General features: G+C 71.9%; 54 protein-coding genes, 1 pseudogene and 1 riboswitch (1 of these 56 running past the window's edge). Of the genes and pseudogenes, 19 read left to right on the top strand and 36 right to left on the bottom strand.

Annotated elements, in window-relative coordinates; genetic code table 11:
• From N865_RS21825 to N865_RS13250, 3 genes are all read right to left on the bottom strand, one after another.
• Positions 1-735, bottom strand: the 5' portion of a protein-coding gene (locus N865_RS21825; RefSeq protein ID WP_051510547.1) for a SpoIID/LytB domain-containing protein. Its footprint begins 2,361 nt before the window's first position; only the first 735 of its 3,096 coding nucleotides appear in the window; the start codon lies at positions 733-735; its stop codon lies off the left edge, out of view.
• Between the two features lie 299 nt (positions 736-1,034).
• Entirely contained in the window at positions 1,035-2,069 is a 1,035-nt protein-coding gene (locus N865_RS13255) for a polysialyltransferase family glycosyltransferase (RefSeq protein WP_034806764.1), read from the bottom strand.
• A gap of 7 nt (positions 2,070-2,076) precedes the next feature.
• A complete protein-coding gene (locus tag N865_RS13250) occupies positions 2,077-2,943 on the bottom strand; it encodes a glycosyltransferase family 2 protein (RefSeq protein ID WP_034806761.1) in 867 nt (288 codons plus the stop codon).
• A 117-nt stretch (positions 2,944-3,060) separates the two neighbouring features.
• Here N865_RS13250 and N865_RS13245 point away from each other — a divergent pair, with 117 nt between their 5' ends.
• Positions 3,061-3,273 (top strand): hypothetical protein, encoded by a 213-nt coding sequence (locus N865_RS13245; protein ID WP_034806759.1) that lies wholly within the window; start codon positions 3,061-3,063, stop codon positions 3,271-3,273.
• Here N865_RS13245 and N865_RS21820 read toward each other — a convergent pair.
• The 4 genes from N865_RS21820 to N865_RS13225 are packed head-to-tail and all read right to left on the bottom strand — an operon-like array spanning position 3,245 to position 5,895.
• Positions 3,245-3,637, bottom strand: a complete 393-nt coding sequence (locus N865_RS21820; RefSeq protein WP_157557692.1) for a hypothetical protein — start codon at positions 3,635-3,637, stop codon at positions 3,245-3,247. The genes N865_RS13245 and N865_RS21820 overlap by 29 nt on opposite strands.
• Before the next feature lie 50 nt (positions 3,638-3,687).
• Positions 3,688-4,437, bottom strand: coding sequence for an SDR family NAD(P)-dependent oxidoreductase (locus N865_RS13235; protein ID WP_034806757.1), 750 nt, complete (start codon positions 4,435-4,437; stop codon positions 3,688-3,690).
• On the bottom strand, positions 4,430-5,647 hold the full coding sequence (locus N865_RS13230) for an AMP-binding protein (RefSeq protein ID WP_034806753.1): 1,218 nt from the start codon (positions 5,645-5,647) through the stop codon (positions 4,430-4,432). Before N865_RS13230 ends, N865_RS13235 begins: the two co-directional genes overlap by 8 nt.
• Entirely contained in the window at positions 5,644-5,895 is a 252-nt protein-coding gene (locus N865_RS13225) for a phosphopantetheine-binding protein (RefSeq protein ID WP_034806751.1), read from the bottom strand. The genes N865_RS13230 and N865_RS13225 overlap by 4 nt, the downstream gene beginning before the upstream one ends.
• Before the next feature lie 111 nt (positions 5,896-6,006).
• Between N865_RS13225 and N865_RS13220 the strand changes: the two genes are divergently transcribed.
• Positions 6,007-6,501 carry a GNAT family N-acetyltransferase gene (locus N865_RS13220; RefSeq protein ID WP_034806749.1) on the top strand — a complete coding sequence of 165 codons (495 nt, stop codon included), beginning with the start codon at positions 6,007-6,009 and terminating at the stop codon, positions 6,499-6,501.
• The gene (gene pseI, locus N865_RS13215) at positions 6,502-7,599 is read left to right on the top strand and encodes a pseudaminic acid synthase (RefSeq protein ID WP_245603755.1); all 1,098 of its coding nucleotides are present in this window, start codon (positions 6,502-6,504) and stop codon (positions 7,597-7,599) included.
• A 69-nt stretch (positions 7,600-7,668) separates the two neighbouring features.
• On the opposite strand, the gene N865_RS13210 is transcribed toward pseI, so the two are convergent.
• Positions 7,669-9,171 (bottom strand): hypothetical protein, encoded by a 1,503-nt coding sequence (locus tag N865_RS13210; RefSeq protein ID WP_034806747.1) that lies wholly within the window; start codon positions 9,169-9,171, stop codon positions 7,669-7,671.
• On the bottom strand, positions 9,150-9,986 hold the full coding sequence (locus N865_RS13205) for a hypothetical protein (protein WP_034806745.1): 837 nt from the start codon (positions 9,984-9,986) through the stop codon (positions 9,150-9,152). Before N865_RS13205 ends, N865_RS13210 begins: the two co-directional genes overlap by 22 nt.
• Before the next feature lie 188 nt (positions 9,987-10,174).
• Here N865_RS13205 and N865_RS13200 point away from each other — a divergent pair, with 188 nt between their 5' ends.
• Together N865_RS13200 and N865_RS13195 are read left to right on the top strand one after the other, a co-directional pair.
• Positions 10,175-11,977 (top strand): glycosyltransferase, encoded by a 1,803-nt coding sequence (locus N865_RS13200; RefSeq protein WP_034806742.1) that lies wholly within the window; start codon positions 10,175-10,177, stop codon positions 11,975-11,977.
• 27 nt (positions 11,978-12,004) lie between these two features.
• Entirely contained in the window at positions 12,005-14,113 is a 2,109-nt protein-coding gene (locus N865_RS13195; protein ID WP_034806739.1) for a glycosyltransferase family 2 protein, read from the top strand.
• A gap of 58 nt (positions 14,114-14,171) precedes the next feature.
• Here N865_RS13195 and pseC read toward each other — a convergent pair whose 3' ends face one another.
• Together pseC and pseB are read right to left on the bottom strand one after the other, a co-directional pair.
• Positions 14,172-15,299 (bottom strand): UDP-4-amino-4,6-dideoxy-N-acetyl-beta-L-altrosamine transaminase, encoded by a 1,128-nt coding sequence (gene pseC, locus N865_RS13190; RefSeq protein ID WP_084328206.1) that lies wholly within the window; start codon positions 15,297-15,299, stop codon positions 14,172-14,174.
• Between the two features lies 1 nt (position 15,300).
• Positions 15,301-16,290, bottom strand: coding sequence for a UDP-N-acetylglucosamine 4,6-dehydratase (inverting) (pseB, locus tag N865_RS13185; protein ID WP_034806733.1), 990 nt, complete (start codon positions 16,288-16,290; stop codon positions 15,301-15,303).
• Between the two features lie 218 nt (positions 16,291-16,508).
• Here pseB and N865_RS13180 point away from each other — a divergent pair, with 218 nt between their 5' ends.
• Complete coding sequence (locus N865_RS13180; RefSeq protein ID WP_034806730.1) at positions 16,509-17,561, top strand: PseG/SpsG family protein; 1,053 nt, start codon at positions 16,509-16,511, stop codon at positions 17,559-17,561.
• 54 nt (positions 17,562-17,615) lie between these two features.
• Here the strand turns inward: N865_RS13180 and N865_RS23980 are convergent.
• Positions 17,616-17,766 (bottom strand): annotated as a pseudogene (locus N865_RS23980) (IS982 family transposase); the annotation flags it as partial.
• A 251-nt stretch (positions 17,767-18,017) separates the two neighbouring features.
• Between N865_RS23980 and N865_RS21815 the strand changes: the two are divergent.
• Entirely contained in the window at positions 18,018-19,382 is a 1,365-nt protein-coding gene (locus tag N865_RS21815) for a cytidylyltransferase domain-containing protein (RefSeq protein WP_051510544.1), read from the top strand.
• A gap of 15 nt (positions 19,383-19,397) precedes the next feature.
• Here the strand turns inward: N865_RS21815 and N865_RS13170 are convergent, their stop codons facing one another.
• From N865_RS13170 to N865_RS13155, 4 genes are all read right to left on the bottom strand, one after another.
• Entirely contained in the window at positions 19,398-20,162 is a 765-nt protein-coding gene (locus N865_RS13170; protein WP_245603754.1) for an ABC transporter ATP-binding protein, read from the bottom strand.
• Entirely contained in the window at positions 20,163-20,957 is a 795-nt protein-coding gene (locus N865_RS13165; protein WP_034806727.1) for an ABC transporter permease, read from the bottom strand. It lies immediately after the preceding gene.
• On the bottom strand, positions 20,957-21,937 hold the full coding sequence (locus tag N865_RS13160) for a glycosyltransferase family 2 protein (protein ID WP_034806724.1): 981 nt from the start codon (positions 21,935-21,937) through the stop codon (positions 20,957-20,959). Before N865_RS13160 ends, N865_RS13165 begins: the two co-directional genes overlap by 1 nt.
• A gap of 382 nt (positions 21,938-22,319) precedes the next feature.
• Entirely contained in the window at positions 22,320-23,483 is a 1,164-nt protein-coding gene (locus N865_RS13155; protein ID WP_034806721.1) for an acyl-CoA dehydrogenase family protein, read from the bottom strand.
• 128 nt (positions 23,484-23,611) lie between these two features.
• A riboswitch (SAM riboswitch) is annotated at positions 23,612-23,727 on the top strand.
• 100 nt (positions 23,728-23,827) lie between these two features.
• Here N865_RS13155 and N865_RS13150 point away from each other — a divergent pair.
• Positions 23,828-25,147, top strand: a complete 1,320-nt coding sequence (locus N865_RS13150; protein ID WP_034806799.1) for a bifunctional o-acetylhomoserine/o-acetylserine sulfhydrylase — start codon at positions 23,828-23,830, stop codon at positions 25,145-25,147.
• 120 nt (positions 25,148-25,267) lie between these two features.
• Positions 25,268-26,311, top strand: a complete 1,044-nt coding sequence (locus N865_RS13145) for an LD-carboxypeptidase (protein WP_051510543.1) — start codon at positions 25,268-25,270, stop codon at positions 26,309-26,311.
• A gap of 179 nt (positions 26,312-26,490) precedes the next feature.
• Here N865_RS13145 and N865_RS13140 read toward each other — a convergent pair whose 3' ends face one another.
• From N865_RS13140 to N865_RS13100, 9 genes are all read right to left on the bottom strand, one after another.
• Complete coding sequence (locus N865_RS13140) at positions 26,491-28,374, bottom strand: Na+/H+ antiporter (protein ID WP_034806714.1); 1,884 nt, start codon at positions 28,372-28,374, stop codon at positions 26,491-26,493.
• An 89-nt stretch (positions 28,375-28,463) separates the two neighbouring features.
• The gene (locus N865_RS13135) at positions 28,464-29,636 is read right to left on the bottom strand and encodes a DegT/DnrJ/EryC1/StrS family aminotransferase (protein ID WP_084328205.1); all 1,173 of its coding nucleotides are present in this window, start codon (positions 29,634-29,636) and stop codon (positions 28,464-28,466) included.
• Positions 29,633-30,670: an SDR family NAD(P)-dependent oxidoreductase gene (locus N865_RS13130; protein ID WP_245603753.1), complete on the bottom strand. Its 1,038-nt coding sequence runs from the start codon at positions 30,668-30,670 to the stop codon at positions 29,633-29,635. Before N865_RS13130 ends, N865_RS13135 begins: the two co-directional genes overlap by 4 nt.
• A gap of 106 nt (positions 30,671-30,776) precedes the next feature.
• Positions 30,777-31,832 (bottom strand): sugar phosphate nucleotidyltransferase, encoded by a 1,056-nt coding sequence (locus N865_RS13125; protein WP_034806709.1) that lies wholly within the window; start codon positions 31,830-31,832, stop codon positions 30,777-30,779.
• Positions 31,819-33,159, bottom strand: coding sequence for a UDP-N-acetylglucosamine 2-epimerase (neuC, locus tag N865_RS13120; protein ID WP_084328204.1), 1,341 nt, complete (start codon positions 33,157-33,159; stop codon positions 31,819-31,821). Before neuC ends, N865_RS13125 begins: the two co-directional genes overlap by 14 nt.
• A 1-nt stretch (position 33,160) precedes the next feature.
• The gene (locus N865_RS13115; protein ID WP_051510542.1) at positions 33,161-34,198 is read right to left on the bottom strand and encodes an N-acetylneuraminate synthase family protein; all 1,038 of its coding nucleotides are present in this window, start codon (positions 34,196-34,198) and stop codon (positions 33,161-33,163) included.
• Positions 34,195-34,854 carry an acetyltransferase gene (locus N865_RS13110; protein ID WP_034806706.1) on the bottom strand — a complete coding sequence of 220 codons (660 nt, stop codon included), beginning with the start codon at positions 34,852-34,854 and terminating at the stop codon, positions 34,195-34,197. Before N865_RS13110 ends, N865_RS13115 begins: the two co-directional genes overlap by 4 nt.
• On the bottom strand, positions 34,847-36,283 hold the full coding sequence (locus N865_RS13105; RefSeq protein WP_051510551.1) for a hypothetical protein: 1,437 nt from the start codon (positions 36,281-36,283) through the stop codon (positions 34,847-34,849). The genes N865_RS13110 and N865_RS13105 overlap by 8 nt, the downstream gene beginning before the upstream one ends.
• 71 nt (positions 36,284-36,354) lie before the next feature.
• A complete protein-coding gene (locus N865_RS13100) occupies positions 36,355-37,842 on the bottom strand; it encodes a lipopolysaccharide biosynthesis protein (protein WP_084328203.1) in 1,488 nt (495 codons plus the stop codon).
• 87 nt (positions 37,843-37,929) lie between these two features.
• Between N865_RS13100 and N865_RS13095 the strand changes: the two genes are divergently transcribed.
• The 3 genes from N865_RS13095 to N865_RS13085 are packed head-to-tail and all read left to right on the top strand — an operon-like array spanning position 37,930 to position 40,548.
• Positions 37,930-39,006, top strand: a complete 1,077-nt coding sequence (locus N865_RS13095) for a Gfo/Idh/MocA family protein (protein ID WP_157557691.1) — start codon at positions 37,930-37,932, stop codon at positions 39,004-39,006.
• Positions 39,003-39,749, top strand: a complete 747-nt coding sequence (locus N865_RS13090; RefSeq protein ID WP_034806703.1) for an acylneuraminate cytidylyltransferase family protein — start codon at positions 39,003-39,005, stop codon at positions 39,747-39,749. The genes N865_RS13095 and N865_RS13090 overlap by 4 nt, the downstream gene beginning before the upstream one ends.
• Positions 39,750-39,762: 13 nt before the next feature.
• Positions 39,763-40,548 carry an SDR family oxidoreductase gene (locus N865_RS13085; RefSeq protein WP_034806701.1) on the top strand — a complete coding sequence of 262 codons (786 nt, stop codon included), beginning with the start codon at positions 39,763-39,765 and terminating at the stop codon, positions 40,546-40,548.
• 69 nt (positions 40,549-40,617) lie between these two features.
• On the opposite strand, the gene N865_RS13080 is transcribed toward N865_RS13085, so the two are convergent.
• Complete coding sequence (locus N865_RS13080; protein ID WP_051510541.1) at positions 40,618-41,637, bottom strand: LLM class F420-dependent oxidoreductase; 1,020 nt, start codon at positions 41,635-41,637, stop codon at positions 40,618-40,620.
• 76 nt (positions 41,638-41,713) lie between these two features.
• Here N865_RS13080 and N865_RS13075 point away from each other — a divergent pair, with 76 nt between their 5' ends.
• The 4 genes from N865_RS13075 (at position 41,714) to N865_RS21810 (ending at position 45,067) form a co-directional block, all read left to right on the top strand.
• Entirely contained in the window at positions 41,714-42,178 is a 465-nt protein-coding gene (locus N865_RS13075) for a CoA-binding protein (protein WP_034806696.1), read from the top strand.
• Positions 42,179-42,271: 93 nt separating this feature from the next.
• Entirely contained in the window at positions 42,272-42,781 is a 510-nt protein-coding gene (locus N865_RS13070; protein WP_034806693.1) for a putative immunity protein, read from the top strand.
• Between the two features lie 191 nt (positions 42,782-42,972).
• On the top strand, positions 42,973-44,577 hold the full coding sequence (locus N865_RS13065) for a hypothetical protein (RefSeq protein ID WP_157557690.1): 1,605 nt from the start codon (positions 42,973-42,975) through the stop codon (positions 44,575-44,577).
• A 67-nt stretch (positions 44,578-44,644) separates the two neighbouring features.
• The gene (locus tag N865_RS21810; protein WP_157557689.1) at positions 44,645-45,067 is read left to right on the top strand and encodes a VOC family protein; all 423 of its coding nucleotides are present in this window, start codon (positions 44,645-44,647) and stop codon (positions 45,065-45,067) included.
• A gap of 60 nt (positions 45,068-45,127) precedes the next feature.
• On the opposite strand, the gene N865_RS13055 is transcribed toward N865_RS21810, so the two are convergent.
• The 10 genes from N865_RS13055 to N865_RS13010 all read right to left on the bottom strand — a co-directional run bounded on the left by N865_RS13055 (position 45,128) and on the right by N865_RS13010 (position 54,667).
• Entirely contained in the window at positions 45,128-45,460 is a 333-nt protein-coding gene (locus N865_RS13055) for a TfoX/Sxy family protein (protein ID WP_034806687.1), read from the bottom strand.
• Positions 45,461-45,537: 77 nt separating this feature from the next.
• Positions 45,538-47,193, bottom strand: a complete 1,656-nt coding sequence (locus N865_RS13050; RefSeq protein WP_051510539.1) for an acyltransferase family protein — start codon at positions 47,191-47,193, stop codon at positions 45,538-45,540.
• A gap of 175 nt (positions 47,194-47,368) precedes the next feature.
• A complete protein-coding gene (gene purE, locus N865_RS13045) occupies positions 47,369-47,941 on the bottom strand; it encodes a 5-(carboxyamino)imidazole ribonucleotide mutase (protein ID WP_034806685.1) in 573 nt (190 codons plus the stop codon).
• Positions 47,938-49,131, bottom strand: coding sequence for a 5-(carboxyamino)imidazole ribonucleotide synthase (locus tag N865_RS13040; protein WP_034806682.1), 1,194 nt, complete (start codon positions 49,129-49,131; stop codon positions 47,938-47,940). Before N865_RS13040 ends, purE begins: the two co-directional genes overlap by 4 nt.
• A 36-nt stretch (positions 49,132-49,167) precedes the next feature.
• Entirely contained in the window at positions 49,168-49,842 is a 675-nt protein-coding gene (locus tag N865_RS13035; RefSeq protein ID WP_084328202.1) for a GtrA family protein, read from the bottom strand.
• A gap of 41 nt (positions 49,843-49,883) precedes the next feature.
• Complete coding sequence (locus tag N865_RS13030) at positions 49,884-50,918, bottom strand: sensor histidine kinase (protein WP_407636775.1); 1,035 nt, start codon at positions 50,916-50,918, stop codon at positions 49,884-49,886.
• The gene (locus N865_RS13025) at positions 50,915-51,592 is read right to left on the bottom strand and encodes a response regulator transcription factor (RefSeq protein ID WP_034806679.1); all 678 of its coding nucleotides are present in this window, start codon (positions 51,590-51,592) and stop codon (positions 50,915-50,917) included. The genes N865_RS13030 and N865_RS13025 overlap by 4 nt, the downstream gene beginning before the upstream one ends.
• A gap of 175 nt (positions 51,593-51,767) precedes the next feature.
• Positions 51,768-52,571 (bottom strand): enoyl-CoA hydratase/isomerase family protein, encoded by an 804-nt coding sequence (locus N865_RS13020; protein ID WP_034806676.1) that lies wholly within the window; start codon positions 52,569-52,571, stop codon positions 51,768-51,770.
• A 22-nt stretch (positions 52,572-52,593) separates the two neighbouring features.
• Positions 52,594-53,769 (bottom strand): adenylate/guanylate cyclase domain-containing protein, encoded by a 1,176-nt coding sequence (locus N865_RS13015; protein ID WP_034806674.1) that lies wholly within the window; start codon positions 53,767-53,769, stop codon positions 52,594-52,596.
• A gap of 7 nt (positions 53,770-53,776) precedes the next feature.
• A complete protein-coding gene (locus N865_RS13010) occupies positions 53,777-54,667 on the bottom strand; it encodes a biotin--[acetyl-CoA-carboxylase] ligase (protein WP_245603752.1) in 891 nt (296 codons plus the stop codon).
• Positions 54,668-54,691: 24 nt separating this feature from the next.
• On the opposite strand from N865_RS13010, the gene N865_RS13005 reads away from it, so the two are divergent.
• The 3 genes from N865_RS13005 to N865_RS12995 form a co-directional block, all read left to right on the top strand.
• Positions 54,692-56,335: an acyl-CoA carboxylase subunit beta gene (locus tag N865_RS13005; RefSeq protein WP_169735742.1), complete on the top strand. Its 1,644-nt coding sequence runs from the start codon at positions 54,692-54,694 to the stop codon at positions 56,333-56,335.
• A complete protein-coding gene (locus N865_RS13000) occupies positions 56,332-56,562 on the top strand; it encodes an acyl-CoA carboxylase subunit epsilon (RefSeq protein WP_034806673.1) in 231 nt (76 codons plus the stop codon). The genes N865_RS13005 and N865_RS13000 overlap by 4 nt, the downstream gene beginning before the upstream one ends.
• A gap of 85 nt (positions 56,563-56,647) precedes the next feature.
• The coding region (locus tag N865_RS12995) for a protein kinase domain-containing protein (protein WP_051510538.1) at positions 56,648-57,671 on the top strand (1,024 nt) is incomplete at its 3' end.

Below are 57,671 nucleotides of genomic sequence, written 5' to 3'. Positions count from 1 at the left end.
GCCGAGGCCGCTCGTGTGGTACGCGTAGATGCCCCGGACGATGCCCGCGGCCTGGGTCTCCGTGTAGGAGTTGCTGCTGACCGTGTGGTGCACGACGGCCGCCTTGAACCTGGCCACCGGCGTCGGGTCGCACGAGCGCAGGCTCTCGTCCGCGCCCCACTGCGACCGGGTGATGATCGTTGGCCTCGGCACGGCGGCGACGGCTGAACCGGGCACCGCCCCTAGCCTCGAGTCGCTCGGCGAGGCGCCCGAGTCGATGAGGTCCGCCCTCAGCTGGGCCGGGGCCACGCCGGTGGTGGATGCGACCCGGATGTCGATGCCGTCGGCCTCCGGGGCGATGACCGGCTCGGTGCCGACGCGCGCCCGCCGCGCCTCCTGCGTGCCCGGATCCGGCCCGGAGTCGCTCAACCCGAGGGTCTGCCACGCGCCCCAGGTGGCCGCCACCCGGACGCGAGCCTCGATCGTCAGGCCGGAAGGCGCCTCACCGGCGAAGGTGACACCTGCGACGTCGAACGGCGCACCGGTCCTGGTCAGCGACGCGACGACTCGGCGTCCCTGCGACGGCGACCCAGCCGGCCCCGCCGTCTGGGACGCCGTCGGGGACGCTGCCGGGATGCTGATCCGCGTGATCTTCGGGGGCACCGGCAGGGGCGCCGCATCCACCCGGATCACGGGCGCGACGAGCATCGCAGAGGTCATCGCCGTGATCGCCAGTGCGCTCGACAGTGGTCGCATGGACTCGTCACCTCCGTGATCACCGGGTCTCAACTGTCCCACCAGCATCATGGCGGGACATCACGGACAGTGCGGCATTATCAGAAATTTGGGATGACGTCCATTACTGGCTCCCCGCGCGTCGCGCAGCTCGTGCTTGACCGGGGGCCGGAGCGAGCAGCGTGCCGCCATCGCGGCACGGCCTCCCCTCACCGCCGTCTCGTCCGGCCGTGGACGGGCCTCGGATGGGGCGTGACCGGGCTCGGGTTGGGCGGTTGGGCGGTTGCGCGGGCCTGGGGCGCAACTGGCGAGGACCGGCGCTATGCGGGGTCCGCGGGGCGCGGCCGGGGGTGGCCGCGGTCGAGGGCTGCACGCAGCCCCGCCACGGGCACGGACGCGGGAAGGAAGGCGTCGAGCAGGGTGCTCTGGCGCTCGCTGAGCTCTGCCTCGAGCGGCTCGAGCTCGGGCGCTGTGACCCGGACGGCGCGGGCACCGTGGACGGCCGCCAGGTTGAGCAGAGCAGTGCTGTTCGAGCCGATCACGACCGGCGCCTCGGCCACCTCGCGCGCGAGCTCGGCGGGAACGGTCCCCTCGGAGAGCGCGAACCCGGCATACCGTGACCGGTCCTCGCTCGGGTGCGGGCGAAGGAGCAGGCCCACGCCGTGGGCCGCGCAGGCGTCCCGGACGGCTGCGAGGTGCGCGAGGTAGGCCGGCTCAGACATGACGCCGATGTCGGGCCACGGCTGGGTGAGGTAGACGGCCGAGCCGGGGTCGGCCGCGACGCCGGACAGACGCCGCCGGAACTCCGCAGCGACGTCGGCCACCACCTCCCACCGGCCGTCGACGCGCTCGTACAGGGACCAGTGGACGTCGGTGAGGAGCCGGTGCGCCGCAGTGACGACCCCGGCGCGCACGGCGGGCCACGGACCGCGTCCGCCCTGGCGACGGTAGGCGTCGCGGCGGGTCCGCCGGTCGCCGAAGGACCCGATGCCCTCGTCGACCACGACGACCCGGGGCCGTCGTCCGCGCCCGGTGACGACCAGCCGCCCCCAGGCCCGGGTGCCGGGCGCGCCGATCGACAAGAGCACCCGCGCGACACCCGGTGTCGCCTCCCAGTGCTCCCGCCTGACCTCGGTCGTGACGGTCAGCCTCGGGTCCTCCGGCAGGTAGTCGCGCACTTGGCGCTCATCGACGCGCGCCCGTCCGAAGCCGGCCCCGACGTCGAGGACCACGACCTCGACGGGCACGGTGGTCTCGGCGAGGAGATGACGCAGCCACGACGCGGCATACACGAGGTGCGTGACGCTGCGCACGCCGGACAGGATGACGCGGACCCGGGTCGGCGACACGGCCATCGGGGACTCAGACGATCGGGGGCCGGCCGGCGCGGGACAGGCGCGCGACGGTGGACCAGGACATGGGTCGACGCGGACCGGCATCCTCGCGGACGCCCTCGCGTAGGCCCCGGAACCACGTGCCCAGCTTCTCGCGGTCGCGGATGCGGGCGACGGAGATGAGCGACCAGGTGGCCACGTAGAGCTCCGCGACCGGATGGGGCAGGTTGCGCTTGGCCACCCACACCCGGTTCCTCGCGTTCATGCGGTAGTAGACGGCGTGCCGGGACGGCTGGGTCGCCGGATGGTTGACGACGACGTCCGGGCGGTACCGCAGGCGCCATCCGGCGTCGAGCAGCCGGTAGGCGATGTCGATGCCCTCGTGGCCGTACCAGAAGTGGCCGGGCCAGCCGCCGACCTCCTCGAAGGCGCTGCGACGCATCGTGCAGACGCCCTCCCAGAAGACGACGACATCGCCTGCCGCGCCACCGTCGCCCGTCGTGAGGCGGGGGATCCATCGCCGGGGCGTCGGCCGGCCCTCCGGGTCGGCCCCACGCGGCTGGACGACCGCGATCCGTTCGTCGAGGTCGTACTCGGCGGCCAACCGGGCGAGCACGTCGGTGGTCGGCAAGAACGCGTCGTCGTCGTAGAAGAAGAGGATGTCGCCGCGGGCCTCGCGCGCGCCGATGTTGCGCCCCTCCGGGATGCCGACGTTCTCCTCGACGTAGACCGTGCGCACCTCGGCAGGCACGCCCTCGGGGCGCCATCCGTTGCCGACGAGGACGACATCGAGGTCGACCCCCTCCTGGCCCAGCAAGGTCTCGAGAGCCTTCTCGAGCTCGCCTGGACGGTTGCCCATGGACAGGACCACCGCCGAAATGCTCGGCCGCGTCATCGCGTCTCCTCGAATTCTGTTCGTCCGCTTCCCGTGGGACGGCAGACGGTGCACGGCGTCCCCGTGGTTCGCCGCTACTGTAGATGACGCTCGGGCCCGTCCCGAGCACACGCGGCGGTGGTCGACGCCGTCGACGAGCAGCGCCGCAAGGTCCACTGGCTCGAGGGGACGCTCCGCGCCCGCGAGCGGCAGGTCCGGCTGCTCGAACGGTCGATCGCCGTGGAGTCGTCAGCGGCATACCGTCCGCTCAGGCAGCTGGACCGTCCGGTCCCCGCGCTTCGTCGGGCCGCCCCGCCCGTCGTCAATCGGTTGGGCCGCCCCCGCTCGTGAGCTCTGCGACCGCGTAGCTGACCACGAGGTCACCGGCCTCGACGGTGAAGACCTCGACCCGCGGACCGTCCGGGAGATCGGCGTCGGCCGTCCACGCGACGGTGTCGATCCAGACGATGATCGGGACGTCGCGGACCTTGGCGCGAGCCTCGGCCCGCGTCCACAGCCGCCAGAACTCACGCCCGAGCAGTCCGCTCCGGCGCCCGAGCGCTCGAGGGACCGGCTGCTCGGCGATCTCCGCGTCGACGGCATACACGCAGCCCCCGAGCAGCGGGCCGGGCGCCCAGCAGAGCAGCCGTCCGTCGGCGAGTCTCGTGTGCGTGCCGTCCCGGCATGCATGGAGCCCGCCCGCGACCGAGGTCACGTGCGGGCTCCCTTCGATCGCGTGACGAAGGCGCCGCGCGAGAGCGTCCATCAGATGCTGTTGCCGCCGTCGACGGTGATGACCTGACCGTTGATGTTCGTGTCGTCGAAGAGCAGGGTGCGCACGACCGGAACGATGTTCTCCGGCTCGACGAGGCGCCCGGACGGCGTGCGCCGGGTGATCGTGTCGAGCTGGGTCTGGCCGAGGACCGAGCTCATCTCGGAGGCGAAGAACCCCGGCGCGACGCTGTTGACCAGGGCCCGCCCGTGCATCTCCCGAGCAAGCGTGCGCATCGCGCTGTCGAGACCGCCCTTGGTGGCGGAGTAGGCGACGAGACCCGAGTAGCCGCGCTGCGCACACACGGAGGTGACCATGACGATGCGCCCTCGGTTCCCCTTGGCCATGATCCGCCGCAGGACCGCCCGAGCGAGCAGCAGCGGCGCGGTGAGGTTCGTCTCGATGATCTTGGCGATCTGCTCGGGCGAGGTGTGGACGTGAAGGCTGTCCTGACCCATCGCCGCGTTGTTGACGAGCGCGTCGATCGGACCGAGACGCGCCTCGGTCTCCTTGAGGAAGGAGTTGATCGCCTTGACGTCGGTGACGTCCACCGACGCCGCCAGCACTCGGTCGGGGTGGGCGGCCGCGAGTGCCTCGAGCTCGGGAGTCACGGTCCGTGCGAACGCGGCGACCTTGGCGCCCTTCGCGAGGATGTCCTCGACGATCGCGAGGCCGAGGCCACGCGAGCCTCCGGAGACGACCACGACCGTGGCCGGGCCGATGGGTTCGGTCTTGTCAGACATCGCTCTTCAGGGTCTCCTTGATCGGGATCTGGTCCAGGAACCGCACCCGTCGGGGCACGGCGTAGTCGGGGAGGCGCGCCGAGCACCACTCGGTCAGGTCGGCCACGGTGGCTTCGCCCGAGAGCACGACATCGGCCGTCACGATGCTGCCGACGATCGGGGCCTTCCGACCGCGCACGGCAGCCCACGCGACCGCAGGATGGGCCTGGAGCACATCACGGACGTTGGACGCGGACGCCTTGGCCCCTCCGACGTTGATCTCGTCCGAGGCGATCCGCCCGGTGATGAGGACTCGGCCGTCGACGACCTCGACACGGTCACCCGTGCGCAGGACGGTGTCGATCCCCTCTCCGCGCTTGGGAGAGGCGATGAGCAGCTCACCGTCGTCGACGGTCAGCGTCGCCCTCCCCGCGGACTCCTGGCCGAGCCACGACTCGGGGAACCCGGCCAGTCCGTCATGGACGGCGATCGACGCGCCGGCCTCGCTGGAGGCGTAGATCCACGAGACCCGGGCCGCGGGGAACATCTCGGTCAGGCGGGTGAGGATGGCCTGGTCGACCGGTTCCCCTCCGAGCGTGACCTGCTCGAGAGGGAGGGCCGCGACGCTGTCGGGGTCGCGATAGAGGGCCTGCCGCCAGAACGTCGGCGTGCCGGAGGCGGCCGTGACACCCACCTGCAGCGCGCGGGCCGGCCAGGTCTCGAGCTCGTCGGGCTCGATGAAGAGGATGTCCTGCCCCGGGTGCGCAATGCCCAGGGTCACGACCTGCCACCACGCGTACGCGCCGTGCGCGTAGGGGCACAACCAGGTCCGTCGCGGCTGGTCTCCGGCCACGGTCGTCAGCGACCCGAGGGTGTGCGCGACCTGCTTGGGGCGACCGGTGCTCCCGCTGGTCAGCAGCCAGATCCGGCCCGGAACCGCGGCGCGCTCCGAGGTCGGCGCCGCCACGCTGTCACCGTCGACGACTGCCAGACCGGAGTCCCGAAGGCTCTGGGCCAGGTCGTCCGTCACCCTCGTCCGCGAGGCGACGAGCAGCTCGAGCCCGTCCGTCGCTGCGGTCCACACCGCGCGCGCGGCGTCGTGGTTGTCGCGCACGAGGACAGCCGAGGCCGCCGGGAGGTCGAGGCGACCGAGATCCGCCCATGACCCGTCGAAGGAACGGGTGATGATGCGGTTGCCGGCGCCGGGGAACGAGGCGGGCGCTCCGCTCACGCCGCTTGCAGCTGCTCGAGGAAGTCGAGCACGTCCGAGATGGTCGCGATCTGGCGAAGCTCGGGGGCGTCGAAGTTGAGCTCCTCGCCGATCTCGTCCTCGACGCGGAGCGCGAGCTCGGAGAAGTCCAGCGAGCGGAACCCGATCTGCTCGAGGTTCGCACCATCGTCGACCGGCATCGCCTTGCCCTGGGCCTGAAGGACCTCGGCCATCATCGTCCGGATCGCGTCACGGCTCAGTGCAGTCATGGTTCCGCCTTGGGATGGGGGGGTTGGGGGCGTCGGGTAGTGTAACAACGAAACCCCCAACGACAGCCGCGTTCCGCCCGGAGCCCGCGGCGGCCTCATGAGGAGGGCCCGATGCTCCGCCCCGCGACCGATGACGACTGCGCCGACGTCCTGCGTTGGCGCAATCACCCGGAGGTCCGGGCGGTCTCGTTGACACAGCACGAGATCACCGAAGAGGAGCACGCGGCATACTGGGCGGCCACCAAGGCGACGGACGCGCGCGAGATCTACATGTACGTGCGCCACGGCGTCCCTTCGGGTGTCGTCACGTACTTCGACATCGATCGCGACGGCGCGAGCGCCTGGTGGGGGTACTACCTCGACAACGACGGACTCACGGAGCGAGGTGAGCTCCTGCCGGCCTGGATCGAGATCCAGCGCCAGGCGAAGCGCCTCGCCTTCGACGAGCTCGGCCTGGAGGTGCTCGAGGGCGAGGTCCTCGAGGCCAACGAGGCCGTCCGGCGGTTCAACCGTCGCAACGGCTTCGAGGAGGTCGAGCGTTACATCCGAGACATCGACGGCGTCGAGACCCCGGTCCTGCGGGTCCGCGCCACAAAGGACAGGTGAATGACCAACATGGGTGCCAGCACGGTTCAGGGGGCACAGGGCGGCCCTGACGCGACGATCATGATCGGCGGCGTCCCGGTGGGACGCAGCGCCGAGCCCTTCATCATCGCGGAGATGTCCGGCAACCACGACGGCTCGCTCGACAAGGCGCTCGAGATCGTCCGCGCCGCAGCCGCGGCCGGGGCGCACGCCATCAAGCTCCAGACCTACACGGCCGACACCATCACCATCGACGTCGACACCCCCGAGTTCCGGCTCTCCGAGGACCACCCCCTGTGGGGCGGTCGCCGGCTCTACGACCTCTACGAGGAGGCGCACACTCCGTGGGAGTGGCACCAGCCGATCTTCGACCTGGCCAAGGAGCTCGGCCTGCTCGCGTTCTCGAGCCCGTTCGACCCCAGCGCCGTCGCCTTCCTCGAGTCCCTCGACGTTCCGGCCTACAAGATCGCGTCGTCCGAGATCGTCGACCTCCCGCTCGTGCGCTGCGCGGCTGCGACGGGCAAGCCCATCATCATCTCCACCGGGATGGCCTCGGTCGGTGAGATCCACGCTGCCGTCGAGGCGGCCCGGTCCACCGGCAACGACCAGGTCATCGTCCTGTCCTGCACGGCGTCCTACCCCGCCGACCCCGCCTCGTCGAACCTGCGCGGCATCCCCGTCATGGCTGACGCCTTCGGCGTCCCCGTGGGCCTCTCGGACCACACGATGGGCATCGGGGCCGCCGTCGCCTCCATCGCCTTCGGCGCGGTTCTCGTCGAGAAGCACGTGACGATGTCCCGGGCCGAGGGGGGCGTCGACTCCGACTTCTCGCTCGAGCCGGCCGAGCTCGCCGCCCTCGTGGCCGAGACGCGGACGGCGTGGCAGGCGCTCGGCCAGCCGCGCATCGGCGCCCGTGAGTCCGAGCGCGAGGGCCTGCGCTTCCGGCGGTCGCTCTACGTCGTCGAGGACGTCAAGGCCGGCGACCCGGTCACCGCCGACAACGTCCGGTCGATCCGCCCCGCCAACGGGCTCGCCCCCGACACCTTCTCGGTGCTCGAAGGCAAGCGCTTCACCCAGGACGTGGCTCGAGGAACGGCGATGAGCTGGGAGCTGGTCTGAGCCACGCCCCGGGCCAGCCCGGACGCCGACATGGGCGTCCGGGCAGACTCCGGAGTGGGCGCCGACCCCTCAGCCCTGGCGTTTGGCGACCGTCGAGCGGACCCGCTTCGCAGCGTCCTTCGGCATCGACCGGCCGTGCTTGCGCGCGTAGCGCACCGCCCGCTTGCCGAGGTTGACGGCCTTCCACGCGGCGTACTGCTTCTCGTCCCACCGGAAGCGCGACCACGTCGAGCGCAGCTCCTCCTGCTGGCGTCGCACCACGGCGAGCAGCTCATCGCGCGTCTGCCCGGCGTCGCGCACCTGGGGGGTGTAGGGGCCGAGGTCGTCCGGGGCGGCCAGACCGGCCATCGCCCCGAGGGCAGCCAGACGCGTCTCGCGGTGCATCGCCGTCGGCCACGGGTGCCGCAGGCCCTGGTTGGTGATGATGTCCAGGGCGCTACCGAGTGCACCCCAGGCGACCGACTCGAACGACGCGTCGGCCGAGCCGGCGACGAGCGGGAGGAAGCCGTCGCCGTCGGGGACGAGGTTCGTCAGCCGGGCGTCGGCGTAGGCGGCCGGGACCATACCGTCCACGGTGACCGACCGCAGCCAGGCCGCCCACCGTCGGAGCAGTGAGCGCAGGGCGGGGGTGTCGGTGTCAGCGGCCGCCTCGACGAGGACGACGAACGGCGAGAGCCCGTGCGGGGGGATGGTGAAGCGCCGGCCGTCCTCGGCCTCGGCCACGCCCGCATCGACCACCCAGCGGGCGTCGGGCGTCAGGAACCAGTCACCCGACTGGGTTGCGCCGCCCACGCTGACGAGCCAACCGGCGAAGTGCTCGGAGGCGCATCCGGCCAGGGCCGCAGAGCGCAGACCGAGCACGGGCGTGACCGGTGAGCGCCCGGTCCAGAGGGTGGCGAGGCCAGACGTGCAGGGACCGTGTGCGAGCGCCGTGGGCGCCGACCAGGTGCCGACGACGTCGTGGACCGCGCTCGCGCGACCGAGCGGCAGCCAGGCCTCGAGCTGGGCGCGCGACCGGGGGCGGGTCGCGTCCCACGTCGCGAACGGCGTCCAGTCGGCGTCGGCGTTGCGGACGTACGGGTCGTCGGCGCCGGACGGGCGGTGAAGGCCACGCTCGTTCTCGACGCCGAGGAGCGCCTGGCCTTCGGGGGCCAGCCGGGACAGCACGAGGGCGGCCAGCTCGGACCAGGGAGCGGTGGGTCGTTCGAGTGACTGGACCGTCGACAGGTCGTCGATGGCGAGCACGACGTCGAACTCGCCGTCGAGCTCGTCCAAGCTCCCGCACAGGACCTGCGCGGTGGGGACGGCGGTGCCGATCTCGGCCGCGTCCGGGATGGCCCGCGCGAGGACCGTGACGTGCCCGGAACGCTCGGCGACCTCGCGCACGAGGCTCACCGACATCGGGCCGACGACGAGGACGCGCGCCGGCGCCTCCGGCAGCTGCTCGAGGACAAAGCGACGGACCACGTCCGAGCCCGACGGGCGGGCGAGGTCGAAGTCGCGCCAGTTCTGCATGGCGCCCCGCACGAGCGTGACGTTGCCGGGGTAGGTCAGTTCGACGATGCGAGCCAAGGTTCGTCCCATCCAAGCAGGTAGCGGAGTTCGTCGGGTTCGGCCAGGAAGTCTGCGCCGAGCTCGGCCAGCGCGATCGCCGAGGTGGCTCCGATGTCGGTCTGGGCTCCGAAGAACTCGGGGTAGAGCGCCTCGAGCAGGCCGGCACCGTTGAAGCCGGCCTTGACCCCGACGAACTCCATCGGGTCGCCGTACACAGCCGCCTCGCAGCCCGCGGCCGCACCGTAGACGACGGCGGTGGAGAGCCGGTTCGAGGCCACCCGCCGGTGTCTGCGGAGCTCGTCGAGCTGCCGGAAGAGGAAGAACCGGTCGGTCCCGACCCACTGCTGGCCACGGCGTCCATGGCAGATGACGCGGAAGCCGGCGTCCTCGTAGCGCCCGCGGACAGCGGGGTCGTCGTACTCGACGTAGTAGAGGCAGACGGTGACCGGGCCGTCCTCGGTGTCGCGGATCTGGGCGATGAGGTTGTTGTGGTCGCCGTCGAGAGTCTCGTACTCGAGGGTCCCGTGGAACGGGTACCAGATGGTGCCCTCGCGCTCGGCCGGCGCCTCGGGCCGTAGCCGCATGAGGTAGAGCAGCGGCGCGCCGATGACAGCGAAGTTGCGCCAGCCGATGACCTGGCCCCGGCGCCGGCACAGGTCGGACCACACGAGCTTGGTGAAGCTCCAGTCGTTGTAGTGGCCGTAGCCGAGACCGTGCACGAAGGTCCAGCCGTGCTGAATGACGCCTCGTACGGGCGGCGGCGCGGCGGGGTCGAGGCCACAGTACTCGGCGAGGATGTGCGCATGCCCGTACCAGTGGTTGGTGTGGTCCACGCGTGCCTCTCGTCTGATGCCGTCCAGTTGGTCGCGGGTTAGGCTAGCACCCGCTGCGGGGGGCCAGAGACCTGACGCCAGCGCCTCGGGACCCCCCGACCGGCCTCCACGGGCCGAGTGGCGGGCCGAGCGCCAGCTGCCCTTAGGATCGTTCGTGTCCCCGCCGTCGGTCAGCTCGAGGAGGCTGAATGTCGTCCCCGCGCGTCAGTGCGATCGTGCCGTACTACGGCGTCGAGAAGTACCTGGAGCCGTTCCTGCGTACCCTGACCCGGCAGACCTTCGGCGACTTCGAGTGCATCCTCGTCGACGACGGGTCGACGGACGGTTCCGCGCAGATCGCCCGTCGTTTCGCCGACGCCGATCCCCGTTTCGTGGTCGTCACCCAGCAGAACCGTGGCCTGGCCGCAGCCCGCAACACCGGGACGGCGCACGCCAGGGGCGAGTACCTGACGTTCCTCGACAGCGACGACCTCGTGGCGCCCCGGGCGTTCGAGCAGTTCGTGACGAGCCTCGACGAGTCCGGGTCCGACTTCGCGGCCTCGCACGTGTGGCGGCTCCCCCTGACCCGGCCGGTCGAGACCTCCTGGGCCCACCGCGAGCCGTTCTCGGCGCGCCTGCAGCGCACGAGCATCCGCGAGATCCCCCTCCTCATGCGCGACCGGATGGCCTGGAACAAGATGTGGCGCCGGTCCTTCTGGGACGAGCACGGCTACGCGTGGCCGGAGATGCACTTCGAGGACTTCCCGGTGACCTTGCGGGCCCATCTCGAGGCAGCCGCCGTCGACACGCTGGCCGAGCCGACCTACGTGTGGCGCGAACGGGCGAGCTCGATCTCGGGACTCAGCGCCTCACTGCCGAGCGTCACCGACCGCGTCGCCGCCGCCCTCATGGTCCTCGACACCGTCGACCGGCTCGGCACCCGTGAGGTCGCAGAGCTCGTCCACTCCCACCTGGTCGACGTCGACCTGCGCGAGGTGCTCGGCGCCATCGGGCGTGCGGCCGATCACGAGCGCGAGCCGTTCCTCGCGCAGGCCCGCATCCTGTGCGATCGCGTCGACGCCGCCCTCGTCGGGCTCGCCCGACCGCAGTACCAGGAGGCATTCCGCGCCTGCCGCGACGACCGCACCGAACGGTTCCTCGCCCTCGCCGGCGCCGAGGTCGGGTCGGCACCGGAGGTCGCGCAGCCCGTCGAGGCGGCCCGTCGCGCGGTCCGTCGGGCGGCCGCCGGCGCGGCGCGGGTGCGGGCCCTGACGCACGCACGTCGGCGCGCGGGGACCCTGGAGGACTTCCGGGCCGGCGAGACCCAGCTGGTGTACCGGGTGCGGATCCCGCTCGACCACCGCGTCGCCGGGCGCGTCCACGTCGAGGCGCGCGTCGGCGCCGTACCGGCCACGTGCATCGAGACGGACCACCTCGCCGACGCGCTGCTCGTCCAGCTCGAGCTGGACCCCCTGCGCCTCGCGGCCCAGCCGGGCCACCACGACCTCGGCCTCTCCCTGTCCCTGGGCCCCCTGACGTGGGAGGTCACCGTCCTCGCGACGAACGAGCAGCAGCACGGGGTCGACCGCGCCGGCTACCGCGTCCAGGCCGTGACGCGCGGCGGGCGACTGGGCATCGAACGGCAGGCGCACCACCCGCTCGTCGAGGCGGCTGAGGTCCGCGATGCCGAGCTCGTCCTGCAGGTGTCCGTCGCGTCCGGGACCCTGGGCATCGAGCGGCCGTGGCCCCAGACCCCGGTGACCGCTGAGGTCCTCGAGCACGAGGCGAGCTTCCCGCTCGAGGCGCTCGTGGCGAACGACCCGGCGGACAACCCCGTCACCGACGTCGCCTCCCGGCGGGTGCTACTGCTCACGACCACCGGCCCGAAGGCCACGCGGTTCGGCGGACGCGTCGTGCGGACCTACGCCGGCGGGCGCGAGATCGACGTGCGCCCGGGCGAGGACGGCACCACCTACCTCGTGCACCGCCCGATCCCGAGCCGACAGAGCTGACCACAGCCGCACGCCGACGAGGAAACCATGACGTTGCCGATGAACCAGACCAGCCCGCCCGAGGAGCACCTGGTGGTCGACAGACCCCGTGAGGACTCCCGGGACGAACCCCCCCTGCTGTCGGTCGTCGTGCCCTTCTACAACGTCGAGGCCTATATCGGTGACTGCCTCGACTCGCTGCAGCGCCAGCTGCTCGAGGACATCGAGGTCATCCTCGTCGACGACGGCTCGCGCGACGGGTCGCTCGCCGTCGCCGAACGGTTCGTGGCGGCAGACCCCCGCTTCCGCCTCGTCCGCCAGGAGAACCAGGGCCTCGGGCCGGCGCGCAACACCGGGGCCGCGGTCGCCCGCGGGCGATACATCACCTTCGTCGACAGCGACGACCTCGTCGCCCCCCGCGCCTACACGGCGATGGTCGGCTCGCTGGAGGAGACCGGCTCCTCGATCGCCGCCGGCAACGCCTACCGGTTCAGCGCCCACAAGGGCGTGTACCAATCGTGGACGCACCGCGAGCCCTTCCGGACGACCAAGCTGCGCACCTCCCTCGACCGGTTCACCCCGCTCGTCAAGGATCGGATGATCTGGAACAAGGTCTACCGTCGCAGCTTCTGGGACGCGGGCGGCTACGAGTTCCCGCCGATCCGCTACGAGGACTACCCGGTCACGCTCCGTGCCTACCTCGAGGCCGAGAGCGTCGACATCCTGTCCTCGCACGTCTACCTCTGGCGCGACCGCGAGTCCGGCGACTCCATCACCCAGCAGAGCGCCAACGCCGACAACGCGCGCGAGCGGTTCGAGTCCGCGCGGATGGTCCTGGAGACCCTCGCCCACCACGAGGCCAACGACGACGTCCGCCACGCCGTCGAGGCCTACTTCATCCACATCGACCTCGTCTCCCTCGCCCAGTCGATGGTGACCGTCCCCGAGGCTGACCGGCCCGATCTCGAGCGGATGGCGCTGGAGCTCGCCCAGCTGACAGACCCGCGCGCCGACGACGGCGTCACCCGGCTCGCCCGGCTCATCCACCGCCGCCTGCGGGCGGGTGACCTCGCGATGGTCGGCGAGCTCGCGCGCTGGCGCCTCGACGGTGACACCGCGGCCCTCGCCCGGGCCCTCGCCTCCCAGAAACGCCCGTTCGGCGTCTCGCTGGCCCTCGGCGCCGTGGTCCGTCGCAACCGGGTGCAGAACCCGCTGCGACCCCGCCGGCTGCGCTCGGCCCTGCGCGAGGCGGTGTGGGACGGCCACGTCCTGCGACTCGACGTCGAGGCGAAGCTGCGCGGCGACCTCGGCCGCCGTGTCGCGCCGTCGGCGGCTTTCCACTTCGCCGACGGCACCCTGCCCGTGCGCGTCGTGTCGTGCCGCCCCTCTGGCGACTCGCTGGCCCTCGAGCTCGAGGTGGACAGCCGTGACGTCGCCGCCGTGTCCGACCCACCCGACCGCAGTCCGCTCGAGCTCGTGCTGAGGCTCGGCCCGCTGACGTGGAAGGGGGAGGTCCGGTTCACCCCTGAGCTGCTCCCCGGCGTGCTCCAGCTGTCCGACGGCTCGTGGCTCCAGCTCGGCGGCGTCGGCCTCAACCTCGGCCTGATACGCGTCGGCAACCCGCTCGTCGTCACCGAGGTGGAGGCCGTCGACGATGCCTTCCTCGTGCACCCCTACCGCAGCGCCATCGGCGCCACCCTGGTCGTCGACCGCGGGGCACCGGCGCCCGACATCATGATCAGCTTCGGAGAGGGGCCAGCCCGACTCGAGGCGACCGCCCTCATCGACGGCGACCCGCCGGACAACCCGATGACCGGGGTCGCGGAACGGCCCGTCTGCATGCGGACCGACGCTCCCCTGCCGGTGATGCCGGTCCCGAAGGACGCGCACCCGGACGACTTCGTGCCCGACTTCGGCTGCGAGGACGTCTACCTCATGGGCGACGGGGCGACGATCCGCGCCGGTGAGGTGCTCGTATCCCTGGCACGGGGGTGGCACGGCAATCTCGTCGTGCGCCAGCAGCCGGTCGAGCCAGTGGAGTCCTCCGACATTGTCGACGCCATGCCCGACGTCGCGGTCAAGGGAGCCCCGGAGGAGCTGGTCGCCTCGGCGGCGTCGAGGACCGACGAGCTGGCCGAGGCCGACCTCGAGGCGTGACCCGACGCCGGGCACCGGACGTCGGTGGCCGGACGGCCTCGACGCGTCGGTCGCCGGGTCAGGCGCCGACCGCTCTCCTGACCGCGTCGATGACCTGGTCGACCTGGCTGTCGGTGAGCTCGGCGTGCATCGGCAACGAGATCTCCTCGCTGTAGAACCGCTCGGCGTTCGGGCACATGCCCCGCCGGTAGCCGAGGTCCTCGAAGAGCGGGTGCCAGTAGACGGGGATGTAGTTGACCTGGACCCCGACTCCGTCGGCCCGCAGCGCATCGAAGACCTCACGGCGTCGACCGTCGAGGACACGCATCGGGTAGAGGTGCCAGATCGGGTCGACGTGCTCGCGTCGGGTCGGGAGTCGCACGCCCTCGACGCCGGCCAGACCCTCCTGGTAGCGAGCGAAGACCTCGGCCCGACGGGCCTTGAACTCCCCGAGCCGGCGCAGCTGGCTGAGGCCGAGGGCTGCGAGGACGTCGGGCAGCCGGTAGTTGAGCCCCCACTCGTGCACCTCCTGGTGCCAAGGCCCTTCGTCGGGGTAGCGCATCCGGTCGCGGTCTCTCACGAGGCCGATGAAGTGGAACTCGTGAGCCCGCTGGCCGAGCGCCGGATCGAGGGTCGCGACGGCGCCGCCCTCGGCCGTCGTCATGTTCTTCGTGGGGAAGAAGGAGAACGTCGTGAGGTCAGCGAGCGAGCCGACCGGCCGGCCGCGGTACGTCGAGCCGATGGAGTGCGCCGCGTCCTCGAGCAGCAGGGCGCCGATGCGGCGCGAGACCTCGAGCAGCGAGTCGACCTCGATGGGATGTCCGGCGTAGTCGACCCCCGCGATGACCTTGGTGTCCTCGGTGGCGACCGCCGCGACGGCGGCCGGGTCGATGTTGGCGGTGTCCTCCTCCACGTCGACGAACGTGATGCGAGCGCCCAGGGCAAGAGCGCAGGAGGCCGTGGCGACGAACGTCATGGGCGTCGTGACGACCTCGTCGCCGGCCGAGACCCCCGCCGCGGCGTAGGCGATGTGCAGGGCTGCCGTCCCTGAGGTCGCAGACACGCACCGTGTTGCGCCGGAGAGCTCCTGCAGGGCCTCCTCGAACGCGGTGACCGTGGGCCCGGTGGTGAGCCAGTCGCCGCGAAGCACCTTCGTGACGGCGTCGATGTCGTCCTGGTCAATCGACTGTCGCCCGTAGGGGATCACGTCAGACCCCGGACTCGAGCATCTCACGGATCTCGTCGGCACCGATCCAGAGGTCGTTCTTGTCCGAGGCGCAGTGGAACCCGGGCGGGACCGGCGTCCCGTCGGTGCGCGGCTGGTAACCCCAGGTGGCGAGCTCGGGCTCGAGGACGTAGTACTTGCCGTCCATGATCATGACTGCCCGGCGGCCCTCTTCCGGGCTGATCATCTCCTCGTGCAGCTTCTCCCCCGGCCGGAGGCCGATGTCGTGCATGGCTGCCCCGGGTGCGATCGCCTGGGCGAGGTCGGTGACGAGGTGGGAGGGGATGTGTGGGACGACGAGCTCGCCGCCCTGCATGAGGTCGAACGTGTCGAGGACCATCTGGACGGCCTGGGGCAGCGTGATGAGGAAGCGGGTGCACCGCAGATCGGTGATGGGAAGCGACTCGCCTGCGGCGTGGAGCGCGCGGAACTTCGGCAGGATGGAACCGCGCGAGCCGGTCACGTTTCCGTAGCGGACCACGGCGAAACGCGTCGGGTACTGGGCCGCGTAGTGGTTGCCCAGGATGAACAGCTTGTCGGCGGTCAGCTTGGTTGCGCCGTACAGGTTGATCGGCGACGAGGCCTTGTCGGTCGAGAGGGCGACGACCTTCTTGACGCCGGCGTCGATGGAGGCCTCGATGACGTTCTGGCTGCCCAGGACGTTGGTCTTGACGAACTCGTGAGGGTTGTACTCGCCGGTGTCGACCTGCTTGAGCGCCGCGGCATGCACGACGTAGTCGGTGCCGTGCATCGCCCTGCGGAGCCGGTCGAGATCGCGGACGTCACCGATGAACCAGCGCAGCCGGGGGTCATCGTTGAACAGCTGCCGGGCCTCCCACTGCTTCAGCTCGTCTCGGCTGAAGATGATGACCCGCTTGGGGTTGTGGTTGTCGAGGACCTCACGGATGAACGCCTTTCCGAATGACCCCGTGCCACCCGTGACGAGGACGGACGATCCATCGAGAAAACTCACCTGCAAACCTCCTGGCCCACGTGACAAAGGGCAGACAACCGGGTCACCACAGTTTCGGGTACCGGGGACGCCGCGAGTCGGCGTCGCGGCATCGCACATCGTCCAATGCCAACGGGAGGCTAACAGGTCGGACGTGACGACCGTGAATGTGCGGCGTCCCTGGACGGGCTTCGCGGGCCGGGTACGTCGCGACGTGGCCACTCCGGCAGGATGAGCACATGCCCAGAACCGTAGCCCTGCGCTGTGACGGCGGCCCGGACGTGGGCGTCGGACACGTGGTCCGCTGCCTCGCCATCGCCGAGGAGCTCGTCGGGCGCGGCGCCCACGCCGTTCTCCTGGGCTCCCTGGACGGTGTGGACTGGGTTCGTCGCGCGTTCGACGAGCTGGGTGTCCCCGTGCGGCCGGCGGCGCCCGACCCTCACGGTCTCCTGAGGCAGGTACGGGAAGCCGGGGCGACTGGTGTCGTGCTCGACGGCTACGGCCTCTCTCCGCAGATCGGGTCGACGTTGATGGGGGCGGGACTCGGTGTTCTCGCGATCGTGGACGGTCCCTGGGGAGCCGACCAGGTGGCAGACGTCTACGTCGACCAGAACCTGGGCGCCGCCCCCCTTCCGGAACACCCCGGAGCGCGGCAGCTGCTGGGACTGGAGCACGCCCTCCTGCGCAATGCCGTGCTGCACCATCGTCGCAACCCCCAGACGGTCGCCGACACGGGCGACGCCGATGGCCGAGCGCGGCCGGTCCGCGTCCTCACGGTCTTCGGAGGCACCGACGCCATGGGGGCCTCCCCGCTGCTGACGCCGCTCGTCCTCGCCACCGGCCGGCCCGTCCAGGTCGTCGCGATCGCGGCGCGAGCCGACGTCCGCCAGGTGCTCGAAGGACTCAGGCCAGCACCTGGGCAGCAGATGGAGGTGCGCACCCCGGATGCGAACCTCCCCGCACTCGCGGCGACGTGTGACCTCGCCGTGACAGCCGCCGGCACCTCGGTGTGGGAGTTCCTGTGCCAGGGCTTGCCGTGCGCCGTCGTGCAAGTCGTCGACAACCAGGCCGTGGGCTACGAGCGCGTCATCGGCGAAGGTCTCGCCGTGGGCCTCGGTCGTCTGGCTGACATCGCCGACGACGAGGAGGCGAGGACCCGAGCCCTCGGGCGTCTCGACGGCATTCTCGGTGACGCGGCGCGTCGAGAGTCGCTCACCCGAAGGGGCATGAGGCTCGTGGACGGTCTCGGGCGCGCGCGGGTCGTGGATGCACTGATGCAGCACATGCAGTGACAGACATGGAAGCTGATGCCCGGCCGGCCGACGCTGGATGACTGACTCCAAGGGTCAGTGGTCGTAGGTGGTGAGGGAGCGCAACACCGGTTGGCTGGTGTGGTCGTTGTGACGGATGGCGGCGGTCATGGCCAGGAGTCGTTGCAGGACCCGGACGATGACACCGCGGGGTGCGGCCGTCGTGTCGTTCGAGGCTGAGCTGGCCAGGTCCGAGCGTTTGACGGTCTCGCGGGACCGGGCGCCACGGGACCAGCTCCGGGCGAGCGTTCAACAGATCGTCGGTGCTGACGTAGATTGCGGTGGCGAGGGTGTCCAGATCGGTGTCCACGAGGGCCTCCAGGGCTCGAGTTGGTTCGCCACATCGAGTCTGGGCACCCTCGCCCTCAAGGCACACGCGCCACACCAGTCACCTTGGATTCAATCGTCTAGCCTCGGACACCCCGGAACGGAGATCCTGTGCCCGCCATCCGCGTCGTCATCCAGTCGCGCCTCAACTCGTCCCGTCTGCCTGGGAAGGCGATGCTGACGATCGGCGGCATGCCTCTCATCGAGCTCGTCGCGCGACGGGCGAGCCGGGGGACCCACCAGGTCGTGGTGGCCACCAGCGAGGAGCAGTACGACGAGCGGATCGCCGCCCACCTGTCCTCGGTCGGGATTCCCGTCGTGCGGGGGTCGCTCGACGACGTTCTCGGCCGCTTCGTGAAAGCCACCGCGGACCTCATGCCGGACGACCTCGTGGTGCGTCTCACCGGGGACAACCCGGTCGCGGATGCCGACCTCGTCGACGAGCTCGTGGAGGCTACCCGCGCGTCCGGGCACGCCTACGGCCGCGTCGACATCGAGCAGGTCCCCGAGGGCATCGGCGCGGAGGTGTTCACGGTCGCCGACCTGCGTCGGGCCGCCCGCACCACCACCGACCCGTACGACCGGGAGCACGTGACCCCGTGGTTGCGGCGGACGCTGGGCGAGCTGCTCTTCGTACCGAAGGGAACACCGGGTGACGTCCACGCATACCGGGCCACCGTGGACACCCTCGGTGACTACGTGCGGGTTGCCGACCTCTTCACCGACGTGGAAGATCCCGTCGCGGTGACATGGGTGGACCTGATGCACCGGCTGGCTGGGTGGGTTGACGCCATGGGCCCGCGAACCGCCAGCACGACGACACGTCTCGGCCGCCTCTCACGCGTCGTGCTGTCCGCTCGTGAGTTCGATGACGGCGGCCGAAGTGAGCCTGCGGCGCATGCAGAGTCCCTCCGGGCGCTCATCGCATCGGCGATCGACCGCGGAGTGACCCACATCGACGTCGGCCGCGCGGACAACCGCGCCGAGGACCTCCTGCGTGCGACCGCAGAGCCGGCCCTCGTGAAGCGCTTCTCCGTCATCTCACGTACGGGCCCGCTCCCGGAGGTTCCGCAGGGCGCCGACGCAGTCGCCGTCGAGGCCGCGGTGGAGCGGACCTTCGCGGCCCTCGGACGCCGCTCGGTCGACGTCCTCGTGTTCGAGGGGGCCGCGGACGCGGTACGGGGCTGGGAGCGCGCGACGGCATACCGCGAGGCGGGACTCATTCGATCCCTGGGGCTTGTCGCCCACACCCTCGACGACCTCCGCTGGGCGCTCGCTGCCGAGGGTGTCGACTACGTCGAGGTGGCAGCAGAAGCAGCCGAGGACACGGAGGTCCTCCCACAGCTGGCTGCGCAGGGCATCACGCTGGTCACGCCCTTCGCAGAGGGTCGCGCACGAGCGGAGTGGTCGACGGCGGTCCTCGTCACCTCGACCGACCCGGATCGCCTCGACGAGGCGATCAGAGCGGCGCAGTGAGTCCCGACCGGACACTCACGTCGCGGGCGCGTCGTTGTAGGCCTCGATGATGTCCTCGATGGGGCCGTCACCGACGAGGCGACCGGACTTGAGGTAGAGCCCCCGCGTGCAGAACCGGCGGAGGTCGGCTTCGGAGTGGGATACGAGAAACAGCGTCCGACCGCTCTCGAGCAGCTTCTCCATCCGCAGGTAGCACTTCTCCCTGAAGTCCTTGTCACCGACGGCGAGAACCTCGTCGACCAGAATGATCGGCTCGTCGAGCGTCGTGATCACCGCGAAGCCCAGGCGCACCTGCATCCCCGAGGAGAAGTGTCGGAAGGGCATGTCGATGCCTTGGCGCACCTGGGGCCCGGCGAAGTCCACGATCTCCTCGAACCGTTCGTCGACCTGCTCCTTGCTGAGGCCGTGCAACCCGGCGGTGAGGTAGACGTTCTCACGAGCCGTGAGCTCGCCGAGGAAGCCGCCTGTGAGCTCGATGAGGGGTGCGACACCTTGACGGACATCGACCGTTCCCGTGTCGGGGATGAGGACACCGGCGACGGTCCTGAGCAAGGTGCTCTTGCCTCCGCCGTTGGACCCGACGAGACCGACAGCATCACCGCGGGTCACCGTGAAGCTCACGTCATCGAGTGCCCAGAAGGTCTCCGTGGGAGCCGTGCTCTCGCGGCGCAGCACCATCTCGCGCAGCGACAGCTTGCGGCGGCGGGAGCGGTAGAACTCGATGCCGACGCCGTTGACCTCGATGACGGTGTCAGCGCCGGTCAGGGGTTGTGCCGCCACTCAGATCTCCTTCAGCACGGCGCGCTCGAGGCGCGCGAACGTGTAGGCACCCCAGATGAAGAAACCTACCGAGATGATGATGCTCGTGACGATCGGTCCGCGGGCCACCGACTCCGGGAAGAAGCCGGCGCGATACATCTCCATGATTCCCGACAACGGGTTGAGCCAGAACAGGTGCGCCGCCCAGCCGTTGACCAAGTTGAGGGCATAGATGATCGGGGTCGCATAGAAGAGCATGCGGAGGAAGATACGAACGACCCGAATGGTGTCATCGGCAAGGACGGTCGTCGGGGCGAGAAGCATGCCGATACCCAGTTGCAGGAAGGCCTGCAGCACGATCGCGAAGGGAAACATGATCAGCCTCCAGTTGAGGTGCGTGGTGCCCGTGATCATGTAGATGAGAGCGATGACGACGAGCACCGGCAGCGACAGGAGGAACTCGAGCCCCTTGGCCAGCACGACCCGGATCACCCACAGCTCTCGGGGCAGGTTCGTCGATCGGACGAGCTTGGCCTCGGCGAGCAGCGCTCGGGAGGTCTCGTTGATCGAGGCGTTGAACCACTGCCACACGAGCAGCCCGATGACGAGGAAGAGGAAGTAAGGATGGTAGCCGGCGTCGGGCCGCTTGAAGATGAGGGCGAAGACGACGAAGTAGATGAGTGCCATCGAGAGCGGGTCGATGATGGTCCAGAGGTATCCGAGCCAGCTTCGGGCGTACCGGACGCGCAGGTCGCGGCGCACGAGCGTGTCAAGGATCGCCCGCCGCTCCCAGATGAGGCGGTAGCGCTTGAGCATCAGTCCTCCTCCGGCACGAGCCGGTTCGGTTGGCTGGTCAGGAAGCCCCAACCCCAGCTGCAGTGCATGGTGGCGAGGACTCCCGGGACGCGGATCGCGACCCGCCAAGGCTGTCCACGGGCGATGACCACACCTCCGGCCCCGATGGCGGTGGCGTATGCCGCCGGGATCGCCCAAAGGGGACGCCAGAAGAAGCCGCCCACGAGGCCGCCGGCGATGGCCAGCACTGCGGTGGGCGGCGCGAGGTAACGCGCATTGATGGAGCCGGGATGGCGCTTGGCGACGACGCGCCGCCACCGGCCGTAGTCGCGATACTGCTTGGCCAGTGCCCGGAAGGACCCCCGCGGTCGATACTGAACCGTCAGCTCCGGGTCGAACCAGACGAGACCGCCGTCGCGGCGGATGCGGTAGTTCAGCTCCCAGTCCTGCGCACGCGTGAACCGTGGGTCGTAGCCGCCGGCCTTGCGGAGCCACTCGCTGCGGAACACCCCCAGATAGACGGTGTCGGCGGGCCCTGCCTCGCCCCCGGTGTGGAACCGGGCTCCACCGACACCGAGCGGCGACGTCATGGCGACGGCGACGGCCTTCTCGAAGTCGGTGACACCTTCGGCCTGCATGATCCCGCCGACGTTGGCGGCGTCGTGCTCCTCCAGGGCGCGCACCGCGCGGGCGATGTAGCCCCGGCTGAGGAAGCCGTGCCCGTCCACGCGGACGATGATGTCGTGCCGGGCAGCGGCTGTAGCGAGGTTGAGGGCGTCGGGGGTGCGCCCGGAGGGGTTCTCCACGACGACGATCCGGTCGTCCTTCTCGGCCAGCCGGCGCGCGACGCCGAGGGTGTCGTCGTGGCCCGGGCCGACGGCAAGGACGATCTCGAGGTCTCCCGGATAGTTCTGGCCCACGATGGCGTCGACGGCTCTCTCGAGGTGCAGGGCCTCGTTGAGCAACGGCATGACGACGCTGACCGGAGGTGTCACATCCACTCAGGTTCCTTCGGTTGGGAGTTGGGAGGGCATAGCGTGCGAGCCACGTCAGCGTACTGCCACCACCGGGCAACCTCGTCCACGACCCTGCCGGACGGGACGGCCAGCATCGTGTGGCAGCATCATCGCGTCCAGCACCCAGGGACGGGACGACATCGATGATGACACCTGCCCGCCACCTCTCGGAGACGCCCCCGTATGCCGGCCCTGAAGCGGGTGCGCCACGGGCAGCTGACCCGGGGCCGCGACTCCGCACCGGTGAGCGAGGTCGTCGTCGAGCGTGACGTCCGCGGGCCCAGGTCGGAGGGCACGCTGCTGCTCACCGACCGCCGACCCTGCCGCCAGCATGATCGCGATCCCATCCGGGCGCCGGAGGCCCCTCTCAGGCGAGGAGCTGGCGGGCCATGACGATGCGCTGGACCTGGTTGGTGCCCTCGTAGATCTGCGTGATCTTCGCGTCGCGCATCATCCGCTCGAGCGGGAAGTCGCGGGTGTAGCCGGCGCCGCCGAGCAGCTGGACGGCGTCGGTCGTCACCTTCATGGCGACGTCGGAGGCGTAGCACTTGGCCGCCGCGCCGAAGAAGGTGAGGTCGGCGTCGCCCCGCTCGGACTTGGCCGCAGCGACATAGACCATCTGGCGGGCTGCCTCGAGCTCCATCGCCATGTCGGCGAGCATGAACTGCACACCCTGGAAGTCCGCGACGGCCCTGCCGAACTGGCGCCGCTCCTTGACGTAGGCGACGGCGTGGTCGAGGGCGCCCTGGGCGATGCCGACGGCCTGCGCGCCGATCGTGACGCGGGTGTGGTCAAGGGTCTTGAGGGCGAGCTTGAGCCCCTCGCCGACCTCGCCGACGACGCGGTCGCCGGGGATGCGGACGTGGTCGAAGTGCAGCTCGCGCGTCGGGCTGCCCTTGATGCCGAGCTTGCGCTCCTTCTCGCCGAAGGTGAAGCCCGCGTCGGACTTCTCGACGACGAAGGCCGTCACGTTGCTGCCGCGCTTGCCCTCGGGGTCGGTGACGGCGAGGACCGTGTAGTACTCGGACACGCCGGCGTTGGTGATCCAGGACTTCTGCCCGTTGAGGACCCAGTCGTCGCCGTCCCGCGTGGCCCGGCACCTCATCGAGGCAGTGTCGGAGCCGGCCTCACGCTCGGAGAGCCCGTAGGAGAACGTCGTCTCGCCGTGGGCCAGCGGCGGGAGGTACTTCGCCTTGAGCTCGTCGCTGCCTGCGAGCACGACCGGCAGGGAGCCGAGCTTGTTGACGGCCGGGATGAGCGACGACGACGCACAGACCCGGGCGACCTCCTCGATGACGATGCACGTCGCGAGCGCGTCGGCCCCGACGCCGTCGTACTCCTCGGGCACGTGCGGTGCGAAGAAATCGGAGGCGACGAGGGCGTCGTGGGCCTCCTGGGGGTAGCGCGCCTCCTCGTCGACGGCAGCGGCATACGGGGCGATCTTGTCCTCGGCGACGGCACGGACCGCCTCACGGAGGACCTCGTGGTCCTCGTTGATCCGGAACAGGTCGAAGTCGGCGTTCGCACTCACGAGCGGAATCCTACTCGCCGGTTCGACTTCGTAGGACGTCCTCGTGATCCAGGCCACGCTTTCCTGTTCTGTCCACGATGAGGACACCGGGTCCCATCCCTTGGGCATCGGGCGCTATCGTGGCGACAGGTCATGAGTGCCAGCGACAAGCCCCGGCTCGCTGGCCGGCAACCCTCCTACCGCGGTGGGGTGCCCCGGGTGAGGACCTGGCCCACGGACTCCCGTCCGCGGGCAAGCGCGGAGGATCCCCTCCCGCACCGACCCGTCGGTGCGCCGGGCAGTGCCGTGGCCCCGAGCCGGCCACGCGTCCCGGTCATCGACACGGCATGAGAGAGACCGAACCGATGAGCGAGACCCCCAACTGGTCGTTCGAGACGAAGCAGATCCACGCCGGACAGAGCGCCGACAGCGCGACCGGCTCACGGGCGCTGCCGATCTACCAGACCACGAGCTATGTCTTCAACGACACCGACCACGCCGCGAACCTCTTTGGCCTCAAGGAGTTCGGCAACATCTACACGCGCCTCATGAACCCGACCACCGACGTCGTCGAGCAGCGGATCGCCGCGCTCGAAGGTGGCGTGGGCGCGCTCCTCGTCGCATCCGGCCAGGCTGCCGAGACCCTCGCGGTCCTCAACATCGCCGAGGCCGGTGACCACGTCGTCGTGTCCCCGTCGCTCTACGGCGGCACGTTCAACCTCTTCAAGCACACGCTGCCGAAGTTCGGCATCGAGGTGGGCTTCGTCGAGGACCCGACGTCGATCGACTCGTGGCGCGCGGCCATCCGGCCCAACACCAAGCTCCTCTTCGGCGAGACGATCGCCAACCCGAAGCAGGAGATCCTCGACATCGAGGCCGTCGCGGCCCTCGCGCACGAGCACGGCGTGCCGCTCGTCGTGGACAACACCGTCGCGACGCCGTACCTCATCCGGCCGATCGAGTGGGGCGCCGACATCGTGGTGCACTCGGCGACGAAGTACCTCGGGGGTCACGGCACGTCGATCGCCGGCGCCATCGTCGACTCGGGCAACTTCGACTTCGGGGCCGACCCGGAGAAGTTCCCCAACTACAACACCCCGGAGGAGAGCTACCACGGGCTCGTCTTCGCCCGTGACCTCGGCGTCGGCGGCGCCCTGGGCGCCAACCTCGCCTTCATCCTCAAGGCCCGCGTCCAGCTCCTGCGCGACCTCGGGCCGGCCGTGTCCCCCTTCAACGCGTTCCTCATCGCGCAAGGCCTCGAGACGCTGTCGCTCCGGATCGAGCGTCACCTCGAGAACGCGCACCGGGTCGCGTCGTTCCTCCAGGGCCACGGGCAGGTCGAGCGGGTCGTCTGGGCGTCCCTGCCGGACAGCCCGTTCCACGCCCTCGCGGAGAAGTACACGCCGCGAGGCTCCGGCGCCGTGCTCTCCTTCGAGATCGCGGGCGGGCTCGAGGCGGGCAAGAAGTTCGTCGAGGCGCTGACGCTGCACAGCCACGTGGCCAACATCGGCGACGTCCGCTCGCTCGTCATCCACCCCGCGTCGACGACGCACTCGCAGGGGCCCGACGCGGACCGACTCGCAGCCGGGGTCACCCCTGGTCTCGTCCGCCTCTCCGTCGGGATCGAGCACATCGACGACATCCTCGCCGACCTCGAGCAGGGGTTCACGGCGGCCAAGATCTGAGTCTCACGACCAGGGCAGTGACGGGCCCCGCACGACCGGGGGGCGTGCGGGGCCTGTCGCTGTCACCATCCGGACAAACCGGTATGCCGCTCCCCTCCTGCTGCTGACAGGATGCGGCCCATGGCCTCGTCGATCCGCTACCCCGAGCCCCTCCGTCCCGGTGACCGCATCGGCGTCACCGCCCCGAGCGCGGGGGTCTCCGAGACGCTGTTCCCCCGGCTCCGCCACGCCGTCGCGGTCCTCGAGGGCCGGGGCTTCGAGGTAGAGGTCGGCGAGTGCATCGGCACGCCCACGCACGTCAGCGCGCCGAAGGAGCAGCGGGCCGCAGAGCTGACGCGGATGCTGACCGATCCCGCGGTCCGGGCCGTCGTCCCGCCGTGGGGAGGCGAGACCGGCATCGACCTGCTCGACCTGCTCGACCTCGAGGCGATCGCCGCGGCCGAGCCACGCTGGGTCGTCGGCTTCTCCGACACGTCGACGTGGCTGACGCCGCTCACCCTCCTGACGGGGCTGGCGACGATCCACGGGCAGAACCTCATGGACACCCCGTACACCCCGCCCAGCGGCATACTCCACTGGCTCGACGTCGCCACCGCACCGAGCGGGACCTCCCTCGCCCAGCACTCACCCGGCAGGCACCGGACCGGCGGCTTCGACGACTTCGCCGCACACCCGACCGTGTCCGAGTTCACCCTCGACGGCACGGGCACGTGGACCCGGATCGATCCCGGCCACGAGGGCGAGGCGGCCACGGTGTCCGGACGCCTCATCGGTGGGTGCGTCGAGACCATCGGCTTCACGGCGGGGACCCGCTTCGGAGACGTCGGGGCGTTTGCCCGTGACTACGCGCCCGAGGGGTTGCTCCACTACCTCGACATCTGCGAGTGGAGCTCGTTCGACATCTGCCGCGCCCTGCACGGGATGCGCCTCGCCGGCTGGTTCGACCAGGCCACGGGGATCCTCGTCAGCCGGACCCGTGCTCCCGACACGGCGGGCTTCACGCAGCACGACGCCGTGCGCGACGCCTTGGGCATGCTCGGGGTGCCGATCATCGCCGACGTCGAGTGCGGACACGTCCCCCCACACCTCCCGTTGGTCAACGGCGCGCTGACCACCGTCGTGCACGCACGGGACGAGCACTCGGTGACACAGACGCTCAGCTGACCTGAGCGCGTCGCCCCTTCTTTCTCCGCCTGGGCGGGGTTGTTCGGGCGTCCGGGGCGATTCAGCCGCGGCTCCTTCGCCCGGGCGGAGTTGTTGGAGCGTCCCGGGGCGGTTCCGCCGCGGCTCCTTCGCCCCGGCGGAGTTGTTGTGGCGGGGGCTTCCGCCGTATGCCGCCGAGCTCAGCCGAGCAACTCGTCGACGTAGCACCAGCGCCAGGACTCGCCCGGCTCGATGGAGCGCATGACGGGGTGCCCGGTCTCGTCGTAGTGCCGGTCCGCGTGCTTGCCCACCGAGGAGTCGCAGCAGCCGACGTGACCACAGGTGAGGCAGAGCCGCAGGTGGACCCAGGTGGTCCCGTCCCGCAGGCACTCCTCGCACCCCTCGGGCGTCCGGGGCACCAGGCAGCTGCCCGCGTCGGCCAGGTGCACGCAGCCCGACTCGGACACCTGGGGTGGCAGCCGGACCTCCTCGTCGAGGCGCGCCGACTGGTTGTCGATGCGGTCGAGGATCGTCTCCTCCAGGTCGAGCGCTGAGAGCACCGTGCGCAGGACCTCGTGGTCGGCCTGCCCCTCGTCGCGCATCCGCAGCACCTCGGCGCGCTCGGCATCGATCATCCTCATCCGGACCCGGCGGTACTGCTCGCTCGGGGTCTCGGCGGTGTCGGCGTCGCGGCGGCCGAGCTGCTCCCACATCTGGTTGACCCGGTCGTGGGACCGGGTCTCGAGGAGCTCGCGGGTCGGCTCGCCGACATCGGGCTCCTCGGCGAGCACCTCGAGACCGGCCTTGGAGGCGGCCTGCAGCACCGTCGCCGCTTGGAGGACGTCCTCGCGCGGGTCGGGCCCCCGGACGCCGAGGCGCCGGGCCAGGGCTGGCAGGGTCGTCCCCTGCAGGAGCAGCGTCCCGACCGTCACGACGACGGCGATGAGCACGAGGACGTCGCGCTCGGGCGTCGCGAGCGGGAGCAGCAGGGCTCCGGCCAGCGTCACGACCCCACGCATGCCGGCCCACGAGATGACCGCGGGGTACGACCACCGGATCGTCTCCTCCGGATGCCGCAGGCGAGTCGTGATGTAGCGGTACGGGAAGACCCAGAGCGGCCGCAGGACGAGGACGACACCGAGGGTCCCGAGCGCCGCCGCGACGATCTGCGCCGTCGTCAGGTCCGAGCCCCGCGCACGGTCGACGACGTAGAAGACCTGGAGGCCGATGAGCAGGAAGACCGAGTTCTCGAGGAGGAACTGGATCGAGCTCCAGTTGATCTTCTCGCTGATTCGCGAGGCGCCGGGCTGCGTCCGCGGCGACCGATGCCCGAGGGTGAGGCCCGCTGCCACGACGGCGATGACCCCGGACGCGTGCAGCAGCTCGGCCGGGACGTAGGCGAGGAACGGCGCCATGAACGACAGCACGGTGTCGAAGGTCGCATCGCGGCTGATCCTCCGCCGGACGATCTCGATGAGAGCTGCCACCGCCAGGCCGATGGCGACGCCGCCGAGGGATGCCCAGACGAAGTCGAGGACGACCCCGCCGGCAGTGACCTCGCCGGAGGCGCTGGCGGCGAGACCGGCCGCGGCCAGGGCCGTGCGGAGCGCCACGAGGGCGGTCGCGTCGTTGACGAGCGACTCCCCCTCGAGGATCGAGACGAGGCTGCGCGGCAGCCCGATCTGCCGCCCGACGGCCGTCGCGGCGACGGCGTCAGGTGGCGCGACGACGGCTCCGAGGGCGAAGGCGACCGCGAACGGGATGCCGAGGAGCCAGTGGAGGAAGGCGCCGACGCCGACCGCGGTGAAGAGGACGAGGCCGACCGAGAGCCCGAGGATCGCACCGCGGTTGGCGCGGAAGTCGACGAGCGAGGTCTGGATGGCTGCGGCATACAGCAGCGGCGGCAGGACGCCGAGGAGGACCACCTCGGGGCTGAGGGCCACCTCGGGCACGAACGGCAGGTACGAGCCGAGGATCCCGACGAGGATGAGCACGAGCGGCGCCGGCACCCCGATGCGGTCGGCGAGCCAGGCTCCGGCGAGGACGGTCGCCGCGATGGCGAGCAGGCCGATGGCGATCTCCACGGAGCCATCCTGCCGCACACCCGTCGTCGGGCGCGTGGGCGCCGGCCGTCACGCGTCGGCACGGTGCCGCCAGGCGTCCGCGAGGGGCGTCAGGCGAAGAAGGAGCGGACCGCCTCGATGACCCGCGTCTGGTCGTCATCGGTGAGCTCGGTCGCGCAGGGCAGGGACAAGCCCCGCTCGAAGAGGTCGTCGCCGACCTTTCCCCCGACGACCTGCGCCGCCGAGAAGGGCGGCTGCGCGTGGAGCGGACGCCAGAGCGCGCGAGCCCCGATGCCGAGCCCGTTGAGGTGCGCGAGGAACTCGTCGCGGCCCCGGCCGTCGGTCTCGGGGACCATGACCGAGTAGAGCCAGTACGTCGCGTCGAGGCCGTCGACCCGCGGCGGGAGGATGAGCGGAAGGTCGGCGAAGGCCTCGTCGTAGCGTGCGGCGATCCGATGCTTCGCCCCGACGAACTCGTCGAGACGGGCGAGCTGGGCGAGCCCGAGTCCGGCCGCGAGGTTGGTGAGGCGGTAGTTGTAGCCGACCTCGTCGTGGAGGTAGCCGACGTCGGGCACCTTCGCCTGCGTCGTCAGGTGGCGGGCCCGGCTCGCGAGCGCGTCGTCGTCGGTGACGATCATGCCTCCGCCCCCGGTCGTCGCGATCTTGTTGCCGTTGAAGGAGAAGCACCCGACGGCACCGACCGTGCCCGTGTGCCGCCCGGCATACGGGCCCGCCGACCACGTCGCCCCGAGCGACTCCGCGGCGTCCTCGAGCATGGGTATGCCGTGCCGTTCGCAGGCGGCCATGAGCGGTTCCATGTCGGCGGGCTGCCCGAGGACGTGGACGATCTCGACGACCTTCGGCAGGGACTCCCCCGCGGCCGCGCGGCGGTCGAGCTCTCCGGCGAGCAGCTGCGGGTCGATGTTCCAGGTGCGCGTCTCGGAGTCGATGAAGACGGGCCGGGCACCGAGGTAGGCGATCGGGTTGACCGAGCCGACGAAGGTGAAGTCGGAGCAGAAGACCTCGTCGCCGCGCCCGACACCGAGCAGGAGCAGGCCGATGTGGATCGCTGCGGTGCCGGTCGAGCACGCGATGGCGTGCCGGGCGCCGACCTTCTCCGCGAAGCGCTGCTCGAATTCCGAGACGAACGGTCCGACCGACGAGACGAACCCGGACTCGACCGCCTCGAGGACGTACGCCCGCTCGAGCTCGCCGATGTTGGGCACGGCCAGCGGCACGGTCCCCTCCGGCCCGCGTGCACCCGGCGCGTGTGCCTCGCTCACCGGTGGTACCGCCCTGCCGTCTCGGGGTCGACCCGAGGACGGAGCCACTCGGCGGTCCGGGCGAGGCCCTCCTCGAGGGACACGGTCGGCGCCCAGCCGAGGACGCGGTTGGCGAGGCTCGGGTCGGAGAGCAGGATCTGGACCTCGGAGCCCTCGGGGCGGATCCGCGCCTCGTCGGTGACGATCGCGGCGTCGCTCGCCGTGACCTTCTTGCAGAGGTCGACGACCTCCCCCACGGAGACCGTGCGGCCGGTGCCGAGCTGGATCGTCGTGCCCGGGGCGACATCGGACAGGGCCGCCCGGACGAAGCCGTCGGCCGTGTCGGTGACGAAGGTGAAGTCGCGCTTCGGCGTCACGTCACCGAGCCGGATCTCGGGCGCGCCCGCGAGCATCTGGGACAGGACCGTCGGGATGACGGCGCGGGTCGACTGGCGAGGCCCGAAGGTGTTGAAGGGCCGGAGCGTCATGACGGGCGTCTCGAACGAGAGCGCGTAGGACTCGCACATCTTGTCGGCCGAGATCTTCGTCGCGGAGTAGGGCGACTGGCCGCGGAGCGGGTGGCTCTCGGTGATCGGCACCTCCTCGGGCGTGCCGTAGACCTCCGAGGTCGACGTGTTGACCATGCGTGGGGTGCCGTGGCGCCGGACGGCCTCGAGGACGTTGAGCGTGCCGATGACGTTGGTCTCGACATAGGACCGGGGGGCGACGTAGGAGAACGGGATCGCGATGAGCGCCGCGAGGTGGAGCACGACGTCGACGCCGTCCGCCGACGCCGCGACGTGCTCGGGATCGCGGATGTCGCCGAGGACGACCTCGGCCTGGCCGTCGCGGACGGCGGCCCGGAAGGTCTCGGACTCGTCGAGCCAGCCGGTCGACCCGTTGGAGTTGTAGAGGCAGAACGCCCGGACCCGCGCGCCGTCGGCGAGGAGCCGCTCGACGACGTGGCTGCCGATGAAGCCGTCGGATCCGGTCACGAGGACCGTCTTGCCGGCGACGGAGCCGGTCATCGGCTGGGCGGTGAGTTCGGTGGTCACGGTGTCCTTCTCGTCGTGCACGGTCGTGATGGTCGGCGTGGGCGCGGCGTCGTGGTGCCGCTGGGTCGTGGTCGTCGTCGGTCGTATGCCGCCGGGCCGGGGGCGTTCAGCCCTGTCCCTTGGCGCGCGCGAGGTCGGTCGGGGTGCCGACGTCGATCCAGTCGGAGGCGATGGGCCAGGCCGTGACGACCTCGCCCCGTCCGAGGCAGGTCTCCACGAGGCCCGGCATGGTGCTCGCCCGGCCGACAGGGAGCCACTCGAGCGCTCGCGGCTCGACGGCATACACGGCGGCGTTGATGTCGAAGGTGAGGGTCGGCTTCTCGGCCATCCCGGTGACGCGGCCACGCTCGGTCTCGACGACGCCGAAGGGCACCTCGTGCTGGTAGGTCCGGGTCCCGACGGTGACGGTCGCACCCGACCGGCGGTGGGTCTCGAGCAGCGAGCCGGCGTCGAACTCGACCATGAGGTCGCCGTTCATGACGACGACCGGATCGGTGAGCTCGGGACGCGCCTCGCGCAGGAGCGTCAGCGACCCGGCGGTGCCGAGCGGCCGGTCCGGGTCCTCGCGGAGGTAGCGCACGGAGCACCCGAGACGTGAGCCGTCGCCGAGATGCTCCTCGATCTGGTCGGCGAGGTAGTTGACGCTCACGTAGACGTCGCGGATGCCGTCGCCGACGAGACCGAGGACGATCCACTCGATGATCGAGCGGCCGGCGACCGTCATGAGCGGCTTCGGCGTGTCCCTGGTCAGCTCGCCGAGCCGGGTGCCGCGGCCCCCGGCCATGATGACGGCGACGTTGGGCAACGGGGTGGCGCCCACGATGTCGGAGAGGGTGTGGAGGCCGACGAGCCTGCCGTCGGTGGCGAGTTCGGGCACGACGGAGATGCGCAACGCCTGCATGAGGTCGAGGACGTGGGCGCGGGGCGAGCCCGCCTCGACGACGTGGGGCGTCGTCGTCGCATGGTCGAGGGCGGGGTCGTCGAGCGAGGTCCCCTTGAGGAACGCCCGCCTGAGGTCCCCGTCGGTGAGCAGCCCCCTGAGGCGTCCGTCGTCGTCGACGAGGAGGCACACGAGGGTGGCGCTGCGGTCGATGACCTCGATCGCGTCGCGGATCGTCGCCGTGACGGGGGCGCAGGCCGCCTGGAGGTCACGCGCGGTCATCGCTCCTCCTCGTCTCGGTCTCTCGTGTCGGTGTCTCGGGCCGGTGGCTCGTGTCTGGGTCCCGGGCCGGGGTCTCGGGCGGCGCGCCGCGGCCCGACCCGGGGTCCAGGTCGACGAAGGGCTTGACCCTCGACGCGGTTGCCGCTCCCCGAACGATATCGAGGATCCGCGCACTCGCCCGACCCATGCCGTAGGGGTTGACGACCGTCGCGGCGAGCTCCCGTCCTCGTGGCGACAGCGCGAGCGCGATGGCGGCCTCGACGGCCTCGCGTCCCTCGTCGGCATGGACGACGTTGGACCCGCGCAGGCGACCGCGCTGGCGCTCGCCCACGTCGACGGCCGCGACATGGGCCGTGGCCGCCTCGATGATGCCGGAGCTCGAGTTGCCGACGACGACGTCGACGGCGGCGAGGACGCGCGGGTAGTGGTGCCCGAGGGCCTCGACGAGGCGCAGGCGCGGCTCGTCACGGGAGAGGTCGGTCAGGGCGAGCAGGATCGCGTCGCGTCCCTCGTCCATCCCCGGGTGGGTGGCGATGACGGTGCCGCACGTGGCGAGGGCTGCCTGCGCCGCCTCACGCGCCCACCGGGCGACGGGGACGTCCTCCTCGGCGGTCGGCGGGTGGTAGGTGAAGAGGGCGAGCGGGCGTCGGACCGTGTCGATGCCGAGGAGCTCGGCCAGGTCGGCATCGGGCAGTGCCGGGGTGCCCGCGAGCCGGTCGAGCCCCGGCGCGCCGGTGACATGGATGCGCTCGGGCGGCTCGCCGAGCTGGGCGAGCCGGCGGGCCGCATCGTCGGAGGCGACGCAGTGCTCGTCGGCGAGCTTGGTCACGGCATGCCGGACCCGCTCGTCGAGGGCCCCCTCGGTGACCTCGCCGCCGTGGAGGTGGACGACGGGCACGCCCAGGAGCACGGCCGGTGGCACGACGTAGAGCAGCTCCCAACGGTCACCCAGGACGACGAGGACGTCGGCCCCGAGCCTCGGCAGGGTCGTGCCGACCGCCGCCGCGAGGCGGGCGCCCTGCTCGAGCTGGCGCTCGACGGACACGTGGTCCATCGGGGTCGCGAGCTCGACGATGCGCGAGCGCCACGTGTCGTGCGGGAACGAGGACGGCAGGGCCGTGGCGAGGTCGTCGGCGGCATACATGACACCCGTGAGGATCCGGAGGTCGATGTCGGATGCGGCCTGGAGCGCATCGAGGACGGGCGAGAGCGGGCCGAGGTCGGCCCGCGTGCCCACGAAGACGGCGACCGTCGTCACCGGGGCCGAGCCTGCGGCCGGACGCGGACCCGAGGCAGAATCGTCGGGCTCGTCTGGTGGGACGCTCATCTCACCTCTCGAGATCCTCGTCGAGGAGCGGGGCTCCCGCCGCGACGCCGCGCCGCAGGACCCGGCCGACCACGTCGACCGCCGGGCTGATCCCGCCCTCCGGCCGGAGCAGCGACAGGTCGGCCTCGGACAGGACGTGGCCCGCGGCGAGGTTGGCCGTGGCGTGCCAGGAGCGCCTTACGAGCGTGGCGTTCTCCTCCTCCGACGGCATCCGGCGCTTGAGGCCGTCGCCGAGGGCCCGGGCGAGCTGCTTCGTCTGGGTGACGTAGTCGGCCAGCTCGTCCGGCTCGAGGCTGGCGAGGTGGTCGGGACCGGGCAGGGTCCGGTCGGTCGTGAAATGCTTCTCGAGGATCGGCGCCCCGAGCGCCACCGCCCCGAGCGCCGTCGTCAGGCCCGGCGTGTGGTCCGACCAGCCGACCGGGACGCCGTGGAGCTCGGCCAGGCGCGGGATGACCCGCAGGTTGCACTCGTCGAGGGGGGCCGGGTAGGCCGACACGCAGTGGAAGAGGATGAGCCCCGGCGCCTCCGCGCAGGCGTCGACGGCCGCCGCCACCTCGGCCTCGGTCCCCATGCCCGTCGAGACGAGGAGCGTGACGCCGAGTGCCGCCAGCCGCCTCAGGTAGGGCAGGTTGGTCAGCTCGCCCGAGCTGACCTTGAGCGCCGGAAGCCCGAGGCCGACGAGCATCTCCGCGCTGTCGATGTCGAACGGGGTCGAGAGGAACGCGGTGCCCGCCTCGGTGGCATGGTCGCGCAGCTCCGCCCAGGCGCTCGCGGGCAGGGTGAGCGCCTCGAGGAGGCTGCGCTGGTCGGCGTTCCCGCCCCGCTCGCGCTGGTAGGGCGTCGTCGCGGCCGCCGACGACACGAGCTTGTCGGGCGAGAAGGTCTGGAACTTGACGGAGTCGGCACCGGCTGCGGCCGCGACGTCGATGAGGCGGTGGGCGAGGTCGACGTCACCGTTGTGGTTGACCCCCGCCTCGGCGATGACGTGGACGTCGGTGCCGTCGGGGACGGTCGTGTCGCCGATGCGGACGGGCTTCATCGGGTGCTCCCTCGGTCAGGGTGGAGGTCTCTGGCGGGCGAGCCGACGACTGTCGCGTCGTCGGGGACGTTTCGCGTCACGACGGCGCCCGCCGCGATCGTCACTCCGGCGCCGACGGTGATCCCGGGCAGGACCCGGGCGCCGCTGCCGACGAGCGTGCGCTCGCCGACGGTGACGCCGCCGAGGAGGCAGGCCCCGGGTGCCACATGGACGCCGTCGCCGACGACGCAGTCGTGCTCGACGATCGCGGCCGTGTTGACGATGACGCCCGCGCCGAGCCTGGAGGCCGGGCCGACGTGGGCGTGCTCGAGGACGACCGTCCCGTGGCCGACGGCACTGCACCCCCCGACGGTCGCCGTGCCGGCGACGAGGGCCGGGACCGTCCCACCCAGGGCGAGGATGGCTCGCACCACGGCGAGGCGGGGCTCGACCGCCCCGATCGCGACGGCGGCGCGCAGGCCCTCGGCCACGATCCGCTCGAAGGCCGCCACGTCGTCGTCGAGCCGCTCGATGCCCCAGGGCTCCCAGTCGCCCCCCTCGGCAGCGCCGACGACGGCGACGACGCGGTCACCTCGGCGCCCGATGACGTCGACGACCGAACGCGCGTGGCCGCCTGCGCCCAGGACGAGCCAGCCGGCGTCGGCGGGGTCAGGCACGGCCGGCCACCTCGGTGGGGGCGGTAGGCGAGCTCGGCAGCCCGGCGGCGCGGAGCGAGGCCGCCGCCTCGCCGAGCGCGGCGCCGACCTTGCGGATGTTGTCGGGCTCGAGGACGGCCGGGACGCGTGGCGGGTCGAGCACGAGCCCCTCCCACGAGTTGCGGACGTAGTCGTGGACGAACCACTCGTCGATGCGGGCCTGGTCCTCGCGGAGCGACTCCCACCCGCGGCGCGCCACGAAGTCGGTGAGGTCGTCGGGGGTCGCGAGGTGCTCGACGTTGCCGAGGCCGCTCCACGGCATCCGGGCGCCTGTCACGACGGGCAGCCCGAGCAGCCCCGCCTCGAGCCCGACGGTCCCGGTCGCGGTCACGGTGAAGACGGCCTGCTTCATCAGCTCGCGCGAGTCGGCGAAGGGGTCCACCGTCGCGATCCCCGGGTGCACGTCGAACTGCGGCCAGTAGTCGGGGTCGCGACGCCACATGAAGTGCGCGTGCTCCTTGACCGCGACCCCGATCCCGAGCGGCGCGAGGGCGTCGGCCAGGACACGCGCGGTGTAGGCCTGGTCGCGCCAGTCCTGACCCATGACGTCGGCGCTCGACTCCGGCTGCACCTGGAGCGGGAGGAAGACGAACTTCTCGGGCAGCGGGTCCCAGCGACGCGACTGGTACTCGCGGAGGTTGAGCCGTGCCTTGACCGGGTTGAGCCACGGGAGCCTGGCGTAGTCGCTCGGACGGGGCAGCTGGAGGTTGCCGCCACGGTCGACGGCGAACTCCTTGATCCGGTCGCTCGCGAGGCGCCAGATCTCCTGGCCGCTCTCGACCTTGAGGTTGCGCGCGAAGCCCATCGGCCGCCCGTGCTCGGCGCGCCAGCTCGTGATGAACGCCTCCCCGGCCGCGACGGCCGAGGGGTCCTCGACCTGCCGCTCCCACAGGGTGATCCCCTTCGGCGCCCCGATGAGCCCGAAGCGGTCGGAGGGGAGGCGTATGCCGCGGGGCCACGTCGCGAGGCCCCCGTGGTGCGTCACGAGCCCGGCCGTGAGCAGCTCGGAGGTCACGGTGAACTCGACGAGGGCGAGCACGGGGCCGCGCCCGGCGACCGCCGCCTCGAGCTCCTCGGCGGCGAGGTTGAGGAAGTTCATCGCCGTGTCGACGCGGTTGCGCCGCAGGGCACGCTCGGAGACGAGCAGGTCGAGGACGTCGAGACCGACTCCGGCGCACGCCCGCTTGAGCGCGGCGTGGGGCGCGAGGCCGCTGACGACGTTGGCCTTGCGGGCAGCGGCATACGGCAGCCGGACGATCGTGGCGAGCGGCGCGTGCCGGCGCACCCACGCGAGGTTGGCGTCGGTCCGGACGACGAGAACGAGGTCCTTCGTCTCGAACCCGGCGTGCACGAGGGCGGGGACGAGGAGGTCGTCGTAGCCCAATCCCATGTGGACGAGCGGTGTCACCACGACGTGTCTCTCCTGCTGGTGTCGTTGGGTCGGTCGGGGAACACGACATCCTATCCGCGCAGCGTCCGCAGGACGCGCGGCGCGAGCGCGAGGGCCCCCGCCCCGACGATCGCCGTCAGGGCGAGGCGCACCCACACCCCCGGGCCGTCGGCGGGCAGCAGCCCGGCGAGGACGGCGAGGACGATGGCGCACGACCAGACGACGGGCACGGCGACGGGCCACCGGAGCGGCGAGTGGCGCCGCGCGAAGAGGGCCGTGAGGAGGGCGAGGACGAGGTAGCCGACGCCCTTGGCCGCGGCGATCCCGACGATGCCGGCGACCGGCGCGAGGACCACGGCGACGACGACGAGGACCCCGAGCGCGGCGAGCGCCGCCCACGCGAGGCGCCCGGTCCGCTCGACGTCGAGGACCGCGAGCGAGGCGCCCTGGTAGACCATGTACGAGACGGCGGCGGTGACGACGAGGGCGAGCGCGTCGACCATGGCCGCACGGTCGAACGACGGGTCGGCCATGAGGGCGACGAGCCACGGCCCGAGGAGCGCCACGCCGACGGCTCCGAAGGCGACCACGGTCGTCAGCGCGGCGCCGGTGCGCCCGGTCCACGCCCAGCGCGTCCCGACGGGGTGCGACAGGACGAGGGGACCCCACGCGTTGAAGAGGGCCACGGCGAGGACGAACGGCATGTTGCCGAGCTGGAGGGCCACCTGGTAGCTGCCCGCAGCGGCCTCGCCCAGGAGGAGGCGGGTCAGCAGCACGTCGCCCATGAGCAGGCCGAGCATCGCGACGGCCTGCGGGAGCAGGGGCGCGGCGAGTCGCACGCCTTCGCGCACGCGCGCTCGCGCCGCCGTGGGCGGCAGCGGCCGTCCGACGGCGACGGCAGCCACGGCGACGAGGACGAGGACCGCGGCGTATGCCGTGAGGTACGTCCCAGCCGTCGGGTCCCCTCGCGCCGCGAGCAGTCCCGCGCCCTGCGCGAGAACGGTCGATCCGACGGCGAGCAGGAGGAAGCCCCAGGGCCTCATGCGGGCCCGCATGAGCGTCTGACCGGAGACGACGGTCGTCAGGGCCACGGCGGCGACGAGGAGGGGCAGCCACTCGGACAGCTCGGCCCGCCCCGCGGCAGCGAGCGACAGGGCGATGACGAGACCGACGGCGCCGACCCCGGCGGCCAGGAGGATCATCGCGCCGGCGAGAGCGCGAGCGGCGCGCGGGCCGTCGGCGCCGCGATGGTGCTCGCGGAGGATGACCTGCGGCAGGCCCGCCGCAGCGAGCGTGCCGACCATCTGGACGGCGACGACCCCCGTGGAGACCCGGCCGAACTCCCCCGGTCCGAGCAGGCGGGTCGCGAAGGGGAGGATGAGCAGGACCCCGAGCCCCTGCAGGGCCGTCCCGACCAGGTAGACCAGCGAGTGCGCCCCCAGCGAGTGCGACGGCCCTGTCCGGGCGGCCGCTGGAGCAGCGTCCGTCGCGTCCGTCGCGTCCGCTGCGTCCGCTGCGTCCGCTGCGTCCGCCGCGGGAGAATCGGGGGTGTCTGCCACGATGTGAACCTACTAGCACCTCCCGGAGGGACCCCAAAGAGGACCTTCGGACCCTCGACCGGCCATGACGACTACGAAGGAGCCCGCGTGACTGCGACCGTCGTCGTGCGCGGCTCCGGCTCGATCGGCCGGCGCCACGCGCGTGTGCTCCGCTCGCTCGGTGCCGAGACCCACCTGTGGCCGGTCCGTCCCCGGGGGGTGTCCGGCTCCGACCCGGCCACCGGCGCCACGCTGCTCGACGAGGCGTCCGGCCCGGCTGTCGTGGCCCGTGCCGACCTCGTCGTCGTCGCCACGGACACGGGCCGGCACGTCGCCGACACGGTGGACGCGCTCGACCTCGGCGCGGCGCGGGTCCTGCTCGAGAAGCCGGTCGCGCCGTCGCTGCCCGACGCGGAGCCCTTGGCCACGCACCCACGCAGCGGGGACGTCTGGGTCGCGGCGCCGCTGCGGGCCCACGCCGCCTTCCGTCACCTCCTCGCGCTCCTGCCGTCCATCGGCCGCCCGGTCTCGGCGCACGTGTGGTGCCAGTCGTGGCTGCCGGACTGGCGGCCCGACCGTGACTACCGCGACTCGTACTCGGCCCGTGCCGGCGAGGGTGGTGTCCTGCGCGACCTCGTCCACGAGCTCGACTACGCCTCGGTCCTGCTCGGCGAGCCTGCCCTCGTCGGGGCCCGGCTCGACCACGACGGTCCGCTCGAGATGGCGGCGGAGCAGTCGGCGACCCTCCTCTGGACGACGCCGGTGGCCTCGGGCGTGACCGTCCGGCTCGACTACGTCACCCGCCCGGCCACTCGCGGGATTGTCCTGCGCGGCCCCGACGGCAGCCTGGAGTGGACCGTCGCGAGCGCAACCGTCCGGCATACCGACCCGTCGGGGAGCGTCGTCGAGGCGACCTTCGCGGAGGACCTCGACCGCGACACCGTCATGGCCACCCAGGCCCGGGCGGCCCTCGGGATGCACCCCGCCGCGGACCCGGCGAGCCGGCACGCGGCGGGCGCCCCCGCAACCCTGCCCGAGGGCCTGTCCACGCTCGCGCTGTGCGATGCTGCGCGTGCGCTGAGTGCCGGCGCCTCACCCCCGATCCCCCCGGCACCCGTCGAACCCCGAGACCACGAAGCCCGCCACGATCCCCACGACCCCGGCGCCCCCGAGGAGACCCGATGACCGAGCAGCGGATCCTGGGCGTCATCCCGGCCCGGGGCGGCTCGAAGGGACTGCCCGGCAAGAACCTCCGCGAGCTCTTCGGGCTGCCGCTCATCGCGCACAGCATCAGGGCCGCCGCGATGACCCCTGTCGTCACCCGCTGCATCGTGTCGACCGACTCCGAGCAGATCGCGGAGGTCGCGCGGCGGTTCGGCGGCGACGTCCCGTTCCTCCGGCCGGCCGAGCTGGCCGGCGACGACGCGCCGATGGCGCCCGTCGTGCGGCACGCGCTCGAGCACGTCGAGCGGGAGGAGGGTCGCGCCTATGACGCCGTCCTGCTGCTCGACCCGACGAGCCCGGCCCGCGTGCCGGACCAGCTGACGGCAGCCGCGCGGCGCCTCGCCGAGCATCCCGGGCTCGACGGCGTCATCAGCGTCTCCGAGCCGACCTTCAACCCGGTCTGGGTCGGGGTGAAGCCCGACGGGAGCCCTTCCGGGGCCCTGACCCGCTTCTTCGAGTCGGGGGCCGGCGTCACCCGTCGCCAGGACGCCGGGCGCTTCCTTCGGATCAACGGCAACTTCTACCTGTGGCGCGCCGACTTCGTCCGGCGCCTCGAAGCCTCGTGGTTCGACGAGGGCCGGCATGCCGGGGCCGAGATCCCCGAGTCGCAGGCCTTCTCGATCGACGACGAGTACGAGTTCCGCCTCATCGAGGCGCTTATCGTCGCGGGGATCATCACGCTGCCCTGGATCGACCGTGGCTGAACCGGAGGGCCCGATGACCGTCCCGACCACCGACCTCACCGGACGCACCGCCGTCGTCACGGGAGGCGCCGGACCGCTCGGCGCGGTCCTCGCCGACGCGCTCGCCTCCGTCGGGGCGCGGGTCGTCGTCGTCGACCGCGACGCCGACGCCTGCGCGGCGACGGCGGAGCGCCTTCCCGGCGACGGCCACGTCCCGTGCGGGGCCGACCTGCTCACGCCCGAGGGGCTGTCGGCCGTCGTCTCGTGCGCTCACGATCTCGGCGCGTGCGACGTCCTCGTCAACAACGCGGCCTTCACCGGCACGTCCGGCGTCCCCGGGTATGCCGTCCCGTTCGAGGAGCAGACCGACGAGGCCTTCGCGACGGCCCTCCAGCTCAACCTCACGGCGCCGTTCTCGCTGACGCGCCGGCTCGCACCGCTCCTGCGCTCGGGTGGGCACGGCAGCGTCGTCAACGTGTCGAGCATCTACGGTCTCGTCGGACCCAACATGGGCCTCTACGCAGGGACGCGGATGGGCAACCCGGCGGCATACGCCGCCTCGAAGGGTGGGATCGCCCAGCTGACGCGCTACCTCTCGACGGTGCTCGCGCCCGACGTGCGCGTCAACGCCTTCGCGCCCGGCGGGATCGCCCGTGGGCAGGACGAGGCGTTCGTCGAGCGCTACGAGCGGCTCACGCCGCTGGGCCGGATGGGCACCGAGGACGACTTCCGTGGTGTCGTGACATGGCTCGCCTCGGACGCCTCGGCCTACGTCACCGGCCAGGTCGTCGCCGTCGACGGCGGCTGGACCGCCTGGTAGCCCTCGGTCGCACGCGTCCTGAGGGGGCCGACCCGGCATCGAGCCGGGCGGGACCCCTCAGGACGATGGTCAGCCCTTGAGCGCGGGCGCGACCGTCTGCTCGAAGAGCTCGATGCCGGAGCGGTCGTAGGCGGCCTCGGCGAAGTACGTGATCGCGTAGGTCATCCCGCGAGCCTGCATGCCGGTGAACATCTCGACGATCTGCTCGGGCGTGCCCACGGCCGGCTGCTTGCGCAGGTCCTCGACGGCTGCGGCCGCCCTCTCCGGGGCGACGCCGCCCTTGCGGAGCAGCTCACCGTAGAACTGGAGGCGGTCCTCGACGTCGGCGTCCGTCTCACCGATGACGACGTTGTAGTTGGCCGACCGGACGATCGAGTCGAAGTCGCGGCCGACCGTCTCGCAGTGGCCGCGGAGCAGCGCGCTCTTGGCCTCGAAGCCCGCCGGGCTGCCGTCGAAGTTGGTGTAGTCGGCGTACTGGGCGGCGATCTTGAGGGTGACCTTCTCGCCGCCGCCGGCGATCCACATCGGTATGCCGTTGAGCTCGCTCCCCGGGGCGGACGTGCCCTGGAGGGGGCGCGGAGCACAGAGCGCCCCGTCCACCTGGTAGTACTTCCCGTCGAGGGTGGCCGACCCCGTCGTCCACATGTCGCGGAAGATCTGGACGCCCTCGCGGAGTGCACCCAGGCGGTCACCGGCCTGCGGGAAGCCGTAGCCGTAGGCGCGCCACTCGTGCTCGTACCAACCGGCGCCGATGCCCATCTCGACACGACCGCCCGAGATGACGTCGACGGTCGCGGCGACCTTCGCGAGATAGGCGGGGTTGCGGTATGACATGCACGTGCACATCTGCCCGAGCCGGACCCGCCGGGTCGTGGCGCCGAAGGCGGACATCAAGGTCCACGCCTCGTGGGTCGCCTCGCCGGAAGGCTGCGGGACGGTGTGGAAGTGGTCGTAGACCCAGATCGACTCGAACACGTCGCCCTCGTCGATGTGGCGGGCCAGGCCGGCCATGACGTCCCACTGACGATCGGGCTCGATGCCGACGAGGTCCATGCGCCAGCCCTGCGGGATGAAGACTCCAAATCTCATCCCGCCATCCTGACACGCCACCCGGGCACCGGCACCTGCAGTCCCGTACGCCACGGCGCCATGTGACGATGGGCGCATGAGCCCGCACCGCAATGACCCGAGCGTCATCCGCGACCTGCTACAGACCCCGGCCACGTGGGCCGTCGTCGGCCTCGGCGACAACCCCGGGCGCACGGCATACCCTGTCTCCCGCTGGCTCCAGCGCGAGCTCGGCATGCGGCTCGTCCCGATCCATCCGAGCGCCGCTCGGGTCCACGGAGCCCAGGGCTACTCCTCGCTGTCCGAGGTGCCCGACGGGACGACGGTCTCGGTCGTCGACTGCTTCGTCAACAGCGCCCACGTCGGCGCGGTCGTCGACGAGGCGATCGCCGAGCGTGAGCGCCTGGGGATCGAGGCGGTCTGGCTGCAGCTCGGCGTCGTCGACGAGGACGCCGCGGCGCGCGCCGAGGCGGCCGGGCTCGCCGTCGTCATGGACACGTGCCCCAAGATCGAGTTCCCTCGCCTCGTCCCTGGGGACGGGACCGCGGCGATCCGCGACTGACGCGGCCACGCGGCCACGCGGCGCGTCCTCTGCCGGCGTTCGTTCGGACGGAGGTCGCGGTCGGCCACCGCACCGGGCTGTCAGGCTGGGTGCATGATCCTCCCGAGCGTCCGCGACCCCCGCATGGTCACGATCCGCCGTGGCGGGCTGCTCAGCGACGCGGACCACCGGCTCCTGGCGCTGTGGGCCGCCGAGTGTGCCGCCCATGTTCTCCATCTGTTCGAGGCGGAGCAGCCGTTGGATGCCCGTCCTCGGGACGCGATCTATGCGGCCCGCGCGTGGGCGCGGGGCGAGATGACGATGATGAAGGCCCGAGCCCGCGGCGGACACGCGATGGGTGCCGCACGGCCGCTGCGGGGAGCGGCCCGGTTCGCGGCGTACGCCGCCGGGCAGGCAGCGTGCGTGGGCCACGTGGCCGAGCATGACCTCGGCGCTGCGGCATACGCGATCAGGGCCGTCCGGGCCGCGAGTCCGAGCGACGTCGAGGCCGGTCGGCTCGAGCGTGACTGGCAGCGCGACCAGCTCCACGGGCGGATCAGGACGCTCGTCCTCGAGGACCAGGCTCGGAGAGACTCCATCTGCTGGTCCGTCTTCGGGGACTGACCCATCGCGGGCGGCCGGTTCTTCGGGCCGTGCAGCCCTCCTGGCCCTCAGCGCCGGCCGGGGGGTCGCGCGGGTCGGCCAAAGCGCGCACAGCCTCGGACGGACGGAGGACACTGGAACCCGACGATGCGGTGGCATCGTGGTCGAGCGCCGAGCGGCCCCAGGTTGAAGCGGCGTCGACTGGAGGGAACATGACGCGAACCCGTGCATTGGTGTCGGCCCTGGTCGTGGTTGCGGCGGCTCTCGTCGCCGGGCCGCAGGCGTCGTCAGGCAGTCCGGTCGGGTCGCTCGATCCGCTGTGCGAGCGGCACCCGACGTCCTGTCCCGATCCGAGCTCTCGACAGGACTACGAAGGCGGTTACGTCGGCCATGACGAGCCGGCCCTGCTGTTCTACTCGGACCGGTCCGGGTCCGGGAACTCGAACACGTGGCAGCTGCGGCTTCCGCGGGAGGCGCCGACCCTGCCGAGGCAGGACGGCACCGGCGGGACGTGGAACTTCCAGCGCAGCGTGGCGTTCTGGTTCGGCATGGATCTGTGCGAGACGCAGAGCTACCCCAACCCGGGCGTTCCGTGCACCCCGGACTCGGACACCAACATCAAGGACAGCAGCGACCACACTGCACCGGACTGGATGGGCAACCACGTGGGGACCGGCTTCCTCGAGCTGCAGTTCTACCCGCCTGGCTGGGTGCCGGAGCCGAACGTGTCCTGCGACCCGACCAGGTGGTGCGCCGCCATGGTGGTGTTCGGCCTGTCCGCGACCCGCACCCAGGTCAACAACGCCGACTGCCTGAACCGTGCCGGTGAGGAGTGGGCGGACTTCGCGTTCATCACCCGGAGCGGTCGCCCACAGGCGCCGCCGGACCCGCTTGGCGCCACCGCGGCGACCTTCACCCCCGATCCCGCCCAGGTGCTGTACATGGACGCCGGGGACACCCTGCAGATCTCGGTCCACGACTCGGCGGCCGGTCTGGTGAACTCGATCAGCGACCTGACCAGCGGCCAGAGCGGTTCGATGACCGCCAGCGTCGCCAACGGCTTCGCCCACCCGCTGTTCCAGCCGTCGGCGGCAACCTGCACGCAGGAGCCGTACGCATTCCACCCGATGTACGCCACCTCCAGCGAGCACACGATCGTGCCGTGGACCGCGCACACGTACAACGTGTCGTTCTCCGACGAGATCGGCCACTTCGAGTACTGCGATCGTGCCAACGTTCAGGGCAGCTGCGTCAACCCCGGCGTCGGGGAGACGAAGAAGGACGCCGACGACACGGCCTGCTTCAACGCCGGCGACTCCCTCCTGGCGCCCGTCGGTGGCTGCATCGCCACCGACCGTGACTTCGATGGGACGTCGTACCAGCCCGACTGGTCCGGCACGCTGGCCGACCCCGCGCAGGACCGGCTGGTGCACTCGGCCTCCTTCCAGTTCACCAGCCCGCGAACCAACGGGCGCAACTACAGCCGGATGGCGTTCGAGGTGGACATGCCGGCCATCGAGCCGCTGTCCGTGTGCGCCCTGGACGGGACCGGGTGTGTCAACCCGCCACCGGGCGCCCAGTTCTACCCGATCTACTCGACGCGGTCAGGGCCGAGCGGCGGGTGCGCCTGGCAGGAGGGGGGCACCTTCATCCCCGGGACGACGAACACGTTCGGCGGGACCTCGGCCGCCGAGTACGGCCCGACGCTGGCGACGTACTACCCGGGCGATCCGGGGTTCCCCGAGGGCACCTTCGTGGACAACTTCCGCAACGTGCTCGCCGGCAACCCGTGCCCGAGCAACGGCCGGCTTCCGTAGGCCGCCGACCTTCCGAAGGCGCGCGTGCGGTCCCGCCGACCCGGCACGCAGGTGGGAGAGTGTGCTGATGGAGATCCAGCTCAGCATGCTGATCCTCGAGGTCCGCGACCTGGCGGCCTCGATCGCGTTCTATCGCGACCTCGGTCTCGACGTCCCGGATCCGGTGCCCGGTCGACCCGTTGTCATCCATCGAATGGGCAGCGGCGTGAGTCTCCTCCTCACGACGTCGTTCGCGGCCACCTACGACCCGGCGTGGACCCGCCCGGCGGCGGGCTACCAGCAGCTCCTCGAGTTCTATGTGGGCGAGAACGCCGTCGTCGACGAGCGCTGGGCCGACCTCGTCGCCGCCGGCCATCCGAGCCGGATGCCACCCACGCAGACGGCAGGCCCGTACGCTGCCATGGTCGACGACCCCGATGGCAACGTCGTGCTCCTCACGTCCGACGAGGCGGCCCGCGTCGACCAGGCCTTGACCGCTCCGGACTCCTGAACGCCCCTGACGCCCGCGCACAACCCCGCGCGAGCGAGAAGGCGGAGTGCCAGGACCGGCTCACGTGCCCTTGGGTGGGAGCGAGCGCGCATGGGCAACGCCCCGCGAGACCCACTCGTCGAGCCCGGGCCCGTCGAGATCGGCGACGACCCGCAGCCAGCCACGCATCTCCCGCCCCCGCATCACCATCGGGGTGACTCGCTCGCCATCGATCCACGAGTCAGCCTCAGCGGGGTCGACGCGCACCAGGAGACCTCCCCCGCCGCTCGCGGCCACGGCCATGTTGCCGTTGACGAGGAACGCCAGCCCGCCGAACATCTGCCGCTCGACGAGGTCGTCCTCGCCGCTCAGGCGCGCGCGGATGCGGCTGGCAAGGTCGGCGTCGTAGGCCATGCCTCGAATTATGTCCGGGCGCACCGACAACGGGCCGGAAGCCCACGGACCCGCCGGAGCAGGCTGGGGCCCCCTCCTCACCGCCTGCCCCTGCCGACGGGAGACTGGGCGGGCCGCGCCGCCGCCAGGGCTGCAGCGACCAGCCCGAGGGCGAGCGCCCCGACGAGGGCGAGCAGGCGAGGCGACGAGGGAAGCCCGCCGAGGCCCACGGCATACGCGGCGCCGACGGCGAGGAAGACCCCGGCACCCTCCAGCAGCGACCGAGTCGCAGCCCGAGCGTCACGTCGGGCACCGCGCAGGAGCAGCATCGCCACTCCGACGCACAGCATCGCCACGGCAGGCGCCACGTCGACACCACCGAGGACGCGGTAGACCGTGAAGGGGTTGCCGGCATCCGTGCCCGCCACGCCGAGCAGCCCGAGCTCCGCCAGCACGACCGCCGTGACGGCGGCGATCGACGCCGCACGCGTGCGTGGTGCCGGGGCCGGGGGTGTCCCGCGCTCGAACCTCCCGACCAGCAGGACGACGACGGCGAGCAGCAGCCCCGCGGCGGCGAACCACACCAGCCGGACCGCCCACCAGGAGAGCCCGGGCGGGTCCGGGTGAGGCAGGCCGGAAGGCGCCAGGACGCGCGCGACCACGGCCATGACCGGCTGGTGCCACAGGTACACCGACATGATCGACAGGCTGACCGTGACCACAGCCGTCCACACCCTGGGCCGTCGCAGCCATCGGTTCAGCGGGCCGCGGGCCAGGACGGCCACCGCGACCTGGGCGACCGCGAGCGCCGTCAGGGCGGCGGTCGGTGGGTTCATGTTGACGAGCTCGTCACCGGGGACGCCCACCATGCGCGCCGGGTACGGCCCCGCCGTGAGCAGCACGAGCGCCCCGACGCCGAGGCAGGCGAGCAGCACCGCACGTCTTCGTCCGAAGGCGCCGTCGGCGTACAGGTAGCCGAGCTGGTGGACCAGCCCCCAGACGACGAGCACGTTGACGTATGCCGCCCACCCCAGGCCGCCTGCCAGGCGGAGGACGTCGACCGCCCCGACGACGGCCAGTCCCGCGACGACGACGCGCCACCCCCACCGCTCGTGCCAGCGCAGCGTCACCGGTGTCAGCGCCACGACCATCACGTAGATGCCGAGGAACCACACCGGCTGCAGGAGGATCGCCCCACCCGCACCCAGGCCGGGCGCCCCGGCGAGCGCCTGGACGACGTTGCCGACGACGACGGCGAGGAGCAGGACCGCGGTCGGCGCGAGCAGCCGGTGCATCCGGCGGTCGACGAAGGCGGCGTAGCCCTCGCCGCGCTCCTTCGCGCCACGCCAGCTCCGGCTGTTCGCGAAGCCTCCGACGAAGAAGAAGAGGGGGATGACCTGGAACACCCACGTCAGCGGCCACAGCTCCGGGGCCGCACCCAGCGCGCTGCGGTGCTGGATGCCGCCGCCGCTCCAGAACAGGTCATCGACGAGCCAGTGGCCGACGACGACCACGACGATGCTGCCCGCGCGCAGCAGGTCCAGGAACCGGTCGCGGACACGCTCGCCGGACGTGGACCCGCCGGACGTGGACGCGCCCGTCGTGGAGGCGCCGGTCGTGGAGGCGCCGGAGGACGCGACATCGGTCCCGTCGGCCGCTGCGTCACTGGGACCGAAGGCCCTTCCGGCGATGGGAGGCTCGGCGCCGCTGACCTTGTCATCGTCGCCGGCCGGGCGGGCTGGCGTGGTGGTCACGGGGTCCTCCTTGTGGCACCTCCACCGGATGTCTCCTCGCCGCGAGCGTACGGCGAGGCGCCCCGGGCACCCAGAGGATTTGGTCCCACTCCGCAGAGGCTGCGCGACGGGCTCCGATCAGGCGCCCCCAGGCAGCCCGAGGGCCATCAGGTCCGGGACCACCCGCGCGGCGTGCTCAGGACGTGAGGCCGCGGGCGACCTGCTCGCGCAGGGCCGCGCCCTTGGCGTGGGCCTGGTCGCGGAGGTCCGCCTGGAAGGCGACCATCCGCTCGCGGACGGCCAGGGCGAGCGCGTCGCCGCCGGTGCCGACGATCCGTGCGGCGAGCAGCCCGGCGTTTCGGGCACCGCCGATCGAGACGGTGGCGACGGGGACGCCCGCCGGCATCTGGACGATCGAGAGCAGGGAGTCCATCCCGTCGAGGTACCTGAGCGGGACGGGGACGCCGACGACAGGCAGGGGCGTCACCGAGGCGAGCATCCCCGGCAGGTGGGCTGCTCCCCCGGCGCCGGCGATGACGACGCGCAGGCCGCGGCCGCCCGCGGACTGGCCGTAGGCGATCATCTCGTCGGGCATCCGGTGCGCTGAGACGACGTCCGCCTCGTAGGGGATCCCGAACTCCTCGAGGGCCCGCGCCGCCTCCTGCATGACGGGCCAGTCGCTGTCGCTGCCCATGACGATGCCGACGACCGGTGCTCCGGCGGGTGCGGCGAGGGAGGTGGCATCCGCAGCGCGCGAGGCCTCGGTCATTCGGTGATCACTCCTCTGAGGTAGTCCGCCGCGTGGCGTGCGCGCTCGCGCGCGTCCACGAGGTCGGTCGAGCTGACGTTGACATGCCCGATCTTGCGCCCCGGGCGGACGCCCTTGCCGTAGACGTGGACCTTGGCGCCGGGGTCGCGAGCCATGATGTGGCGGTAGGCCGGGTAGAGCTCCTCGTAGTCGCCGCCGAGCACGTTGGCCATGACCGTCCAGGGGGAGCGCGGGCGCGGGTCGCCGAGGGGAAGGTCGAGCACCGCGCGCAGGTGCTGCTCGAACTGCCCGGTCACGGCGCCGTCGATACTCCAGTGGCCGCTGTTGTGGGGGCGCATCGCGAGCTCGTTGACGACGTAGGCCGGGCTCCCGTCCTCGGCGCGGACCTCGAACATCTCGACCGCGAGGACCCCCGTCACGTCGAGCTCGCCCGCGATGCGAAGCGCCGCCGCGGTCGCGACCGAGGCGAGAGTCGGGTCGAGGTGGGGGGCCGGTGCGAGGACCTCGGTGCAGATTCCGTCGGTCTGGACGGTCTCGACGACCGGCCACGCGGCCGCCTGCCCCGAGGGGCTGCGCGCGATGAGGACGGCGAGCTCTCGCGTGAACGCGACCTTCTCCTCGAGGAGGAGACCGTCCTCGAGCGCACCCGGCTGCCCGACGAGGGCGAGCCACTCGGCGAGGTCGTCAGCGGAGCGGGCGACGGTCACACCCTTGCCGTCGTAGCCTCCCCGGGGTGTCTTGGCGATGATCGGCCACCCGACCTCGTCGCCGAAGGCCGTCACCTCGGCCGCGGTCCGGGCCCGCTGCCAGCGGGGGCAGGCGATGTCGAGGCCGCTCAGGCGCTCACGCATGGCGAGCTTGTCCTGGGCGAAACGCAGGGCCGACCGGGTGGGGTGGATCGCCACGCCGTTCGCCTCCAGGGCCTCGAGGACCTCCTGCGGGACGTGCTCGTGGTCGAAGGTGACGACGTCGCACTGCCGGGCGAAGGCGAGGACGGTGTCGAGGTCAGTGTGCTCGCCGACGGGCGAGCTCGGCACGACGAGCGCCGCCGCGGCCAGCTCGCTCTCGGCGAGGACCGACAGCTGGATGCCGAGGCCGACTGCTGGGGACTGCATCATCCGGGCGAGCTGTCCGCCGCCGACGACACCGACGACGGGGAACCCTCCGGGGGCGCGCTTGGGCTGGCTCACGTGGCCCAAGCGTAGTCGGCGCCGGGCGTTCTCCTCCTACCGGTCTGAGCCTCGGTCGCCGCCCGGCTCGACTCCCCCGATGGGGAGGGCATCGGACGAGGAACCGACCGTGGCGCCCGGCACCGGTTCGTCGTCCACCTCGGCGAGCATCTCGTCGGCGTGGACCGGGTCGGCGAGGTCGGGGTGGTGCGTGCGCACGGCGGCGAAGGTCCACAGCTTGTTGAGCACGAACGACAGCGGCGTGACGACGGCGATGACGATGAGCTGGGCCCAGTAGAGCCGGGTCCGCAGGCCGGTCGAGTCGTCCAGCAGCGAGGTCGGCAGGGCGAGTGCGGAGTCGGGGTGCATGAGGAGGGTCAGCAGGCCCAGGCCGACGACCTGGCCGAGCAGCCCGACGGTGAGGAAGGGCCAGTACTCCCGCCACCACGGGGCGTGGTGGTCGCTGCGGAAGGTCCACGACCGGTTGAGCTGGAAGTTCCAGAGGTTGGCGACAAGAAAGGCGATGGTCGAGTAGACGTGGTACCACCGGACGTTGAACTCGGTGCCGGGCACGCCGACGATCGCCTGGTCGAAGGGCGGCCCGAGCCTCTTGACGACGATGAGCGTCAGCATGTTGACGAACACGCCGGAGACGCCCACCAGCCCGAAACGCAGGAGCAGCACCCAGTTGTGGCGGTGGCGCACGAACAGGTACTCACGCAGGCGCCTCACAGTGGGGACCCTACCCCGCGAGTCTGGGGAGACCCGGTGCGTCACACGGACTCGGCCTCGGACAGGAAGAGCGCGAAGCGGGCGGGCTGCGCCTGGACGAGGTCGAGACGTCCGCCGTTGGCCTCGGCGAGGTCGCGCGCGAGGGCGAGGCCCAGCCCGGTGCTCCCCCCTGCGCCGCTGCTCACGGACCGCTCGAAGATGTGCGGCGCCATCGAGGCGGGCACACCCTCGCCCTGGTCGCTCACCTCGACGATGACCGACGGGCCCGACCTGCGGGCGTGGACGTCGACGGTGCCGCGGCCGTGGACGAGGGAGTTCTCGAGGAGGGTCGAGAGCACCTGCGAAAGGGCGACGGGCGTGGACCGGACGAACAGGCCCCGCTCGCCCCGGACCCGGACCGAGCGGCGCGCCTGCTCGAACGCCGGCTGCCACTCGCGCTGGAGGGCCGCGATGACCGAGTCGAGCGAGACGACAGGCGGTGGACCGGCCGTGCTCCGGGTGCGCCCGAGGAGGTCGTCGACGACGCGGGTGAGCCGTTCGACCTGGGCGATCGCGATCGTCGCCTCCTCCTTGACGACCTCGGCGTCGTCGGTGTCGGAGATCTCCTCGAGTCGCATGAGGAGCGCGGTGAGCGGTGTGCGCAGCTGGTGCGACGCATCGGCGGCGAAGTCCCGCTCGGCCGCGAGGGAGCGCGTCATGTCGTGCGCACGCCGGGTCATGACGTCGGAGACGGTGTCGAGCTCGGCGATGCCGGACCGCACCGGGGCGAGGCGGGCCTGCCCAGCGGCGAACCGGGTGGCGAGGTTGACGAGCTCGGCGGAGGAGCGCTCGACCCGCCGGCGGAGGCGCACGGTGGCGAGCGTGCCCGCCACGGCGCAGATCGCCCCCGCGGCGAGCAGGACGACGCCGAAGCGGGCCACGCCGACAAGGGGGTCGTTCTCGATCCAGTCGCGCAGGACCGCGGGGCGCTCGGTGACGAACCACCACACCACCCCCGTCGTGACGAGCACGAGGAGGCTGGCCGTCACGGCGGCGCCGATGACGGCCAAGCGGTCGAGCAGCGCCCGCACGGTCACTCGGCCTGGGGTCGCTCGAACCGGAAGCCGAGCCCGCGGACGGTCGCGATGTACTGCGGGGAGGTGGCGTCGTCGCCGAGCTTTCGGCGCAGCACCGAGATGTGCATGTCGAGGGTCTTCGTCGAGCCGAACCACGCCGTGTCCCAGACCTCGCGCATGAGCTGTTCGCGGGTCACGACCTTGCCCTGCTCGCGCACGAGGACGCGGAGCACGTCGAACTCCTTGGCCGTCAGCTGGAGCGGGATCCCCTTGAACCACGCGCGGCGGCCGTCGGAGTCGATCCGGACGAGCTCTCCCGTGACGACCACCTCGTTCGGGGTGCGCCGCAGCAGGGCCCGGACGCGGGCGAGGAGCTCGGCGAGACGGAAGGGCTTGGTGACATAGTCGTCGGCGCCCGCGTCCAGCCCGACGACCGTGTCGACCTCGTCGGCCCGCGCGGTGAGGATGAGGACGGGGATCGTGCGGCCCTCGGCACGGATGCGGCGGCAGACCTCGAGCCCATCGATCCGGGGCAGGCCGAGGTCGAGCAGGACGAGGTCGGGGTTCTCCTTGGCGCCCTCAAGGGCGGCGGCGCCGTCCTCGCGCACGTCGACCTCGTAGCCCTCACGACGGAGGGCACGGGCCAGGGGCTCCGAGATGGCGGGGTCGTCCTCGGCCAGGAGCACTCGGGTCATGTCACCGTCCTTCGCATCGTCGTCACGCTCTGATGTCGCGCTCTGCTCGGGTCCCGCTCGAGTCCTGCTGGTGTCCTGCTCGTGCCCGGATCGGGCACTGGGTTGTCGGGCCCCGGCGGTCCGCAGCCTACCGACATCCTGCAGGCGCGCACCTCGACCGCCAGGGCGAGCCGCCTCAGCGGCCCGGCCAGACCGGGGTGCGCTTCTCGGCGAAGGCCGCGACCCCCTCCCGGCGGTCGCCCGAGAACGCCGTGGCCCGCCAGCACGCGTCCTCGATCTCGAGACCGGCGGCGAGGTCGACGTCGGCGCCGAGGCGCATGGCGCGCTTGGCGCTGCGCAGCCCGACGGGTGAGTTGGCCGCGATGGTCCGCGCGAGCGCGAGCGCCCGGTCGCGGGCGGTCCCGGCCGGGACGACCTCGTCGACGGCACCGAGCTCGTGGGCCTCACGGGCGGGCATCCTGGCCGCGGTGAAGATGGCGCGTGCGGCCCGCGACCAGCCGACCCGCCGGACGAGCAGCTGGGTGCCGCCGCCGCCCGGGATGACCCCGACCCCGACCTCGGGGAGCCCGACGAGGGCCTCCTCACCGGCGACGATGACGTCGCACGAGAGGGCGAGCTCGAAGCCGCCCCCGAGGGCGAACCCGTCGACGGCCGCGATCGCCGGCATCGGGAGCGCGAGGACGCCGCCATATGCCGCTCGCGCGACCGGGCGCTGCTCCATCAGGTCGGCGTCGGTGAAGGCGTTGCGCTCCTTGAGGTCGGCACCCACGCAGAAGGCCTTCGGGTGGCTCGACGTCAGCACGACGCACCGCACCGAGTCGTCGGCGGCAACCTGCGCGGTCGCAGCGGCGATCGCCCTGGCCATGTCGGTGGAGACGGCGTTGAGCGCCTCCGGACGGTCGAGGACGAGCTCGGCGACGTGCTCGAGACCCGGGTCGGTGAGTCGCTCGACGCGGACGAGGGACGGGCTGGACGGCATACGGGCTCTCCTGGTTGCGGGGTCAGGTCGCGCGGCGGCCGGTGGCCGGGGCGCGGCGGAGCAGGGACGGCGAGACCGGGCCGACGCCGCGCAGGATGCGGCGGCGCTGGCCGGTGAGGACGAAGCCGGAGAGCGTGGCGAGCTCGCGGGCGAGCGTCGCGTCGACGAGGACCGAGCCGGCCTGGGCGACGGCGGTGAGCCGCGACGCGCGGTTGACCGTCGTCCCGAAGACGTCGCCGAGGCGGGAGATGATCGGCCCCCGGGCCATCCCGACGCGGACGTCGGGCAGCAGGTCGTCGTCGCTCATGGTCTCGACGAGGTCGAGGGCGATCGCGGCCGCTGGCGCCGCCCCGACGGTGGTGAAGAGGACCTCGTCGCCGACGGTCTTGATGAGTCGCCCGCCATGGGCGGTGATGACGTCGGCCGACAGGGCCTCGAACCGGGAGACGAGCCGCGCGAGGTCGCGCTCGGACATCTTGCGGACGAGCGAGGTGAAGCTGACGAGGTCGGCGAAGCCGACCGAGCGCATCTTCGTCAGGCCGTACGACTCTGGGTCGGCGTCGGCCATCATCCGCGAGACGGTCGCCGACAGGTGGCGCCGCCACGCGTAGACGAGGAGGGGCTCGAGCCGGTCGGCGAGGAGGGTGAGGCGCCGCGCGGTCTCCGTCGCGGTCTCGAGGGTGGGCACCGAGCGCGTCTCGGCCTCGTCGCCCTCGCCCGGCTGCTCCCCACCGGCTGCGAGCGCCGCGGACATCTCCGACTCGACGGCCTCGGCGATGAGCTGGGACTGCCATCCGGCGAGGCGGTCGGCCGACCGCGCGAAGGCCCGGGTGAGCGACAGGGCCGTCGTCTCGTCGAGCAGGCCCTCGCGCACGAGCTCGGCGACCGACTGCAGGGCCCGCTGGTCCGCCTCGGTGAACAGCTCGTCGTCGGTGTTGACGACGGGGAAGCCGAGGGCGTGCCAGAACTTGCGGGCCGAGAGGAGCGAGACCTCCGCGCCGCGGCTGACGTCGCGGCGCCGCAGGGCGAGGGGCCGGCCGAGGAGCTGCTCGGTGAAGTCGTGTCCCCCGCCCACGCCGATCGACGGCGCCCCAGGCGCCCCAGGTGCACCAGGTGCATCGGACACACCGGCGGCCGGCGCGGCGGCCGCGTCGGCCGGCGCCCCGGTACCCGCCGCCACGTTGCCGTCCTCGGTCATGCTCCGATCATTCCACCCGCGACCGGCGGCGCCGCACGTGGACGACGTCTCCCGCGGCGAACGCTCGCACCCCCGTCGGGGTCTCCACGAGGAGGGCGCCGGCGTCGTCGACGCCGGTCGCCACCCCCTCCACGTCCTCCGAAGGGAGGTGGACCCGAACGTCGGCACCGATCGTCGAGCAGGCCAGGCGGTATGCCGCCCTCCCGTCCTCCGCGCCCGCCGGGCCGCCCGTCTCGCCGGCCTCGGCGAGCGCCAGGACGAGCGGTTCGAGCTCGCGCAGGTAGGCGACGACGAGGTCCTCGCGGCGGACCGAGGCGCCCGCGAGGGCGAGCGAGGTCGCCGTGTCGACGGGCAGCTCCTCCCGGGTCTGGTCGATGTTGACGCCGGTGCCGACGATGACCGCGTGGCCACCCGGAGCCCCGGGCACGGTCACGAGCTCACAGAGGATGCCGCTCACCTTGCGGTCGGCGTCGTCGGCGAGGAGGACGTCGTTGGGCCACTTGAGGTGCGGCTCGACGGGGTGCCCCGCCCCGGCGGTGACCGTCCGGATCGCCCGCGAGAGGGCCAGCCCCGCGAGGAGCGGCAGCCACCCGGCGTCCTCGAGCCGCGCGACGGGCACGACGGCCGAGACGGCGACGGACGCGCGGTCGGGCACGGACCAGACGCGACCGAGCCGCCCCCGCCCGCCGGTCTGGTGGTCGGTGAGGACGACCCGCCAGAGGGGGCCTACGACGGGGCCGGGCCCGGCGGCATACGTCCCGCGCGGGAACGTCGTGACGATCTCCCGGGCGCGGTCGTTGGTAGAGCCGAGAACGGCATGGAACTCCACGTCGCGCCAGGGCCGGCCGGGAGTGACCAACCCCTCACGGACGGTCTTCACGTCGAGGGGGATACGCACGCGGACAAGGCTAGAGTGCGGCGCATGGCATCCGATCAGGCACTCGAGCAGACCACTGCGCCGACCGCGGAGGCGGCGGGCGGCGCCCCCGAGCTGAGCACGACCGCGGGCAAGCTCGCCGACCTGAAGCGGCGTGTCGCCGAGGTCGCCAACGCCGGCTCGGACCGGGCCGTCGAGAAGCAGCACGCACGCGGCAAGAAGACGGCCCGCGAGCGGATCGAGATGCTCCTCGACGAGGGCAGCTTCATCGAGATGGACAAGTACGCCCGCCACCGGAGCACCCAGTTCGGCCAGGAGAAGAACCGTCCCTACGGCGACGGCGTCGTCACCGGCTACGGCACGATCGACGGCCGCCAGGTCGCCGTCTTCGCCCAGGACTTCACGGTCTTCGGCGGGTCGCTCGGCGAGGTCTTCGGCGAGAAGATCGTCAAGGTCATGGACTTCGCCATGAAGATCGGCTGCCCCGTCATCGGCCTCAACGACTCCGGCGGCGCCCGCATCCAGGAGGGCGTCGTCTCCCTCGGCCTCTACGGCGAGATCTTCTACCGCAACGTGCGCGCGTCGGGCGTCATCCCCCAGATCTCGCTCATCATGGGCCCCTGCGCCGGGGGTGCGGTCTACTCCCCCGCCATCACCGACTTCACCGTCATGGTCGACCAGACCTCGCACATGTTCATCACCGGCCCCGACGTCATCAAGACGGTCACCGGCGAGGACGTCGGGTTCGAGGAGCTCGGCGGCGCCCAGACCCACAACACGAAGTCCGGCGTCGCGCACTACATGGGCAGCGACGAGCAGGACGCCATCGACTACGTCAAGGCCCTGCTCTCCTACCTGCCGAGCAACAACATGGAGACCCCGCCCGCCTACGACGAGGGCTCGGCCGATCTCACGGTGAGCGACGACGACCTGTGGCTCGACACGTGCATCCCCGACTCCCCCAACGTCCCGTACGACATGCACCAGATCGTCGAGCACGTCGTCGACGACGGGGAGTTCCTCGAGGTCCAGCCGCTCTTCGCTCCCAACATCATCACCGGCTTCGCCCGCATCGACGGCATGTCCGTGGGTGTGGTCGCCAACCAGCCGATGCAGTTCGCCGGCTGCCTCGACATCGACGCCTCGGAGAAGGCCGCCCGCTTCGTGCGCACGTGCGACTGCTTCAACGTGCCGGTCCTCACCTTCGTCGACGTGCCCGGCTTCCTCCCCGGCACGTCGCAGGAGTGGGACGGCATCATCCGCCGCGGCGCCAAGCTCATCTACGCCTACGCCGAGGCGACGGTCCCCAAGATCACCGTCATCACCCGCAAGGCCTACGGCGGCGCCTACGACGTCATGGGCTCCAAGCACCTCGGGGCCGACATCAACCTGTCCTGGCCGACCGGGCAGATCGCGGTGATGGGGGCGCAGGGCGCGGTCAACATCCTCTACCGCAAGGAGCTCAAGCAGACCGCCGAGTCGGGCGGCGACGTGGAAGCGCAGCGCAGGGAGCTCATCGCGCACTACGAGGAGACCCTCGCCAACCCCTACATCGCGGCCGAGCGCGGCTACATCGACACGGTGATCAGCCCGTCCAACACCCGGATGAACGTGACGCGGGCCCTGCGCGCGCTGAAGAACAAGCGCGAGACCCTCCCGCCCAAGAAGCACGGGAACATCCCGCTGTGAGCGCCGACCAGTCCACGGCGGCCGACCCCGCGCCGCCCGCGATCCGGGTCGTCACGGGGTCGCCGACCGCAGAGGAGGTCGCGGCGCTCGTCGCCGTCCTCTCGGCTGTCGGCGGCGCGCCGGAGGAGCACGACACGCACCCGTCGGCGTGGTCCGACCCCTCGTGGCGCCTCCTCGGTCCCTCGCGCACGACCGGCGGCTGGCGCGCCAGCGGCCTGCCCCGCTGAGCCGCGCCCTTCCTCCCGAACGGGCGGGCACTGACGGCCCCGTCGTGTGGCCCACGCCCAGTCGCCTCCCTTAGGCTCTTGCACCATGCCCGTCGACTCGTCCCCCGCAGCCCGCCTCGCCCAGCGCTACACGCTGCAGCAGCGTCTCGCCGTCGGCGGCATGGGCGAGGTCCACCTCGCCCTCGACGAGCGCCTCGGCCGGCAGGTGGCGGTGAAGGTTCTCGCACCCGGTTTCGCCGGCTCGCCCGACTTCGTCGAGCGCTTCCGCCGCGAGGCCCTCACGGCCGCCGGGCTGTCCCACCCCAACATCGCCCAGGTCTACGACTACGGCGTCGACGGCTCCACCCACTTCATCGTCATGGAGTACGTCACCGGCTCCGACCTCGCGCGGCTCATCCGGGCACGCGGCCGGCTCAGCCCCGCCGAGGCCGCGCACGTCGCCGGGCAGGTCTGCGACGCGCTCGCCGTGGCCCACCGGGCCGGCGTCGTCCACCGCGACATCAAGCCCGGCAACGTCATCGTCCGGCCCGACGGCACCGTGAAGGTCACCGACTTCGGCATCGCCCAGGCGCTCGGCCAGGCCTCCCTGACCGACACCGGCACGGTCATGGGCACGGCGGCGTACGTCGCGCCCGAGCAGGCGCGCGGTCAGGCGGCGAGCCCGGCATCCGACCTCTACTCGCTCGGCATCCTCCTCTTCCAGATGCTCACGGGCTCCGTGCCCTTCGAGGGTGACGCCCCGGTCGCGATCGCGATGCGCCACCTCACCGAGCCCGTCCCGGCCCCCGGCTCCCGGGTCGCAGGCGTGCCCCCGAGCCTCGACGAGGTCGTCATCCGCGCCACGGCCAAGGCGGTCGGCGACCGCTACCCCGACGCGGATGCGATGGGGGCGGCGCTGCGGCGTTCCGATCCGGCGCCCGCCCCTGCCACCCAGGCACTTCCCGTGGCCGACCCGACCTCCGTCCTTCGCGCCGGCGCCGGCACCGCGATGATGCCCGGGCCCGGAGCGGCCACCGCCTTCGGCGCGGCGGGCGCCAACGGAGGCCAGACCGCCGACCCCAGGACGGCCTTCGTGCCAGCGCCCCGGGACGCCGGCCCCGCCCCCTACC

This window comes from Intrasporangium oryzae NRRL B-24470 (assembly GCF_000576595.1).
GTDB lineage: Bacteria > Actinomycetota > Actinomycetes > Actinomycetales > Dermatophilaceae > Intrasporangium_C > Intrasporangium_C oryzae.
The sequence above is the reverse complement of the archived record's forward strand: the minus strand, read 5'-3'. Positions and strand labels throughout refer to the sequence as shown.

Coding starts and splice junctions, on each gene's coding strand:
- N865_RS13255 (WP_034806764.1), bottom strand. CDS start 2,069: ATGGCCGTGTCGCCGACCCGGGTCCGCGTCATCCTGTCCGGCGTGCGC.
- N865_RS13250 (WP_034806761.1), bottom strand. CDS start 2,943: ATGACGCGGCCGAGCATTTCGGCGGTGGTCCTGTCCATGGGCAACCGT.
- N865_RS13235 (WP_034806757.1), bottom strand. CDS start 4,437: ATGTCTGACAAGACCGAACCCATCGGCCCGGCCACGGTCGTGGTCGTC.
- N865_RS13225 (WP_034806751.1), bottom strand. CDS start 5,895: ATGACTGCACTGAGCCGTGACGCGATCCGGACGATGATGGCCGAGGTC.
- N865_RS13220 (WP_034806749.1), top strand. CDS start 6,007: ATGCTCCGCCCCGCGACCGATGACGACTGCGCCGACGTCCTGCGTTGG.
- pseI (WP_245603755.1), top strand. CDS start 6,502: ATGACCAACATGGGTGCCAGCACGGTTCAGGGGGCACAGGGCGGCCCT.
- N865_RS13200 (WP_034806742.1), top strand. CDS start 10,175: ATGTCGTCCCCGCGCGTCAGTGCGATCGTGCCGTACTACGGCGTCGAG.
- N865_RS13195 (WP_034806739.1), top strand. CDS start 12,005: ATGACGTTGCCGATGAACCAGACCAGCCCGCCCGAGGAGCACCTGGTG.
- N865_RS13180 (WP_034806730.1), top strand. CDS start 16,509: ATGCCCAGAACCGTAGCCCTGCGCTGTGACGGCGGCCCGGACGTGGGC.
- N865_RS13165 (WP_034806727.1), bottom strand. CDS start 20,957: ATGCTCAAGCGCTACCGCCTCATCTGGGAGCGGCGGGCGATCCTTGAC.
- N865_RS13150 (WP_034806799.1), top strand. CDS start 23,828: ATGAGCGAGACCCCCAACTGGTCGTTCGAGACGAAGCAGATCCACGCC.
- N865_RS13145 (WP_051510543.1), top strand. CDS start 25,268: ATGGCCTCGTCGATCCGCTACCCCGAGCCCCTCCGTCCCGGTGACCGC.
- N865_RS13125 (WP_034806709.1), bottom strand. CDS start 31,832: ATGACCGCGCGTGACCTCCAGGCGGCCTGCGCCCCCGTCACGGCGACG.
- neuC (WP_084328204.1), bottom strand. CDS start 33,159: ATGAGCGTCCCACCAGACGAGCCCGACGATTCTGCCTCGGGTCCGCGT.
- N865_RS13115 (WP_051510542.1), bottom strand. CDS start 34,198: ATGAAGCCCGTCCGCATCGGCGACACGACCGTCCCCGACGGCACCGAC.
- N865_RS13105 (WP_051510551.1), bottom strand. CDS start 36,283: ATGGGATTGGGCTACGACGACCTCCTCGTCCCCGCCCTCGTGCACGCC.
- N865_RS13090 (WP_034806703.1), top strand. CDS start 39,003: ATGACCGAGCAGCGGATCCTGGGCGTCATCCCGGCCCGGGGCGGCTCG.
- N865_RS13085 (WP_034806701.1), top strand. CDS start 39,763: ATGACCGTCCCGACCACCGACCTCACCGGACGCACCGCCGTCGTCACG.
- N865_RS13080 (WP_051510541.1), bottom strand. CDS start 41,637: ATGAGATTTGGAGTCTTCATCCCGCAGGGCTGGCGCATGGACCTCGTC.
- N865_RS13075 (WP_034806696.1), top strand. CDS start 41,714: ATGAGCCCGCACCGCAATGACCCGAGCGTCATCCGCGACCTGCTACAG.
- N865_RS13070 (WP_034806693.1), top strand. CDS start 42,272: ATGATCCTCCCGAGCGTCCGCGACCCCCGCATGGTCACGATCCGCCGT.
- N865_RS13065 (WP_157557690.1), top strand. CDS start 42,973: ATGACGCGAACCCGTGCATTGGTGTCGGCCCTGGTCGTGGTTGCGGCG.
- N865_RS21810 (WP_157557689.1), top strand. CDS start 44,645: ATGGAGATCCAGCTCAGCATGCTGATCCTCGAGGTCCGCGACCTGGCG.
- N865_RS13055 (WP_034806687.1), bottom strand. CDS start 45,460: ATGGCCTACGACGCCGACCTTGCCAGCCGCATCCGCGCGCGCCTGAGC.
- purE (WP_034806685.1), bottom strand. CDS start 47,941: ATGACCGAGGCCTCGCGCGCTGCGGATGCCACCTCCCTCGCCGCACCC.
- N865_RS13025 (WP_034806679.1), bottom strand. CDS start 51,592: ATGACCCGAGTGCTCCTGGCCGAGGACGACCCCGCCATCTCGGAGCCC.
- N865_RS13020 (WP_034806676.1), bottom strand. CDS start 52,571: ATGCCGTCCAGCCCGTCCCTCGTCCGCGTCGAGCGACTCACCGACCCG.
- N865_RS13015 (WP_034806674.1), bottom strand. CDS start 53,769: ATGACCGAGGACGGCAACGTGGCGGCGGGTACCGGGGCGCCGGCCGAC.
- N865_RS13005 (WP_169735742.1), top strand. CDS start 54,692: ATGGCATCCGATCAGGCACTCGAGCAGACCACTGCGCCGACCGCGGAG.